The following is a 57,671-nucleotide window of genomic DNA, read 5'->3' as shown; positions in this document are numbered from 1 at the left end:
AAAGCGTTCAGCGAGGGCGGGATGGACCCCGTCAAATTAGGCGAGAAGGTGCTGGAGGCGGTCGAGAACAATGCCCCTTACATTATTCCTTATTCGGAATTCCGCGGGCTGTTGACACGCTTGCACAACGTGGTGCTGGATGCGATGCCGCTTCCCGAGAATGACCCGGATGCGATCAAGCGCGTTGAGACGATGAACAAGCATAGTAAGAGCAACCATAACCTGTAGCCGGAGGGATTCTCATGAGATTAACAAACAAAGGTATGCAAAGATCACTCGCTGTTGTCATAGCAGCTTTTCTCCTGTTTCTGACTGCCTGTGGAAGCAATGGAGGCAGCGCGCCGGCAAGCTCAGGTACGGAAAAGCCGGCTGGCAATCAAGCAGATTCGGTTAAAGTCGGCGTATTGCTGACCTTCAGCGGTCCGTTCGCAACGGTCGGAGAAGGCTTGAAGCGCGGGCTGGAGCTTTATTTCGAGTTAAATAACCATACGGTGGGCGGCAAAAAAGTAGAGCTTGTTTATGAAGATGACGAGAACAATCCGCAAGTGGCCTTGCGTAAATATCACAAGCTGGTTGACGAAGACAAGATTGATTTGCTTATCGGGATGACGACCAGTACGACTTTATACGCTCTGAGGGACCAGATTGACAGGGATAAGAAGCCTCTGATCGTTGCCAATGCGGGCGGGAACGACAGCTCGTGGGACAAGAAGAGCGACTACATTTACAGAGCAGCCGCTTCCAACTATCAGCAAGGCGCTGCGATTTCCGATTATATAGCCAAGAATGTCGGGAAGAAGGCGTATATCGTTTCATATGACAATCCTGCGGGTCGCGAGCAGGCTGAAGCTTTCAAGAGCGCCTATGAAGCTGCGGGCGGCCAAGTGATGCAAATGGAATTTCCTAAAGTAGGCACGAACGATTTTGCCGGGTTCATGACTCAAATCGCCCAAGCCAAGCCGGATGTCGTGTACAATATGGGACCGAGCACGGACGGGATGAGGTTTGCTGTTCAATTCAAGGAATTCGGTTTGAAGGATAAAATCGCGTTAATTTCTACAGTGCCGACGGATTTGGCCACGACGCCGGAAATGATCGCCGCTCTGGATGGCGTATACGGGATCAAAATTTTCAAAGATTCCTTGGACAATCCGGCGACTAAAAAGTTTATGGAAGCTTTCACGAAGAAGTATCCTAACATTCCGCCTAACATTGAAATTATGGGATACGATTCTGCTATGCTGGCTGACAAAGCGATCGAAAAGGCCGGAAGCACAAAGGCAGAGGATCTGATTCAAGTGATGAAGAACATTAGCCTCGACAGTCCTCGCGGTAAATTTCAAATGGATCCTAAAACAAACAATCCGATATCCGACTTTTTTGTGCAGAAATTTGTAGTGAAAGACGGAAAGCTCGGATTCGAGTATCTGGATACGATGAAAGATGTAGGGATGCCTGAAAAAAATCCATTCAAAAAATAAATCACACCCGTAAAGGAATGTGTTTGTAAGCGCATTCATTGGAGGAGATAACTTGAATGTATCCACATTATTACTACAACTTCTAACAGGCTTGGCTTATGGAATGCTCTTGTTTATGATCGCATCGGGAATGTCTATTATATTCGGCTTAATGAATGTGGTGAATATGACTCATGGTACATTTTTTGCGCTCGGTGCATATCTCGCCTATACATTTACGAGTCAGCACTTCGGATTTTGGGTCTCGTTGATTTTATCTGTCATTGTGGTTGGCGGGATCGGCCTGTTTATTGAACGCGTGCTGCTGGCCCCTGTTTACGGATCGCATGATAAAGAAGTTCTGATGACCTTTGGACTCATGTTTATTATTGCCGATTTGATGAAGTGGATGTGGGGCTCCAATCCGCTAACTTTAGGCGTGCCTCCCATTCTTAACTTTTCCATTTCGATGGGACCTGTCATGTTTCCGTCGTATCGGCTGTTCGTCATTATCATCGGAATCCTGCTGGCTTTCGTTCTGTGGTATATGGAAAATCACACTCAAACCGGCGCGATTATTCGGGCGGGCGTTGATGATAGGACGATGCTGGGCGCACTAGGGATCAACGTGAAATTCGTGTTTGCCAGCGTATTTGTTTTTGGGGCGGCTTTGGCGGCATTCGGCGGCGTATTGGCCGGACCGATCCTGAGCTTATATAACGGGATGGATATTGAAGTTTTAATTCTTTCTCTGGTCATTGTCGTTATCGGCGGACTGGGAACCTGGAAAGGAACGTTTATCGCTGCGATTTTGATCGGTTTGATCGAAAGCATGGGTCAGGTGTATTTCCCTTCCGTTTCCATGGCGCTTATTTTCATCTTTATGATCGCCATCCTAATTGTTAAACCGACCGGATTGTTTGGAAGGGAAGTGGGAGCATGAATAAAAATCAGGTCCTTGCGATTGTTGCCGTAGCGGCAATTCTTGCCCTTCCATTCATACTTTCCACCTATGGCATCCGGTTGGCGGGCGAGCTGTTCATCATGTCCATTTTTGCCCTCAGTTTGGGCCTGCTCATGGGATATGCAGGACTTACATCGTTCGGACATGCTTCTTTTTTCGGAACGGGCGTATATGTGGTCGCGATATTGAGCCAGTTTGTGACCAACACGTATGTGCTGATCATGGCTGCCATTGTGATTACCGGGCTGCTTGCCTGGATTGCTGCACTTATGTTCGTGCGTATAACGGGATCTTACTTTTTCATGCTGACGCTTGCGTTCAACCAGCTCCTTTACGTGTTTTTCTATAAATTTAAAAGCTTGGCCGGAGGCGCGGACGGCATGTCGATCAGCGTAAGACCTGACTTTGGTTTCGGTCCTGTTACGACTCCGATAGGCCGGTATTATGTAATGGCTGTTATTTTTATCTTATGTTATATCGTGCTGCACTATTTCATCAATTCTCCGACAGGCAAAATTGTGATTGGCGTGAAAGAGAACACTTCCCGTATGCGGGCTTTGGGGTATAACACGGAAAGCTATAAAGTGCTTGCCTTCACGCTCTCTGGAATGATGGCGGGATTAGCGGGCTCGTTATACGGCTTCTCCAACCAGTTCGCCAGTCCGGAAATCATTAGCTGGGGGCTGTCCGGACAAGCGCTGATCATGGTCATTATCGGAGGCTCGGGAACGTTGCTCGGACCTCCGATCGGAGCTGCGGTGTTCGTCGTCCTGCAAAGCTATATTAGTTCCTATACGGAACGATGGCCGATTATTATGGGCGCTCTGTTTCTCATTCTTGTTTTGCTAGGACGCGGTGGCGTGGCTCATTTGCTGATCGGCCTGTGGAGAAAGCTGACCCTGCCTCGCACGGACGTTGACGCGGATAATCAGAAGCCGTCCTATGCAATGCCCAAAGTTACGGAAAGCGACAGCGTAGGAGGGAACCGGCCATGAGTCTTCTGCAGGTGGAACGTTTATCGAAATCGTATAAAGCTTTGCAGGTGCTCAAGCAGGTTCATCTGGAGGTGAAGCCCGAGGAGCGGCATGTGATCATCGGGCCGAACGGAGCGGGGAAAACGACGCTGTTTCACTGTATTACGGGAGTCGTGCCCATGAATGAAGGAATCGTGAGAATTCATGGCCAGGATGTAAGCCGGATGCCTTCCCATACCCGGGTATCGGCCGGCATGGCGCGAACGTTTCAGAAAAACAATTTGTTCGGCAAATTAACGATTGAGGAGAACTTGCACTTAGCCATTACGGCCTGCAAGCCTTATCGGAACCGTTTATTTAAACCGCTGAACCAATATCGCGATATGATGGAAGAAGCGGAAGAGCTGCTGACCCAGTGGAATCTGTGGGAGCGCCGGAAACGTGTGGTGAACGAGCTGTCATACGGGGAGCAGCGATTGCTGGAGATCATGCTTGCGATCGCTTCGAAACCGCGTATTTTGCTGCTGGATGAACCGACGTCAGGCATGTCGCCGGCCGAAACGGTCCAGACAACGAAGCTGATTCAAGGCTTGCCCCGCTCCATTTCGCTATTGGTCATCGAACACGATATGGAAGTCGTATTTTCGATTGCGGACCGCATTACCGTGCTGCATCATGGGGAAGTGTTCTTAACCGGCAGCCCTGATGAAATAAGCGGAGACGAACGAGTGAAGGCGATTTATTTCGGCGGAGGTGCACGGGAACATGCTCAAGCTTGAGAACGTTCATACGTACTATGGGAACAGCCACATTCTGCAAGGCGTTTCGTTCGAAATTCCGAAAGGCAAGTGTGTTGCGCTGCTCGGCCGCAACGGTGCGGGCAAAACGACAACGATCCATTCCATCGCCGGTCTGACTCCTCCCCGTAAAGGAAGCATCCGATACGGGGATAAGGAGATATTAGGCGAAGCTCCTTATCGTATTGCCAAGCTGGGCTTCGGTTTGGTCCCGCAGGGAAGACGTATCTTTCCATCGTTAACGATCAGAGAAAATTTGACGATGCCTGCAAGGAAGCCGCAAAATTCAGGGGATACGAAGCTGGACCCGTGGACTTTGGAGAAAGTATACGAGCTGTTTCCGGTTCTTCAGGAACGGGAAACCAATATGGGCAACCAGCTTTCGGGCGGGCAGCAGCAAATGCTGGCTATCGGAAGAGCGCTTATGACCAATCCCCATTTCCTGCTGATGGATGAACCGTCCGAGGGTCTTGCACCGGTTATTATCGGGCAGGTGGGCGAAATTATTAGAACTTTGAAGCAAAAGGGTTTATCGATTCTCCTGGTGGAACAAAATTTTTTCTTGGCATGCGGTGTTGCGGATGAAGTGATGGTCATGAATAAAGGGCAAATTGTGTGGCAAGGGAGTCCCAAAGAACTGCTGGCGGATAACGATATTCAGCACCGCTATCTGGGTGTGTAAGAAATTCGGACCGGCGCCGGCATTCCATGGCGTCTCATCGCATCCGCTCGTATGAGGCGTCCATGAGTTGTAATTGCCAAGATCACCAAATTCCTGTAAAATTTTGAATATCATAAGTTTTCGATATTATACAGGGAGGAACGCCGTGATTATCCTTGAATCTAAACTTCGCGTGCCTAATTACTCTCTTTACCTCGTTAGAAATCGTTTATTATCGTTTATTGAAAATCATCTTGATCGTTCGCTCATTTGTTTGACCAGCGATGGAGGGTATGGCAAAACAACGTTAATCTCAAGTTTTGTTAAGGAAAAAAAGCTTCCGGCCGTCTGGTATCAGTTATCGCAGCAGGACCGAAACCCGCATACCTTTCTCTCCTATATGAAGACGGCCATCTTGCGTAGAATTTCCGGTGAACAAATGATTTACGACGTCAGACCGGAACAAATCGATGAGGAGCTTGACCATCTCTCCGCCTTGCTGTCAACTTGGCCGACCCGGCTGATCATCATCCTGGACCAATACCAATCCGTCGATCAATGCGAACAGATCCAGCACATCTTGACCAGATTGATTGAAAACGCTTCCCCGTCGGTTACTTTTATTATCACGAGCCGGACCCGTCCCAGCTTGCAGCTCGTAAGTTTAAAATTGCAGAACCGCCTGGCTGAATTGCACACCAAGGAGCTAGCGTTTACCAAAGATGAAATCGGTATGTTTTTCGTTGATTTGCACGGTATTGCCTTGCAGGAGAATGAAATAGATCTCATCTATCATAAGACGGAAGGCTGGGTGACCAGCCTGCAGCTTCTGAAGGATTTGATCAAAGAAGTGAATGATGCCGACCGTCCTTCATTTTGGCTGAAGTTCAACGGAACCCCTGACATCAACGATTACTTAAGTGCCGAGATACTGGCTTCCCAATCGGAAGAGATTCGCGACTTTCTGTATAAAACGTGTCTGCTTACGGATATCAACTCCAATGTGATTAACAAGTTTCTCGGCATTCATAATGCGGACGAAATTCTGGAACATTTACTTCGAAATCATCTGTTTATATATAAAAACAATTTGGGCATGATTAAATATCACAAGCTGTTCCGGTCATTTTTGTACCGGGAATTATCCAAGCGGCACAGTAGCACGGAAATCGACGAGTTTCACCAGAAGCTTTCGCTTATTTATGAAAAGAAATCGGATTTTATTCATGCTTTTGTCCATTCGGTGATGGGCAGTCAATTCATTAACGCCGCGACTTTAATGAAAAGCATGAAAGAGCGCTTCACCCGTTCCCAGTTTCTAACACTGATCGATAAGTTATCGGAAAATTTCTCCCCGGATCTTACTTTCGCCAGTATCAGCCTGTTCCTGTTCAGGTGCATCCCATTAGATATGATTAAAGATTTAATCACGCCGCTCGAAATCAATTTCAAAAGTATGAATGGCAATATGAACCCTAAATTATCGGTTCATTTTCAGCATCAGCTTGCAGCCATCTATTATTTTGTCGGTGAAATGAACAAGGCGGAGCAATTGTGCAGCAATTCCTTGAACGAATCGTTGAGCATCAAGGATCAAGAGATGATTTGTAAAAATTTATCGCTGCAAGCGATGCTTTGCATGAAAACCGGGAGGCAGGAGGAAGCGGTGCAATGCGCTCAAGAAGCGTTATCGTACCGGGGCACGTATAGTAATTATCATCCTCATCACATGTCATTGTGCGTATTGGCGGAAATTTATCTAGATCAAAACAAATTGTTGAAAGCGGATTCTTTGATCAAAGAAACACTGAAGCTATCGGAAGAACGCTTTGACTGTGCCATCCTGTTTCCTTACCGGTTGATGGGCAAATATTACCGTCTGCAAGGGGACTATCAAGAAGCGTTTGCCTGGTTCAGGAAAGCCGAGGATATCGGGGTTCAGTTCCATTTGGATTACGATCTTGGCAATGTTTATTTAGAGATGGTTGCCGCCTACATGGAAACCGGACAATGGGAAGAGGCGGAGCTGTATTTATCGAAATCGAGCGTGTCTTTTACACACAATATTTATTTATCCAATAAAGTCAAGCAAATGCAGCAAGCCCTTTCGGAAAAAAGGGGATCTTCTACATCGGCCGTCGACATGGCCGCCCCGACACCCCAATTGGAAGCGCACCGTCCGCTGGTCGTGCAGGAACCCGAACATGCCAAAATATCGATACGCGTCTTGGGTAAATTTGAGATTCAATCGGGGGATCAGATCGTCACCTTAAAAAGAAAATCGAGCTTAAGGCTGCTGCAATTTTTCATTACACATCGGGAAAGCAAGCTGACGAAAGACAGCATCATCGATGAAATTTTTCCCGAAGGCTCGTTTGAAGCGGTGAATAATCAATTTTATGTAACGTTGTCGTATCTTAGAAAAACGTTGGAGCCTCAATTAAAATCGGGCCGGGATTCCTTATTCATTAAGCAGTCCGGCGAACATTATACGTTAAGTTTGGATCATATGGATCTGGATATTCATCAATTCACGCAGCTTATTCATAAAGGGGAATACTCCTCGCTGGAGCATCTCGGCAAATTAAAAAAAGCGGAGCTTTTGTATCGGGGAGATTATTTCGAGGAATATCCTTATGTCAGCTTCCTTGAACTGGTTCGGGAAAAATTTCGTGTTTATTATTTAAAAGTGCTGCAGGAATTAGCTGTATATTATTGGGATCAAGCCGATTACGAGCAAGGCATTTCTTACTTTGAGAAAGCGCTGCGTAAGGAGCCTTATGAAGAAAGCGTATATTTGGAATATATGGAGCGGTTGATGAAAGCCAATCTGGTTCTGCAAGCCAAGAAAGTATCCGAACTGTATCAAAAATATATTGAAAAAGAACTGGGTATTCCTGTCCAGGCCAAATTGCAAAAAATGTTTCATTCCACGTAAGTCTCTTGACGCTGCAGGAAACCATACGCCCAAGCCTCTTCCGATGAAAAGAGGCTTGGGCTTTTTGTGCTTCCGTAGCTGCTCCGTTCCCTAATTGACACGGGGGCCGACCGTTATCACTGAAATTGTTAGAACTTGTAAAGATCGTGTAAGAACTCAGTTAGGTTTGCAGTTTATGCTAATGATGTAACCAAGACTTGGGAGGGATAAGCCGTGAAATTTGTTTTCGTAAACATCATGCCGTATCGGGATTTGCCCGAGGACTTCGTAGAAAATCATGAAAGTGTATGGATCACCATTCCGAGTGAATTATACGATGCCCGGAAAGGCCATCAGATTTTTAACGAGTACATCAAACAATATGAGCTTGCCGTTGACGGGGGCTTCGATGCGATTGGCTTTAATGAACATCACAGCAACGCCTATGGATTGGATAATTCTCCGAACATTATGGCGGCTATGCTGGCGGGGAAAGTTCGCCAATCGGAGAAAACGTGTCTTGTGCTCGTAGGAGACAGCATCGCTTTATACAATCCTCCGATCCGCGTGGCTGAAGAGCTGTCTATGCTGGATACCGTGACTGGCGGCCGCGTCGTTGCCGGTTTTCCAAGCGGAACCTCCATGGATACGAATTTCGTATATGGAATTCCGCCGGCCGAATTAAGACCCCGGTTTTATGAAGCGCTTGATCTCATTAAACAAGCCTGGAGCCGAAGCGAGGTGTTCTCTTTTAACGGGAAGTATACCCAGCTCAAGCATGTCAACTTGTGGCCGCGCCCTTATCAGAACCCGCATCCTCCGATTTGGATTCCCGGCAGCGGAAGTGTGGAAACTTGGGACTATTGTATCCGGAACGATCACCCCTATTATCATCTCAGTTACAGCGGCTTTGAAGCGGGCAAGAAATTTGCGGAATCCTTCTGGGAGCACCGTCAAAAGTCCGGCAAGGATTTAAATCCTTATTGGCTCGGCTACAATCAAATGATCTTCGTTTCCGAAACGGATGAACGAGCGCAGCAAGACTATGAAGAGCATTATCGCTATTTTATAAGAACGCTCATGCATATACCCGGCAAGTATGCGGAAGCGCCAGGGTATCGCAGCGCCAAAAGCGTGGCCCAGAGCGCGGTGAGTCAGTTTGCCGTACACGGCAAAAGCCGGTATGCGAGAAAACAGGATATCAGCTGGCAGGAGCTGGTTGAAGCCGGCAATGTCATTGCCGGTTCGCCTGAAACCGTTCGCGACAGACTCAAGCACTTAATTAAAACACTTCGCGTCGGAAGTATTACGGCGCACCTGAATGTCGGATCTATGCCGCACCATCTGGCCGTAAAAAACATCGAACTGTTCACCAAAGAAGTCATGCCGCACTTGCAAGGCATTTGGGACGATCAATGGCCTGTTGTGGGATGGCCGGACGTTGCTCATAACGACATCAATAAAGCAGCCTCGTCCAAAGCTGCAGTTTTATCTTAAGGGGGAAGGGAATATGGCGACGCCTCAATTGACGGCTATTCCGATACGAGATGGTCATATAGCCAAGGTGCTTGTAGCAGGGGAAGGAAAACCGGTGGTCTTCTTGCACGGTGCCGGTGGTTTGAAATGGGATTCCTATTTAGACGAACTGGCGAAAACATATAAAGTGTATGCTCCCTTCTTCCCCGGCTTGGAAGGAACGTCAGGCAGCAATGAGCTTGATCTCCGGAACTTATGGGATGTTGTTCTGTATTATTACGATCTGTTCGATTTATTAGGATTGGAGCGCATTGATCTTATCGGGCATTCCTTTGGCGGCATGCTGGCCGCAGAATTAGCGGCAACCGATTCGAGAAGAGTCAACAACCTGCTTCTCATCTGCGCAGCCGGATTGTGGAACGAAGATATTCCCATGCCGCAGGCATCTTTCCCTGAGGATTTATACTACGATGCCCAATCGCCCGTAGCCCAAGCCGCCATGGCGGTCCCGGAAGATCCGGACGAACGGATGAAATTTTTTATGGATCAACAGCTTGCAATGGCGGAAGCAAACCGCTACTTATGGCCGATTCCCGATAAAGGTTTGCGCCGTCGGCTGCATCGTATCCGGGCAAATACGTGCTTGGTGTGGGGCAAGCACGACAAAGTTATTCCTGTCGCGTATGCTTATGAATTCCAGAAAGAACTTCCGGACTCGCAAATCGCGGTCTTTGAAGAGTCGTCCCACTTCCCGCAGTTAGAGCAATTGCCGGAAGTTCTCCGAACGACCTTAACCTTACTGGCTCCTGAAAGGTATGAGGAAGTAGGCTCGTCAAGTTAGGTGAATCATGAGGATATGCGAAGCCAAGGCGGCCCGGATTGCCGTATGTTAGAAATGATAAAGATCCTGTAAGAATACAGTTAGGTATGCGTTTTATTCTAAGGATGCAGAAGCTAAACAAATTCATGTAAGCGATACCATCGCGACAATAAGAAGGAGGAAAAGAAATATGACAAATTTTATCACCGGTATTCACCACGTTACGGCCGGCGTCGCCGGCGCACAGGAGGATGTCGACTTCTTTACGCAAATCGTCGGCCAGCGCATGGTCAAGCAGACGATTCTGTTTGACGGCGCGGACAGCATCTACCACCTTTATTATGCGAACCGCAACGCCGAGATCGGAACCGTCATGACAACCTTTCCTTACAAGCAGGCCGGCGTTCTCGCCCGGAGAGGCTCCGGGCAGGTCAAGATTACTTCGTATACCGCTCCTGAATCGTCGCTTGAATTTTGGCAAAAGCATTTTGACAAGCATGGTGTGAAGCACGGCGCGATAGAAACGCGTTTCGGTCAGAAGCGGGTTCATTTCGTTCACCCGAGCGGCCTCGAGTTCGAAATTGTCGGCGACGATAACGATAAGCGCGACGGCTGGATTACGGACGAAATTTCCGAGTCGGAAGCGGTTCGCGGCTTCCACAGCGTCACGATGTCGGTTCGCGAAGTACCGGAACAGGAACGCTTCCTTACCGAAGGGCTCGGCTTCAAGAAGACCGGGGAAGAAGGTCCGTATCATCGCTTCGAAATCGGAGAGGGCGGGGCGAAGAACACGGTATTCCTCCTCCATGAGCCGGATGTTCCGCAAGGCAGCTGGATTCTTGGTCAAGGGACGGTGCATCATGTTGCATTTGCCGTCCAGAATGACGAAGAAGCGACGAAGCTCAAGCTGCATCTCGAAGGCTTGGGGTACACGGATGCTTCCGAGGTAAAAGACCGCAACTACTTCCACTCGGTTTACGTCCGCTCCCCCGGAGGCATCCTGTGCGAAATTGCGACCAGCGATATCGGCTTTGCAACGGATGAGCCATTGGATGGGCTCGGACGAAGCTTGCTGCTCCCGCCCTGGTTCGAGCATCGTCGTCAAGAGGTTCTCGCTACGCTTGAACCGATCACAAATCCGCAGGCCGTCTAGAAGATTGCGGGAATACAGTCGATGAATATTCATTTGCAGCAGCCTGTCGTTACGCGCGGTGTGCCACTAGATAAGAGCAGCGCGGTAGTTATGATGATGCACGGACGTAATCAAACGACGAACGATATCCTTGAGCTTGCGGACCGAATCAGCCTTCCTGACGTTCATTACGTTGCGCCGCAAGCGGCCGGCAACAGCTGGTATCCGAACGGATTTATGTCCCCGCTCAACGACAATGAACCTTACTTGAGCTTCGCGCTGGACTGTTACCATACGCGGATCTCCGAGCTGCTCGAGCAGGGGATCCCCGTAACCAAGCTGGTCCTCCTCGGTTTTTCGCAGGGAGCCTGCTTGACGGCCGAATATGCCGTGCGGCGCCCTGGACGATATGGGGGGATCGTGCTGTACACAGGCGGTGTGATCGGTCCCGAAGGCATGCAGCGGAACGTTGAAGGATCGTTCCTGGACACGCCGGTTTTTCTGGGGTCAAGCGACATCGACGGTTGGGTGCCCGAGCAGCGTGTGCTTGAAACGGCAGCTCTCTATAAGCAGATGGGGGCGGATACGGTAGCCCGGATTTATAAAGATATGGACCATATTGTCAACGACGATGAAATTGCATTTGCAAGAGCGCTCATCCGGCAGGTGCAATCGGCCTAAGCGCCGGGTTGGTCGTCGGGAAGGGGCAATTGTAGAGGTTGCCCCTTTCTCTATGGTTCGCGAAGTTGTATGGAAGGAGACTGTGACTACATGAAATTATTGGCGATCTGCGGGACGATAACCGGATCGAAAACGCTCGCTGTTCTGAACAAGGTGCTGGAAGAAGTGAAGAACGGCGACCCGGCCATTGAAATCCAGCTGCTGGACATGAAGCAATACGATGTGCAGTTTTGCGACGGGCGCTCTCCGGACGCCTACACAGGGGATACGAAACAAGTGATCGATATGGTCAGCTCGGCGGATTGTTTTCTTATCGGCACCCCGATCTTTCAAGGCTCCATTACGGGAGTCCTGAAGAACCTTTTTGATTTAGCACCCGTTTCCGCGTTCAGACACAAGGTGATGGGCTTCATAGCGACCGGCGGAACCTACCAGCACTACCTGGTGATAGAAAATCAGTTGAAGCCGATTGCAGGTTATTTTCGCGCATATACGGCGCCTAGCTACGTCTATGTTCATAACGATCACTTTAATGCGGCCAATGAGATTACGGACCGGGATGTGCTCGATCGAATCTCGTATTTGGCTGAAGAATTGATCATGATGCAAAAAGCGCTCAAATAGGCTGCACCATTATGGGAAAGGGGATGTTCGATCATGGGTCATAAAAGCGGCTATCTGGAGGGGAATGGATCGAATGACAAACCCTTGATTATTGTGGACGATGTAGAGCAAAAAACGGGTTATTGGATGGGGGCGGCCCGATACGCGACCCCGGAGCAAGTGAATGTTATGATCAAAACGGGCAAAGGGCTAGTCTATGTATGCATAACCGAGGAGAAGGCAGAGCAATTAAACCTTCCTCTCATGACGAGCCATGGAAGCAGCGGATCAACTAAAAATTTTACAGTTTCCGTTGATTATAAAACGACCTCTACCGGAATTTCCGCCTATGAACGGGCGGATACCATTAAAGCTTTGGCCGACGATGCAACCGAATCGCTTGATTATAGAAGGCCGGGGCATATCTTTCCTTTGGTAGGCAAAGCAAACGGGCTGCTTGAGCGGCAAAGCATTGTTGAAGGCGTTCTCGAATTATCCGAAGAGATATCCGGCCAGCCGGTCGGCTATATGTGCGAAATTTTAGATGATAACGGGGAAATAGCAAGCATAACGGAAATCGAACAGCTGGCTCGCCGGCATGATGTTCCTATTGTTTGGTTGAGCGAGCTGATCCGCAAGAAATTGGAAGAGCATTGCCGGTTAAGCATGGTTCGTTATGCGGAGCGTGAAACTTCCGGCAAGCCGAGGAAAAATTATTCCGAAGATCAAATCGTCCATTTCACCGATCTTTTGTTCGTCGATTATTGCGAGAAGCAATTTGGCGTCAATAAAGGAATTTACAATACCATCGAATCCTGGTTTTACAAGAAAGGGCATGTTGACATTGTAGAACGAAGAAAGACCGTGCTTCGGTTTCTCCAATTTGTCGATGGAAGCAATCGGGAAAATAACCGAAAGCTTAAGTTTGGCCACAGAGGGTTAGTCCCAAAGCTGGACGAATTTACGGTCAACGATCTATTGAACAGGAGGACTCTCAACCTGTGAAAGGAAGGAAAGTCTCATTAAGAAACCCATCCCGCAGAAATAGCGCCGCACCTGACATGCGCACCTCCTTCAGGAAGGGGCTCATCTCGTGTTCATGTTGAAGCCTTAGGATGCCTCCATACATCGTGAACCTGCTCCCCGCAGGCACACGATGTATGGAGGCATCCTTGTCGTTTCGTAGGAATTCGTTTGGAGCACAAACTGCTTTCAAACTTTGGCGGAGGCCAGCAATTCTTCCGACGTAACGTGAATGCCCTCGCACACCGTGTTGATTTTTTGCAAGCCGGCCGTATGTTCCTCCGAGAAGGCCGCTACATGCTCAATCGAATGATGCATCATGGACACGTTCTTTTGAATTTTATCCATCTGGAATTGAACATCCTGCGCAAACTGTTTACAATAATCGGCCATTTTCCTAATTTCCGATGCGATCACTTCAAATCCCCGGCCTTGTTCCCCGAGTCGTGCCGCTTCAATCGCCGCGTTCAGACCGAGCAGCTTGGAGTTCTCGGCAATTTCCTGGACGGAATTCAAGATCGCATAGCTCCGCTCCACATCCTTGATGATTTCTTCGGATTGCCCCTGAATGATTTGAATTTGCGTGGCCAGGTCAGTTGAGGTCTGGCTTATTTCCTGCGTGGAAATCGCCATCGTTTCAAGAGCGTTCGATATTTTGGAGGTCCCGTTTCTTAACATTTCGAGTCTATGCGTGGACACGAGCGCGGTCAGCACGCCAAGCAGCTCGCCCTCTTCAAATACAGGCACCGCCGTAGAAATGTATGCGACTCCAAATCTTTCGGGCCCGCGTTCTTCCCGGAAAACCTGTTGTTCCTCCAGGGCCTTGGAAGTGACCGTCCCTTTGAATGTTGCCATGGGCTCCCCGATTTTAGTCGGCCAATCCAGGGTTCCCCCAGGCAGCTCCGCGATTACTTTCTCTTTATTGAACACCGTTAGTCTGACATCCTCGGGAAAAGCCAATTGGATAATATCCAGCAGGCCGGCCAGTTGCTCAAGTTTGTTCAAAGCGAAGCCCTCCTTAACTTGTTCATAGTATGTGCAAACCGTAACAAATTGCGGCTCTCGGGGTATTTGCGGTGAAGGCGCTAGGTGAGCGTTACTTTAAATTCTTCGGTCAATAGCGGCACCACATCGAATAAATCGCCGACAATGCCGTAATCGGCCACTTGAAAAATCGGAGCTTCCGGATCTTTGTTAATCGCGATAATAATCCGGGATTGGCTCATGCCGGCCAGATGCTGGATGGCGCCGCTAATGCCGCACGCAATATAAATTTCGGGCGTAACGACCTTGCCGGTTTGTCCGATTTGCATCGAGTAGTCGCAGTAGCCTGCGTCGCAAGCGCCGCGAGAGGCGCCGATCGCCGCGTTCAACGCCTCGGCCAGTTGCTCCAAAGGTTTAAAGCCTTCAGCGCTCTTTACTCCCCTGCCGCCGGCCACTATAATCTTGGCTTCGGTTAAGTCGACCTTCCCGGAGGCCTTGCGCACGACGTCTTTCACGATGGAGCGCAGCGCTGCGGGAGGGCTGTAGCTTACGGGAACGATCGGGGCCAGGGAGCCGGTTTTCTCCGCGGGAGGCACATTGTTCGGGCGAACGGTAACGATCGACGGCCCCTGAACAAACCGTTTCTGTTCCAACGCTTTTCCGGCATAGAGGGAACGTGTAAACAAGACGTCGGCGCCGGACTTCTCAATGGCCGTGACATCGGAGATTTGTCCTGCGTTTAAGTGGGCTGCCAGCATCGGAGCCAGGTCGCGCCCGATGCCCGTATGACCGAGGAATACCGCATCCGGGCGGATGCCGTCGATGAGCTCGGCTATGGCAGGAAAATAAGTATCCGGATTATAATTTTCCAGACTGGGATGATCCAGCACGTGGACGGACTCTACGCCGTATTGGGCCAGTTCTTCGGCCAAAGAAGTGATTTGATGCCCGGGAAAAACGGCAACGAGGCGATCTGCGTCATTTTTAGCGATTTTCGCAGCGTGAAGCGCTTCCAAAGTAACTTGACGCAGCTTGCCGGAACGTGCTTCGGCGATAACGATATAGGTTAGGCTCATAGGTATTCCTCCTCGATTGAATGTTAGATGGCTTTCGCTTCCGTGCGAAGCAGTTGTACCAATTGATGGGCTTGTTCTGCCGGGGTCCCCTGCAGAAGCTTTCCGGCGCCTCGGGCCGGCGGAAGAGAAAGGGAGGCCTGAACGGTTTTGGCGGCGATCTGTGCCGGCGTTAACCCGAGCTCATCCAAACCGATGAGGGTGAACGGCTTTTTCTTGGCTTTCATAATGCCGGGCAAAGAAGGATAACGGGGCTCGTTCAAGCCCTGTTGGGCGGTAAAGAGTGCCGGGAGCGAGATTTCCACCGTTTCCGTATCTCCTTCGGCATCGCGAAGAGCGACCGCTTTGTCACCCGAAATTTCCAGCTTCGTAATGGAGGATACGTGTGGAACATGGATCAGCTGAGCCAGCCGTACGGCGACTTGGCCTGAACCGTGATCTACGGAGAAATTTCCTCCAAGGATAACATCGAACGATTGCTTGCCGAAATAAGCGGCTAAAGCGTTGGAGACGCTAAATTCGTCATTCCCGATGCGCTCGTCCGAGATCAGAACCGCTTCGTCGGCCCCCATGGCCAAAGCGGTTCTTAGCGCTTCGGCACAACGCTCCGGACCGACGGATACGACAACGACATGGCCGCCGTGCTGCTCTTTTAACCGGATGGCCTCCTCCACCGCATATTCATCGTACGGGTTGATGATGAATTTGACCCCGTTGTCGGCTATTTTCCCGTTCTCGATTACGATTTTTTCCTCGGTATCGAAGGTTTGCTTGAGGATGGCATAAATATTCATCGGAATCCCTCCTGCTTTGGATGTATTATTTTAAACCTTTGATTAAAAATTCAGTGGTGCTTTCAATAAGCGACGTCAGGGAATACTTTCGGCCCGATATCAGCCAAGAGGAAATGACTTGATCCATGGCCCCGAACAACAGCCTCCGGGCGTGCTTGACTTCAAGGTTAGGGCGAAATGCCCCCTCCTCCTTACCTTTCTGCAGCACATCTTCGATGAGCCTGAAGAACGGGCTCGTATACTGGCTGATTTCTTTGCGTAGTTCCATCGGATGTTGGCGCAGCTCTACGATGTTTAAGTAGGCGATATGGACGTTTTCTTCCATGAACGTAAATAAAATCTCGCATATGGCATGTATCGCTGCATCCGCATTCAAGGTTTCCTTCAGACGATCGGTTAAGAGCTGGGTAAAACCGGTTAACGTTGTGCGGTACACGGTCGTCAGGATGTCTTCCTTGTTCTGGAAGTATAAATAGATCGTACCGTCGGCAACACCTGCCTCCTTGGCAATTTTGGATATTTGCGCTCCGTTAAAGCCGTGTTCAGCGAATACCTTTAAAGCTGCCTGTAAGATGGCATCCGTTTTGTCAATTTTCTTTCTTGCCATGAAACCTCCGTCATGATAGAATAACTCACAATTAATGAATCTACATTCATTAATTATTGTAGATGACGCCATATGAATTGTCAATGCTTGCAAGAACCGGAAGATAGCTTGCAGACCAAGGAAGGAAGGGAACGATGCATGACGTGGCAGTGGATTAACTTCATCTTGTTTTTGGCGGTAGTCGGGTATGGACTCTATCTGTTTTACAAAGCTGTGTTTCATCGATATTTATATGTAAAGCTCGGCCAGCCCGCCGAATTTCATTCGAGTCTGCAGGGCGGACGGCTTCAGGAATTTGTATCACAGGTATTTGCCCAGAAGAAGCTGATGAAAGATCCGAAGAGCGGCTTGATGCACATCGTCATTTTTTACGGCTTTATCATTCTGCAATTCGGCGCCCTGGATTTAATAGTGAAAGGTTTGACAGGCGGGGGCGCTTTGCCGATTCCAGGCTATGATGCATTCAGCTTGATGCAGGAAATAACGGTGTTCGTTATTCTTGTGGCGGCGGGTTATGCCGCATACCGCAGATATGTGGAGAAACTGCCCCGCTTGAAAAGAGGCTGGAAGCCGAGCCTGGTGCTGTTTTTAATTTTTTTCCTGATGATGACGGTCCTGTTCTCTCTCGGGTTCGAACGGATCTGGCTCATGCACGAGGCATCCGTGTACGCTCCGCTTTCATCGTTGATCGCTGCGGTCTTCAGCGGAATGTCCGAAACGGCTGCGAAAGCCGCGTTTTATATGTTTTGGTGGGCGCACTTGCTGATTCTTCTCGCTTTTCTCGTGTATATCCCGCAATCCAAGCACTTTCATCTCCTGACCGCACCGCTCAACATTTGGTTTCGCCGGGCTGAGCCGGCAGGCCGGTTAAAGAAGCTGGATCTGGACAATGAAGAGGCCGATAACTTCGGGGTAGGCAAAATCGAAGATTTTACGCAAAAGCAGATGCTGGACTTTTACGCTTGCGTGGAATGCGGCAGATGCACGAATGTGTGTCCTGCGTCGAATACGGGGAAAGCGCTGTCTCCGATGCATATGATTATGAAGCTGCGGGATCATTTAACCGAAAAAGGCGCCGCGATTACGTCCAAATCGCCCTGGGTGCCCGGATTTGCTTTCTCTTCGTCCGGCGTGCATGCGATGTCCGGGATCAGCGCGAACGGAACCAACTGGGATTCGCCGGAAGTGACCGATATTGGGCCGACCCTCGAATGGCAGAAAGGCCATTGGGCTGTGCAGGAGCGCAAGGCGGAAGAGCTCGAATTGATCGGAGACGTCATGACGGAGGACGAAATCTGGTCGTGTACCACGTGCCGCAATTGCGAGGATCAATGTCCGGTCGGCAACGAGCATGTCGACAAGATCATCGACCTGCGCAGGCAGCTCGTCTTGATGCAGGGCAGCGTACCGGCTGAAGGCCAGCGTGCGATGCAAAATATCGAAAGACAAAGCAATCCATGGGGCTTAAGCCGGAACGACCGCGAGAAGTGGACGGGGGAAATCGAAGGCTTGGCCGTGCCGACGGTGAAGGACAATCCGGATTTTGACATCCTTTTCTTCGTAGGATCGATGGGCTCTTATGACTTGCGCAGCCGCAAAATTTCCCGGGCTTTCGTCAGATTGCTGCATGAAGCCGGGGTCAGCTTCGCCATTCTCGGCAACGAGGAGAAAAACTCCGGGGATACGCCGAGGCGGATGGGGAATGAATTTTTATTTCAACAGCTTTGTCTGGAAAACATCGAAACCTTCCAAAAGTATGGGGTTAAAAAGATTGTAACCGCTTGCCCGCACACGTACAATACGTTGAAAAACGAATACCCGGAATTCGGGCTGGAGAATGTGGAAGTGCTTCACCATACCGAGCTGTTGGATCGGCTGGTCCGCGAAGGAAAGCTGAACCCGCAGTATGAAATAAAAGAACGCATCACCTATCACGATTCCTGTTATTTGGGCCGCTACAATAACGTTTACGAACAGCCCCGCCGCATATTGAAAGCGATTCCGGGCGCCGAATTGGTCGAGATGGAACGAAACCGCGAGAACGGGATGTGCTGCGGTGCCGGCGGCGGGATGATGTGGATGGAGGAAACGGCAGGCAAAAGGGTTAACGTAGCCCGTACAGAGCAGGCTCTGCAGGTCAATCCGACGGTCATTAGCAGCGCATGTCCGTACTGCCTGACGATGATGGAGGACGGTACGAAAATGAAGGAAATGGAAGACCGGGTGAAAGCGAAGGATATTGCCGAAATATTGGAACAATCCGTCTTCGGATTGAACTAAATGATGAAGGGGAGAGTAAGATGAATAAAATTGTGGGCGGCAGCTTTCTGGTGCAAGAAGCGGATTTGAATCGAATCGTCACACCGGAGGATTTCACGGAAGAGCAGCGTATGATCGCGCAATTGGCGGACGATTTTGTAAGGAATGAATTAGAGCCGCTGGAAGAGGAAATGGAACATCAATTGAACGTCGAGTTAACGAAGGAAAAGCTGCGGACCGCGGGTGAACTGGGCTTGCTCAGCGCAGAAGTACCGGAGCGGTATGAAGGCCTCGATGTGGATAAAGTCAGCGCGCTGTTAATCAATGAGAAGATCGTCAGAGCGACCTCGTTCTTTATCTCGTATGGAGGTCAGACGGGCATCGGTTCGCTGCCGATCGTGTTTTTCGGCAACGACGAGCAAAAGAGGAGATACTTGCCGGGTATTGCAGCCGGAGAGAAGCTGGCCGCCTATGCGCTGACGGAAGCCTCGTCCGGGACGGACGCACTGGGAGCGAAGACGCATGCTAAATTATCCGGCGATGGCGCTTATTATATATTGAACGGAACGAAGCAATTTATTTCCGGATCGAGCTTTGCGGATGTGTTCATCGTCTTTGCGAAGGTGAACGGGACGGACTTCAGCGCGTTTATCGTGGAACGGTCGTTCGACGGGCTGCATATCGGACCGGAGGAGAAGAAGATGGGACTCAAAGGCTCTTCCACCTGCTCATTAACTTTGGAGGATGTGAAGGTTCCGGTTGAAAATTTGTTGGGAGAGGTCGGCAAGGGCCACCTGATCGCGTTCAATATTTTGAATCTCGGGCGATTGAAGCTGGCGGCGGGAGGCCTGGGGCTCTCCAAGGCGGCGATCGAAATTTCGGCTGCCTATGCGAATGAACGCAAGCAGTTCGACCGGCCCATTGCTTCCTTCCCGCTCATCGGCAAAAAGCTGGCCGACATGAATATCCGGACCTTCGCGCTTGAAAGTATGATTTACCGAACGGCCGGCTTGCTCGACGAGGGCTTGAGCGTGCTCGATCACAGCCATCCGAATGTCGATTCCTTGTCGGCCAAAGCGATTTCCGAATATGCGCTGGAATGCTCGATCAATAAAGTGTTCGGCTCGGAGGTTCTCGATTTTGTCGTGGATGAAGGATTGCAAATTCATGGGGGCTATGGGTACATTCAGGAATACCGGATTGAGCGTATGTACCGGGACTCGCGGATATTCCGCATTTTTGAGGGAACGAATGAAATTAACCGGATGCTGATTCCGGATACCCTGGTGAAGCGGGCGTTCAAAGGCGAGCTGCCTTTATTGGAGAAGCCGGGCGAGCTGCAATCCGTGCCCAGCTCCTCTGCCGGCGAAACGTTGGAACTCGAAGCACGGCTAATTGCAAACGCCAAGCATACGTTCCAATGGCTGCTGGCGCAAGCCGTACAAAGATATGACAAGAAGCTGAGCCAGGAACAGGAGATCGCAGGCAACTTGGCCGATATCGTCATTTCCATCTACGCCATGGAGAGCGTGCTGCTTCGGACGAAGAAAATGATGGCGCGGACTCGTGAAGACCAAGCCCGCCATGCCATTCAGATGACGATCGCTTTCGTGCATGAAACCGTCGACAGGATCGCATCCTGGGCCAAGGAAATGATATGTGCCGTCCTTTCCGGCGATGCGCTGCTTGCCGCGTTGGCGGCGTTGACCAAGGCAACGGCCTCCGTACCCGCCGTCAACCTTATTGATTTGAAAAGGAGCGTCGCTTCGCGAGTGATCGACGCGGAAAAATACGTCGTTTAATGGCAGGTCGGCTCTCCTCTCTAATTGAATTACTTTCCATGAGGCGATTTTCTAACTATAATAAAGATATTATTTTTCTTTATTGGCAGAAAATGTGGATGAGCGATGAATTCGAAAGGGGAGCGAACGGTTGGATACCCAGAAACAAAAACACCTGTTAGAAAAAATCGATCACCATCTTCGAAAAACGGCAAGGCGGATGGTTCAGTTTGATACGCTGGACGAAACGCTGCATTACTTAATCGATTCGTTTCACGAGCAGTTCGCTTGCAACTATATGGCGATTATTATCAAGGACGGGCATACGCTGAAGATTAAAGCGAAGAAGGGCGAGGCCCCTCAGTTTGAGCAGCATTTTCCATTGAGCAGTGAAGCCTGTTTGCCCCGCGTTTATGGCGAGCCGCTCTGTACGTTTGATTTGATTAAAGAAGAAGACAATTGCTCTTTGTTATCAGGTTTAAATGCGGAGCAGTTTCAAACTTGGTTTACGTTCCCGATCCGGCAGGAGAACGAAGACAGCTTGGGCTTGTGCGTGATCGGCTTCCGTTCCTTTGTTCCTCTCGTACTCGGTGCGGAGAAGCTTTTCGAGGAATATGGCAAGGACATCGCGATCGCATTTGCCCTGGGGCAGCAAAAAGAAACCGAGCTTAAGAAAATAAAAGGGCTCGAGTGGTTGAAGGAAAATGTATATTTGGGCGGCTCCTCGTTAGAAGAGATCGTAAGTAAAATCGTGGAACGCGCAGGAAAAGGGACGAATGCGGAATCTGCCTTCATTTACCTGTATGACGAAGACACGAACTGTTTTCTGTATCAGCCTCCGTCTTACGGAATTAATATTCCGCAGGACAAGATCGATCTCAAGGAAGCCTACGATTTAAACCCGTTTTTTGCTTTCCTGGAAAAGCCGGGCGGCGGTGAAATTACAATTCCGTTGATCATCAATTTGAAAACGATCGGCGTCCTGCATGTCATCAATAAAGAGCATGCGTTGTTTACAGCCGACGATTTAGAGCTGCTGCAGTTTTTAGCCTCGCACGTTTCGGCTCTGATTGAGAATGCGAGATTGTATTCCAGTGAAAAAGACCGCAAATACCGGCTTGAAACGTTCATGCATCATCAGCAGGAATTGGTCAAGCATACACTGGAAGACGACGGATTCTCCAAAATTTCCGAGTTTTTGTCGGATATGATGAAATGCTCCGTTTTTTTGTTTGACCGGTTCTTTCATCTGACTTCGAGCTGTATCCTGGAATCCGATCCTGCGATGGGGGAGCGTATTCTATCCCAGGTGAAGAACGAAAGGCGGCACTTTCAGCAAAGCAAGCAATTGGAGTATTGGATCACGGTTAACGACCAGCTTGAATTCGGCATGTTTAAGGTCGTTGGAGCAGGTGATCTGTTGGGCTATCTGGGCCTGGCGATTCCCAGAAAGAAGCTCGATACCGTATTAAAGATGACCCTGAACCATGCGCTTAACGTATATGCGGTTCAATTCATCAAGCAGAAGGTTGTTCTTGACGTGCGGGAACAGGTGAAGGACAGCTTTTTCAATCAGTTATTTGTGGAGGAAATCCATAACAAAGGCAAAATATTAGAGTACGCCAATCTGCTGAATTGGAATATTCTCGAGCCGCACGTCATTGGATTGTTTTCCTTTGTGTTCGAAGAGAAGGAAGAGCAGAAATCCAATCTCCTTGAAGTCGATGCCCAAAAAACATGGATCTGGGATCGGATCCGCGACCATGTTTCCAGATCAGAGCCCGGGATTATCCTGACACGCAAGGATGAATATTATGTAACCATTGTTCCCCAAGCCAAAGCGACCGGTGCGTTTTGGAAAACCTTTTATGAAAGAATCAAGAAAATCATTAGCTCCGAGTTCGACCATGTGGCCAGTTATTTGGGAATCAGTCAAGAGGCCCATAAAATCGAAGATTACTATAATTGCTACAAGCAAGCGCAAAAAACGTTGGCTATTCTTTATAATCGCTTTCCGGACAAGCAATTTCTCAGCTTTCATCAGCTAGGCTCCTATACGGTGCTGTACAACTTGGCGGATCCCCATATCGTTCCCCTATTTTTGAGAGCGTATCTGGACCCGCTGCTGCAGTACGCTAACGGAAAGAACCGCGACCTGTTCGATACACTGAGGGTATATTTGCAGACGAACGGAAATATCAAAGATTCCTCCGATCGCTTATTCATTCACCGCAGCTCCTTTAAATACCGCCTGGAAAAAATCAGGGAAATCCTTCAGGTGGATATTGACGATGCCGAGCAGCGATTTAACATCATGCTGGCGTACAAGCTGTATGATCTGCATCTTACGGAAAGCTCCGATGCCTAAACCTTTGTTTACGGCGGAGAATTTTCATTTGTTCTTTTCCTGCATCACGAACGTACCCAATCATGGGTATTCATTGTATGATGATTTCAACACAAGGAATGACTTCGCTGCATAGAGAACGAGCATGAAGGTTTAAGTAACCGCTTTCTTAGCAGGAGGAGGGATGCTCACTTCGATTGCCCTGAATGTATGATTCATATATTTTAGGAGGATGTCGTCGATGAAACTGAAAAAAGCAACCCTTCTCACCCTGTTAATGGTTTGTATCTTCACCGCAGCCACCGGACTTGCCGTTGCCGCTACTAACGGAGCTAAGCTGTTAGAAGTTTCTATGAAAAAGCTCTCTGTAGACTTTATTTCGGACATTGTTTACTCGCAGCCTTCAATCTTTGGCGATCCTAATTTCCCTCTTCATATGGATATTTTGAAGCCCGGCAGTCAAGAGCTTCTTCCCGCCGTTGTATTTGTTCCTGGCGGAGGCTTTATGTCAGCCAATAAAGACAGCTCTTTACAACAAAGAATGACGATGGCCGAATCAGGCTATGTCGTGGCAAGTATCGAATACAGAGTCACCCCCGGAAGCACCTTCCCTTCACCGCTAGAAGATGTAAAGTCGGCGATCCGCTACCTTCGGGCCAATGCTGCTAAATATGGTATTGATCCGGACCGTATCGCGGTGATGGGGAATTCAGCCGGCGGCTATCTGGCGGCATTCAGCGGAACAACCAATGAGGTTGCGGCATTTGACAAAGGCGATTATCTTCATCTGAGCAGCAACGTGCAGGCCGTCATTGATTTATACGGTTTGTCTGATTTAACGAAGGTAGGATACGGTTTCTCCAAAGAGGTGGAAGCTGTTCACGACTCTCCTTCCGCGCCGGAAGGGATGTGGGTAAACGGACCTGCGGTGTTCGGCCCCGGCGGATCGATCCATTCCAATCCTGAGAAAGCGGCCAAAGCCAATCCGATCACGTATATTACGAAGGATGCACCTCCATTCTTAATTATGCATGGCGATAAGGATACGTTGGTTTCTCCGAACCAAACGGAGATTTTGCATGAGGCTCTCGTAAGCCAAGGAGTGGATTCCACCTACTACGTGGTTCAAGGTGCCGGGCACGGCGGACCGCAATGGGTGCAAACGGAAATTACGGATATCCTTATCGCTTTCTTGGATAAACATCTGAAAGACAAGAAGCCGAATTGAGCTTATGAGGCTCCATCATGGCTTATCAAATCGTCCAACCTTCCATCGTTTTCGTTGGAAGGTATTTTCTTTCTTGTTCTACGTCACGATGTGGAAATTTATGCGCTTACTTTCCTGCACGATGAAGGTATTTTTTTGCCGGATTTCTTTTTATAATAAGATTTAAGGAAATCGGTTATTTTAACCCATCCAAATGTAAGCGATAACATTGTATCCAGTCAAAATGAAGGAGGAATCCGGGAAGCAGGTTTACTTTCGGAAGGTGATGTCATGGACCAGCAGCAGGATCAATTGTGGACCAAGGGATTTTTGGGGATCACACTTTGCGGGTTTTTATTATTTTTAAACTTACAGATGCTGATCAGTTCTCTCCCTGCGTATTTAAAGGAGCAATTTCAGGCCAGTGATTTCAGCATCGGAGTGATAACGGGCCTTTTTGCCTTATCCTCGGTGGCCGCGAGACTGTTTGCAGGCAGACCTGGCCAGAAAGAAAGAATGGGTCGGCTTTTGTTCCTTGGTTTATTCATCGCATGGATAGCTACAGCCGGCACCTATTGGTGTCATGCCTTAATCGCCATTTTAGGTATAAGAATGGTGTATGGTTTCGGCTTTGGCGTGGCCAGTACCGTATTGCCCACTATGGCATCCAATCGGGTTCCTCTCGCGCGAATGGGAGAGGGCATGGGGTATTTCGGATTTTCCAATACACTCGGATTGTCTGTAGGGCCCCTCATCGGGATGTATTTGCTCGCCAATTACGGCTTTGGGACTTTAACGGCCGCAGCTTCGATTGTTCTTCTTCTGATTTTTCCTATCATCTACGGGGTGTTGCCAGGAGCAAGCACAATGGCGACAGGAGCGGTTCGAGGGAAATCTTCACAAGGAAACACCTACTTTTCCCGGAAATTAGTTCTGCCCGCCATTTTGAATATGCTCTTATCCATCACTTACAGCGGCCTGATCGGTTTCATCGCACTGTTTGGCCTTCAGCGTAACATTGAAGGCGTGGGCAGCTTCTTTCTGGTTCAATCCTTGATGGTACTGCTGATTCGGCCTTTTGCCGGAAAAATATTCGATCGCAGGGGGCCTGTTGCCGCCGTGATACCCGGTGGTTTTCTGGTCATGCTGGGAGTCATTTTCCTTTCCTACTCGGACCGCTTGCTCGAACTTATATTGTCGGCAATCGTCTATGGCTGCGGGTATGGGATGATCCAGCCGTCCATTCAGGCCTGGATGATCAAGGAAGTATCCGCAGATGAGCGGGGGATCGCGAACGGAATGTTCTACAATTCCATCGATGCAGGGGTTGCGCTCGGCTCCATCTTATTGGGCGTACTGGCCTCGGGTGTAGGGTACGGCTTGATGTATCGTTTGTCCTCCCTGTTTATGGCTTTGTTTTTATTGATTTTCGGGCTTTCGATCATGTTAACGCGTCATCGAAATAAGGTTACCCAAAATATGTAGGACACAGGAAGGTAAGGTGAATGATCACATGCAAGGGAATAGCGTGTCTGTTTCACAACTGTTGGATATGGCGGTGCAAGGCAGTCCCGATAAAGAGGCGATTTATGACCTGACGCGCAGACTGACCTACGGCGAGCTGCAGGAGGAAGTCAATCGGTTAGCATCTGCTCTCGTATCGCTGGGCATCAAAGAAGGGGATCGGGTCGGCGTTTCTTTACCCAACTGGCATGAGACGGTTCAATTATTTTTTGCCATTGCGAAAATAGGGGCCATTCTCGTTCCATTTAACCCCAAGTATCGGTTGCATGAATTACAGCATATTTTAGGAAATTCGGGAGCCAAAGTCGTTTTTGTATCCCAGGAATTTGAAAAAACAGGCTTTGAAAGCGGAGAACCGAACCATTTGCAGCTCATTACGGTCCGGTATGAGAAGGAGGGCTGCCTCTCATTTACCGACCTTCTGGCAGGCTCGAATGACGTCATTCCGCCGCAGCCTGCCATCGATCCTCTGCATGATACGTTCTGTATTTTATATACTTCGGGAACGACCGGCGTGCCGAAAGGGGCCATGGTCACTCATCGCAGCGTCGTTCAGTCCGGCATGACGATTGCGAAGAGCCTGCAATGTGTCTCCGATGATGTGTTTATTATTCTGGCGCCGATGTTTCATATCTTCGGAATGGCCGTTAACTTGATGTCTGCCGTCTATTGTCAATCCAAAATGGTGCTGCTCGAAAAATACAAACCGAAAGACGCCTTAAAGCTGATCGAGCAGGAAAAAGTAACGATTCACCACGCGGTTCCGTCGATGTTGAATCTCGAATTGAAGGACCCTGATTTTGACTCCTACGATTTATCTTCGCTGCGGGCGGGAATAACGGGAGCGGCCACTTGTCCTCCGGAAACGATCAAAGGGGTCCGTGAGAAGATGGGCATGAATCTTTGCATTTCCTACGGCATCACCGAGACCGGTACGGTAACCATCACGCAGTATGATGATAAAGAAAGCAACATTCTCGAGACGGTCGGCAAAGCAGTAGAAGGCGTCGAAGTGAAAATTGTCAATGACCGGAGGGAAACGCTGCCTCCAGGTGAAACCGGTGAAATTGCTTGCAGAGGCTTCGGCGTCATGAAAGAATATTACCAATCTCCTGAGCAAACCCGGCAAGTGCTTGATCCTGAAGGGTGGTATTATACGGGCGATTTGGGCACGATGGACGAAGACGGGTACATTCGATTTGTGGGCCGCAAGAAGGAATTGATCATACGGGGCGGCTACAATATTTATCCCCAGGAAATCGAAGGCTTGCTTCAAAACCATCCGAAAGTTCTGGAGTCCGCGATTGTCGGCCTGCCTGATGCGACTTTAGGCGAGATCGTATGCGCCGCCGTCAAGCTGAAGCCTAATGTCCAGGCGACGCAGGAGGAAATCATCGATTACTTAAAAACGTATATCGCCAGCTATAAGCTTCCCGGCAAAGTGGTATTTGTGGAGGAGCTGCCGACAACGGCGAGCGGAAAAATCCAGAAAGTCAAATTAAAAGATGAGCTTATGAATCGTTTAGAGGCCGGCTGAACAATAGTTCACGCAGAAGTTCATGCTATTCCTACATAGTGGACAAATTGACAAATTATAATTCCTACATGATGCAGGTATACTTAGTTTGAATTTTCTGTAAAATTAAAATTGCTACAAGATATGACAGCGTTTTCAATTTCGAAAAAGAGTTAGGTCTAATTATTAAGAAGGGGTGTTCATATGAAAATGTCAAGCCGAAACATGTTAGTATTCGCTCTTGCCGTCATGCTTCTTGTATTGGCAGGGTGCGGCCCGCAAGGCCCGCAAGCAGGTAATAACGCATCCAACAGCGGCGCGCCTGCCAAATCGGATGGAAGCGGCGGCGACGCCAAAGAAATTAAAATCGGATTGGTGCTTGCCGAAACCGGACCCGCATCCACATTAGGCTTGACGGAAGTTCAAACACAAAAATTGTTTCAAAAGCAATTGGATAAACAAGGGCCTATTAACGGCTATAAAATTAAACTAGTCATGCAGGACTATGAGACGGATGACACCAAAGCCGTCATTGCCATGGACCGCTTGATTTCCGAAGGCGTCGTTGCGGTCGTGGGAGCAACGCAAGTAAGTACAACCGCCGCAATTCTTCCGAAGGCGATCTCGGCCAAGCTTCCGTTTTTGACGGTTGCACCTGCCAATTCGGATAAGGATAACGTATTTGTCATGACCCCAAGTTCAAAAACCGTTTCCGTTAAGGTCGTGGAATGGTTAAAGAAAAAAAATATTACGAAAGTGGCTTGGGTAAATGCCAAGGATGCGTTCGGCGTTGAAGGTCTTCCCGCATTCAAGGACCTTGCAAAAGAAAATAATATTGAAATTGTAGCACACGAAGAATTCGACGCTACGGCTACCGATATGACCGTTCAATTAACGAATGTCAAAAAAGCGAATCCCGAGGTTGTCGTCGTATGGTCCAGAACGCCGGGCGCCGGGGTTGTGGCGAGAAACTTTAAGGCCCTCGGCTTTAACATTCCGATGATTCAAAGCACCGCATCCGCGAACCAGGGATTCCTCGATCAGGTAAAAGGCAACAATGAAGGGCTCTATGTGGTTGGAAGCCGGTTAAGCATCGTCGACCAGCTGCCGGATTCGGATCAGAAGAAAAGATTGCAGGCGTTCCGTGACGCATTCAAAGCCGAATTTAACGGCGAACCCGACTTGTTTGCCGCTCATACGTATGACGGGCTTTCCATGATCGTGGAGGCGATCAAGGCAGGACATACAACTCCGGAAAATATTACGAAGTTTTTAAATAAAGATTTGGGCAAATATCCGGGCATTACCGGAACCTTCGATTTTGCACAGACAAGGCTGACTTCACAGGTGGACGGATTGACCGTACTCGGCATTAAAGACAACGCCTGGAAATACGAAGAATAGTTGGATGGATAATAATCTATGGCAGATATCGATCTGCCATAGATTTTCACTAGAAGGGAGATCGAACATGGATTTCGCGCAATTTTTGCAATTTCTCATCACCGGACTTACCGTTGGCAGCATTTATGCACTGCTAGCCATCGGATTTGTCACCATCTACAATACAACGGGAATATTAAACTTTGCTCAAGGTGAGTTTGCGATGATCGGGGCGATGTCGTGTATTTCTTTAATTGGTTTTGGTCTTCCCATGTTCGCAGCGATTCCAATAGCGATCCTTTTTACCGCGTTTATCGGCTTATTCATAGAGAGAACACTTATAAAACCGGCGAGAAAGAGCGCACCCGTCACCCTTGTTGTCATTACTATCGGATTGTCCATTTTTCTTAAGGGACTCGGATTAATTATTTGGGGTACTTATCCGAAAACCTTGTCGCCGATTGTTCAGATAAAGCCCATCCATTTTTTCGGGGCCGTTATCAACCCGCAAAGTTTGTTTATTTTTGCCATACTGATCGTCCTGCTCGCCTTGCTGTATTTCTTTTTTGATAAAACCTTTATCGGATCCGCCCTCAGAGCGAGCGAGACCAATCCCCGCGCCGCAAGCTTAATGGGGATCAACACCCAGGCGATGTCAGGCTTATCCTTCACGTTGGCCGCAGCCCTTGGAGCCATCGCCGGCATTATTATCGCTCCCTTAACGGACGCAACGTACGAGATGGGCTTTCTAATCGGTCTTAAAGGCTTTGTCGCCATGGTTATCGGAGGGATGAATAATATTTCCGGGGCCGTCATGGGCGGTTTGGTGCTCGGTGTAGTCGAAGCTTTTTCAAGCGGTTTGCTTTCCAGTACGTATAGTGACGCCATCAGCTTCACGGTATTGCTGTTGGTGCTATTCTTCAGACCGAACGGTTTGTTCGGCAAAGCAACCGGTCTAAGAGTATAGAGGGGGCAATCATAATGGCTAAACTTGACGCAATTTTATACGGCAATCGTTGGAAACCGTTTATCGGTTTAATTGCCATCATATTAGCTCTTCCGTTTTTCGTCCATGCTCCGCATATTTTTACGGTGCTGATTCTAATCGGCCTGTACAGCATCATTACGATCGGACTAAGTCTGCTGATCGGCTATACGGGGCAAATCTCTTTAGGGCATGCCGCATTCTTTGGAATCGGAGCCTACGTATCCGGCATGCTGACGACGAAAGCCGCGATGTCGCCTTGGTTGGCCATGATCCTTGGCATGGTGGTCACTTTTGGCATCGCCTATCTGATCGGAATTCCCATTCTCAAGCTGAAAGGACACTTTCTGGCTTTAGCCACCCTCGGTTTTAATATTATCATCTATATTCTAATTGTAGGGTTGTCGGATTATACGGGGGGCCCCTTGGGCCTGCACAGCATTCCGACTTTATCGTTGTTCGGTCTGGATCTGAGCAATCCGCTCTATTTTTATTATTTCATATGGACCGTTGTGGGGCTCGTGATCATTTTCTCAACGAATATCGTTCGCTCTCCTATTGGCCGGCTGCTCAGGAGCATACACGACAGTGAAATCGCTACGCAAACCTTGGGCGTTAACGTCGCCAAATATAAAGTGGCCATTTTTGCGATCAGCGCCGCATATGCCTCGTTAGCGGGCAGCTTTTACGCGCATTTTATTAATTTTATCGCACCTCCTACGTTTTACATTAATTTCTCCATTTTGCTGCTGATCATGGTCATGGTCGGCGGAAGCCATTCCATCTGGGGCGCTATGCTGGGTACGGGCACCATCATGTTCCTGCAGGAACTGATCCGGTATATCGGTAAAGACTACCTCCATCTCAGCGGTCCGGTTGAAATTGTGGTTTACGGTTTTATGATCGTGATTGTGATGATGTTTGCTCCTAGAGGGGTCATTTCGATACTATCAGGCGCCTGGGTCAAAGCTTCGCGCAGCAAAACCAAAATGATGAAAGAAGCAAAAGGGGTTTAAACATGACAAACTTACTGGAAGTTAAGGGATTGACGAAAAAATTCGGCGGAGTAACCGCGGTCGATAACGTTAGCTTTCAAGTTGGGGAAGGGGAGATTGTGGCGGTCATCGGTCCGAACGGTGCCGGGAAGACCACGTTGTTCAATACGATTTCTTGTTTTATGCCGCCTACCTCAGGAGAAGTTATTTATCAAGGAAATCGACTTACCGGCAAAAAAATATATGAGCTGGCGCCGCTTAAAATATCAAGGACGTTCCAAAATCTTCAAATTTTTCGCAATATGACCGTTCTGGAAAACGCCATGATGGGCGCGCATGTGAAATTGAGGACGAATGTGCTCAGTGCGGGATTTCGACTGCCGATCGTCAAGAAGGATGAAGAACAAGCGTATCAGCTCGCTCTGGACGCGCTCGAAATGGTAGGGCTGCTCCATCTGATGCATGAAAAAGCAGGGCAGCTCTCGTACGGACTTCAGAAGCAATTGGAATTCGCCCGCGCCATCATGTATGAGCCTACACTCGTCTTGTTAGACGAACCGATGGCGGGTTTAAACGATGCGGAAACGAAAAAAATGTCCGAATACATCGTAGAGTATAAAAAGAAAGGCCATTCTTTCTTGTTTGTCGAGCACAAGATGGCTACCGTTATGGAAATTGCCGATCGTATCGTCGTCATCGATTTCGGCAAAAAAATTGCGGAAGGAACTCCCGAAGACGTACAACGCAATGAAAAAGTAATTAAAGCGTACTTGGGGGAGGAGGCGGTTTAATGCTGAAAGTAGAAAACTTAAGCACACATATAGGCAACATCCAAATACTGCACGCCATTAATCTCGAAGTACATAGCGGCGAAATCGTTTCGGTGATCGGTGCGAACGGCGCCGGAAAAAGCACCCTGTTGAACACGTTAGCCGGTCTTTACAAGCCGTCGGAAGGGAAAGTGACTTTACACGGCGAAACGATCAGCGGTTTCCCTTCCCATCATGTTGTTGGCAAAGGTTTGGCACTTGTTCCCGAAGGGCGGCAAATTTTCAGCAACCTGACCGTTGAAGAAAATTTACGGCTCGGCATGTATTCCAAATACTTTAAAGAGAAGGAAAGCGTCAAGGGAAACCTGGAGAAAGTACTTGAGATGTTCCCCGGATTGAAAAAACATATGCATAATCTCGGCGGTTTTCTAAGCGGCGGAGAACAGCAAATGCTCGCGATCGGACGAGGCTTAATGTCGAATCCGAAAATTATTTTGCTGGATGAGCCGTCTATGGGGTTAGCACCGATGATCGTGAATGAAATATTGGAAAATTTGAAATATATCAAAGAGCAGCTTGGCACGATGGTCATTCTGGTGGAACAGAACGTCAAAGCCGCCCTGAGAGTGGCCGACCGCGTTTATGTGATGGATCAGGGCAAAATCATTCTAAACGGCACGAGAGATGAAATTAGCAATAACGCAAACGTTCAATCGGCTTATCTGGGAGTGAAAATTTCTTGAACCATACGATTATTCAAGGGGTGTTTGGTTACCGGCATCCCGTTTTTTTATTTTAGCCCGTATTGGAGGAGCATTCCATGTACTCGGTTCATAAGGACGGTTATGGATTCCATCAAATCACGCTGCCGACCCTTCTCCCGGTCGGTCCGGTCAACGTGTTGGTTATTGAGCGGAACGGCAAGTTAACCTTGATCGATGCCGGCATAAATACAGATGAAGCGTTTGCCATTCTGCAAAGCTCACTTGGAAACTTAGGCTATTCATTAACGGATTTGGAGCGAATTGTGCTCACCCATCATCATCCCGATCACATCGGATTAATTAACAGGATTGCGGAGCGTTGCAAGATTCCTGTCCTGGCCCATCCGTTGGCGGTTCCTCGGCTTACTCGGGATCCGGAATATTTAAGCTTTCGCTGTGACTTTTTTGATACATTGTACCGTGAGATGGGCTGCGGTGAGTTAGGCGCTCAACGTATCGAGCAGATGAAAAGAAGTATGGTCGAAAATAAACATGAAAAAGTGACGGCTGAAATCATTGAGGTGGATGAGGGAGGGAATATTCAAGGGCTGGACAGCCTGGAGCCTATTTACGCGCCGGGTCACTCCCCCGACCATCTGATGTTCTATGACCGCCAAAGAAAGGTAATGGCGGCAGGCGATCACCTGCTTCCCAAGATTTCAAGCAATGCGCTTGTCGAGCCGGATATAGACGGGAACCGGTTGCCCTCACTTGCGTTGTACCGGGAATCGCTGTTGAAATGCCGGGAGCTCGCCGCGGATATCGTGTTTCCCGGTCACGGAGAGGCGTTCGGTCAACATGCGGCCTTGATCGACTCCAGACTTTCAAGGATGGATGAAAAGGCGGACAGAGTCAAAGAGCTGATCAAGCTCCGGGCAAAAACGCCGTTTGAGCTGGCCAAGGAAATGTATCCTACGGAGTACCGGCGCCAATTTACATTCGTGATGTCGGAAGTCATCGGAATGCTCGATTACATGGAAACGAATCTGCAAATTGAAAAAGTATTCTCCAATCACGTTTGGTCGTACGCGGCTAAAGACTGATCGAATTAAGTTGATTACGGTGGACGAAAAGTTATTCCGTTTTTCCTACATCGTGAACGTGTTTGGATGCAACTAAATTTTTTATAATTAAACTATAAAGCGCATACAAAAATACGAGCTTATTTTAGAGAAGGAGATTTATAAGATGAACGAACGTATCATCGGCGTTGTCGGAGCGGGAACGATGGGGAGCGGCATAGCGCAGCTTGCGGCTCAGAAAGGGTTTCGCGTTGTTTTATATGATATGAACGACGAGCTGGTCCATAAAGGAAAAGGCCGAATTGCTTCCATCTTGGCCAGATTGGTTGAAAAAGGAAAGCTGACGGAAGCCGATAAAGAAACGACGTTGGCTAACATAGAGGCTACCTCTGATTTAACGCGGATGGAGCAGGCCCATGTTGTCATCGAAGCGATCGTTGAGGATATGAAGATCAAGCAGGACATGTTCCGTCAGCTGGACGCTGTTCTGGGACCCGAAGCGATCCTGGCCACCAATACGTCCTCGTTGTCGATCACATCGATCGCGCAAGCGACGAAACGTGCCGACCGCGTGGCGGGCATGCATTTTTTCAACCCGGCTCCGATCATGAAGCTGGTTGAAGTCGTTCGTGGTTATAACACAAGCGACGATACGGTTGCGACGCTGATGGGCCTGGCCCGGGATTTCGGCAAAGAACCGATTGAAGTGAAGAAGGATTCGCCGGGGTTCATCGTTAACCGGGTCATGATCCCGCAGTTCGTCGAAGCGATGCGCCTGGTGGAGGAAGGGGTCGCGACGATGGAGGATGTAGATAAGGCCGTAAAATTGGGGCTCAATTACCCGATGGGCCCGTTTGAACTGCAAGATTTTGCCGGAGTCGATATCGGATTGCATGTGCTGGACTACTTCTATGAGGAATTCAAGGATGACCGCTTTGCGGCGCCGCAATCCTTGAAACGAGTGGTTCGCGCAGGACGTCTGGGCAAGAAAACAGGAGCAGGCTGGTATGATTACAACAAATAACCCCCACAATCCAAAGGAGATGAACAAGACGATGGAGTTTGAAACCCTGGAACTGACAGTAAACGGTAGAGTTGCGGTGCTAAGCCTGAATCGGCCCCCGATGAATCCTTTGAATAAGAAGCTTTTCAGCGAGCTGTATGAGATACTGGAGGAGCTGGAAAATAACGATGACATTGGCGCCATCATTATTACCGGCAAGGGGGAGCGCGCATTCGCGGCGGGCGCCGACATCAGCGAAATGAAAGAACTCGACGCTGCGGGCATCGCCAGGATGAACCGGATTTCACGCAAAGCCTTCGAGAAACTGGAAAACATCGGCAAGCCGGTCATTGCCGCCATCAACGGACTCGCACTGGGAGGCGGCTGTGAGCTCGCCCTATGCTGCGATTTCCGGATTTGCTCGGAGAACGCGAAAATCGCCTTGCCGGAAATCAACTTGGCGATCATCCCCGGCGGGGGCGGTACACAGCGGCTGCAGCGGCTCATTGGGCAAGCGCGGGCTAAAGAGCTGCTCTATTTTGGCGATATGATCAAAGCGCAGGAGGCGCAGGCTTACGGTTTGGTCAGCAAGGTGGTGCCGCTGGAAAGCTTGATGGACACAGCGCTTGAATGGGCGGCGAAGCTGGCCGAGAAACCGGCGGTTGCCCTGAAGATGATGAAGACTGCCTTGCATACCGGAGCCGATACCGATCTGAACAACGCATTGACCATCGAGACGGTTTGTTTTGGCATTACATTCGAGACCGAGGACAGAAAAGAGGGAATGGCTTCCTTCTTCGAAAAGCGCAAGCCTGTTTACGTCGGTCGATAGAAAGCCCTTGGGAGATGAGAAGCGATGGATAACAATACCGATATCGTTTTGCTGGAAGGCGCACGGACGGCGTTTGCGGAATTTTGCGGCTCGTTTCGCGATATTTCCGCAACTGATTTAGGGGTTGCTGCGGCCAAAGAGGCAATCAAGAAAGCGAAGATCGAGGCGGAAGAGATCGACCAAGTAGTGTTCGGTAATGTTCAGCAATCGAGCCGGGATGCCCACCTGTTGGCGCGCCATGTCGGTTTGAAAGCGGGTCTTCCCATCCCGGTCCCGGCCTTGACGATTAACCGCCTGTGCGGAACCGGCCTGGAGTCCATTCTTACCGCCGCCCGATATATTCTCACGGGTGAAGCTAATGTGGTCCTGGCCGGAGGAACGGAAAGCATGAGCCAGGTGCCGCATGTCATCCGGGGCACCCGCTGGGGCAAGGCGTTAGGCGCTCCTGTGATGGAAGACTGGTTATGGGATGGACTTTATGACACATACGGCGAGTGCACGATGGCCGTTACAGCAGAAAATCTCGCCCGAAAGTATGAGCTTTCGCGCGAGGAGATTGATCAGCACGCGTTGTCCAGTCATGAACGTGCACTAGCTGCAATCGAGAAAGGCTATTTTGCCGAAGAGATTGTCCCGGTTTCCGTGCAGGATAGGAAGGGAATTAAAATCATTGATACCGATGAACATCCGCGAAAAACGAGTCTGGAGCAATTGGGCAAATTGAAGCCGCGCTTTATCGAAAATGGGGTCGTGACGCCCGGGAATGCAAGCGGGATGAATGACGGGGCGGCAGCTGTCATTGTCGCATCGGGAAGCTACGCCGCCCAAAAAGGATTGAAGCCCATCGCGCGCCTGGTCTCTTGGGGAGTCGTCGGGGTCGATCCGAAATACATGGGGATCGGTCCGGTTCCAGCGATCCGGCAAGCTTTAGAGAAGGCGGGTATGACCATAGATCAACTGGATTTGGTTGAGATCAATGAAGCCTTCTCCGCCCAATATTTAGCTTGTCAGAAGGAACTGAACTTCGATCCGTCGATCGGTAATGTGAATGGAGGGGCTGTTGCCCTGGGGCATCCTCTAGCCGCCTCGGGAACTAGAATCAGCTTGTCTTTACTCTATGAACTGGGCCGCAGAGGGAAAAAATACGGGGTATCCTCCGTATGCATAGGTGGAGGCCAAGGGATTGCCGCCATCTGGGAAAGACTCTAGAGGGGGAGTCGTTAGATGTCCGGCAGTCAATGCGAATTACTAAATGTATATCAATTATTGGAAGCGTCCTCTCAAAAGAGGCCTGATAAAGAAGCCGTATACGATCGAACCCGCAGGCTGACCTATGCCGAGCTGCTGCAGGAAACCGACCGGATCGCCGCCGCTTTGGACGCGAAGGGAATTAAACAAGGCGACCGCGTGGGGGTAAGCTTGCCCAATTGGCATGAAACCGTTGCGATCTATTTTGCCGTTGCCAAAATCGGGGCCATCCTGGTCCCGTTTAACACCAAATATCGTTTGCACGAAGCGCAGCATATCATCAAGGATTCAGGAATCAAGCTTCTCTTTGTTAGCGCCGAATTCGACGAGCAGGTTGGGGTCGAATCCGTTGCTCCCCTGGTTCAGGGTGTGGTTTCCGTCCGCTTCGACAAGGAGGGCATCATTTCTCTTGAAAGCCTGATTGAACAGGCGGGGAACCATGTACCTGCGTTAGTGGAAATTGACCCTGTGCGCGATGTATTTTGTGTTCTCTATACTTCGGGAACAACCGGCTTTCCTAAAGGAGCCATGCTTACCCATCGGGGCATGGTCTGGTCGGGCAGAACTATCGGGGAGAGTATTCATAGCAGCCCGGAGGATGTTTACCTCATTCCTGCTCCGCTTTTCCATATTTTTGGCATGGGAATCAATCTGTTTGCGGCGATTTCGATGCAATCGAAAATCGTGCTGATGGACGTTTATAAAGCCAAAGAGGCGTTGGAGCTCATTCAACAAGAAAAAGTAACCGTTCATCATGCGGTGCCGACGATGTATATTCTTGAATTAAATCATCCCGATTTTGCAAGCTATGATTTGTCTTCTTTACGGACAGGGGTTGTTGGCGGGGCTCCGTGTCCTGCGGAAACGATAAGGGCGATCAAGGAAAAAATGAGGATGAACATTTGCAACTCCTTCGGCATGTCCGAAATCGGTTCATTAACGATTACAGCCTATCAGGACACGGAGAAAAACATTCATGAAACGATAGGCAAAGCGATTCCCGGAGCCGAAGCCAAAATTGTTAATGACAGCAGGGAACCGGTTCCTTTTGGAGAAGTTGGCGAAATCGCTTGCAGAAGTTTTGGAGTGATGAAAGGCTATTATAACAATCCGGAACAAACGAGCCAGGTCATCGACCAGGACGGATGGTTTTATACGGGAGATCTGGGGGTTATGCAGCCGGACGGCTATATTCGTTTTGTGGGACGCAAGAAAGAGATGATCATTCGCGGCGGATATAACATTTATCCGGGAGAGATTGAAGAAATCTTGTACCAGCATCCGAAAGTGCTGCAAGCCGCGGTCATCGGACTTCCCGATCCGGTGATGGGGGAAATTGCTTGCGCCGTCATTAAGTTAAAAGCGGATGAACAATCGTCAAATGAAGAAATGCTGGCATACGTTAAACAGCATTTGGCGGATTACAAGGTTCCCAAGCAAGTGGTGTTTACGGAGAGTCTGCCAGCTACAGCAAGCGGAAAAATTCAAAAGTTAAAATTAAAAGAAGCCATATTGAAACAAGCAAGTCATTGAGTTACATGTACAAATAAAGGCGCTGAAATGAAAGCGTTTTATCCCCGGAGAAGAGTGCTCCCTATGGAATAGGGAAAGTTTAATCGGAGGCTGCCATGTATAAAAGTGTTTGGGAATTTAAGGTTAGATTCGCTGAAACGGATGCGGCGGGCATTGTCTACTATCCGAATTTCTATAAGTGGATGGATCAGGCTTTCCATGAGATGTTTGCAGCCATCGGGTTTCCTACAAGAAAGCAGCAAAACGAGAGTCTGGGAACTCCGCTAGTTGAAGCTCATTGCCAGTTTCGCCGGCCGCTGAACTTCGATGATTGGGTGAAGGTAGTATCCGTGGTGTCGGAAGTGAAAAACAAAGTGTTTAAGATCGAGCATACGTTTTATCTCGGGGAGAATCTGGTTGCGGAAGGCTACGAAATTCGGGCTTGGGTTTCCTTGAATGGCGGTAAGCTGAAGGCCGAGCCGATTCCCGAGGAGCTCCGGCAAAGACTACTATCGTCCAACCTGTAGTGACATGCGCCTGCTAACAGGACGACTGCAGATCATAAGTCCATAGTATCGTTGTAAGGAATGAAGGCTGCCGCGAGGCAGCCTCTTTGCGCTGCAAAAGTAGATACAACAATAAAATTAAAAAAGCACACATATTCATAAAAAAAACACACCAATTTCTCAAGTAATTGAAGTAACATACGAATAGGTCCATCATAAATCCAACGAAAGGTTTTGCCTCGAACCCATTGCCGCTAGTAGATGTTTCTGTGTATCCGTTTCAAAATGTAAGCGCTTTACACACGTTCGATGAGATCGCTTTGTCCCGCTGGATCGAAGAGGCTGCGCGTACTGCCGGCATTACCTTGATTCTCAGCCATGTTGCAAAATCCCCCCCATTTTCTAGCCGGAAAGGAGGTTCTTGCTGTCTGTTGAACGGTGTCTGGGTTAAGATTGGCGGTAACAGCATATCGGAACCGTGAATCCACAGAAAACTTAAACCGAAAGAGGGAACGTTCAAATGGGAAAAAAGTCAGGAGTGGCTCAGTTTATCTATGCCAGCCTCACAATTTGTCTGTTGATCTCCGTGGTACTAGCCGGTTGCACCAAAGAAACCAGTAAGCAAGAAACTTCTAAACTGGAAGCATCGAATGATCTGAAGAGTTCAGAACCGAGCCATGGGGGCACGTTAAGAATGATTTGGGTCGACAATATTACCAATATCGGTTATCCGGCCGATCAACGGGTATCCTCCAATTTGTACTTTGTTCAGCCTGTGTTTGAAACGCTTGGTCGCTATGACGAAACAGGAAAGATTACACCGTGGTTGACAGAAAGCTGGCAAACCGATCCCAAAATGAAAACGATTACTATTAAATTAAAGAAGGGGATCAAGTTTCACGATAATACCGACTTTAATTCGGAAGCCGTGAAGTGGAATATCGAAGAATACCAGAAAGCAAAGCGAGCTGAGGTCAATGGTATACAGTCGATCGATGTTATCGATGAGAACACCGTTCGACTGAATCTTGTAGAATGGAATAACAGCTTGCTTGAATCTGTAGCCTATTACGTCAAGATGGCATCGCCCACAGCTATTACAAAGAATGGTAAAGAGTGGGCCAACAACAATCCTGTAGGTACGGGGCCTTTCAAGTTTGTGAGTTGGGAGAAGGATGTTTCCTTAAAGTTTAAGAAGAACGAAAACTATTGGCAAAATGGCAAGCCTTATTTGGATGCCATAGAGTACTCCCTTATTTATGACAGAAACACGGCAGCAATTGAATTTAAATCTGGAAAAGCTGATGTTTTTACGCAAATGAATGCTGATGATTATATCGAGTTGGAGAAGTCAGGAAAATATGTGACCCGCTCGGATGAGAAGATAGCCGGGGCCTTAGTAGGTGTTGGGCTAATGTTTGACAGCGCCAATCCTGATTCCCCGTTTGCCAATGTGAAGGTTAGGCAAGCGGCTATGCATGCAGTCGACTCAAAGGCAATTGCCGACTCGGTCTTGAGAGGATTAGCTGTCCCCACGAACCAATGGAATAACTCTTCGCACCAGTATTACAATCCGGATGTGAAGGGATTTCCTTACGATCCGGAAAAAGCGAAGCAATTGCTGGCGGAGGCAGGGTATCCGAACGGCTTCAAGACGAAGATCACAACGGATGCACCTAGGGTACAAGAAATGACCGCTATTCAAAGCTATCTTGCCAAGGTAGGTATTGATGCTCAAGTGATCAGTGTGGATACTCCGAAGTGGGTCGCTCTGATTGGAGATAAGTGGGACGGGATGGTTATGAGTTATAGAGTGTTGTCACCTAGTACGATAGTCCAGATGAACAGATTGTTGAGCAAGGACGCAGCACTTTATGCGAAAAGCATCATCCACCCGGATAAGGTAGAAAAGCTGCTGGCTGATGCAAGAACCGCGCCTGATTTTGAATCCTCAAAAAAAGCAGTTCTTGAACTGCAAAAAGTAGTCTTTGATGAATACGCCATTAGTTTCCCAACGTTTAGTCTGATAAATGGTATCGCCATTACACCTAAAGTACAGAACCTCGGGATGTTTACAACCAATGCCTTGGATTGGAATCCTGAAGATACGTGGATGAAGAAGTAATTGGTGAATCAGGGCATGCAGCTTCCGGCTTACCCTCGATGCTGTACATACTTTGACGCTGTCATCCAATTCCTGTAAAACGAGATCAACAGATCCCACCACGCCTCTTAACAATGCGTACCAAGGTGGGCCTTTTTATTTTACGGAGGATAAGTATGGAGCAGTGTACTGCTGGATTGTGAGCTTTTAAAATGAACAGATTTAAGTTATTATTGATTGCAAAATTAAATTATATTTTATTGGCTTTATAATAAGAATTAATTTAGGAAGTGGTTTTTTGAATAGTAAATTGCAGTCTGACTGTGAAAATTGTTTTGGGTTATGTTGTGTGGCATTACCCTATACAAAATCAGCAGATTTTGCTTTTAATAAAGAAGGCGGAGTCCCTTGTCGTAACTTGTGTCCAGATAATCGTTGTAGCATACATGAACATCTAAGAGATAAAGGTTTTCATGGGTGTGTTTCCTATGAATGTTTTGGTGCAGGACAACATGTTTCACAAGAAATTTTCAAAGGTAATGATTGGCGAAGGAATCCAGAGTTATCAAAGGAAATGTTTGCAGTATTTCCTATTGTTCAACAGTTGCATGAGATGCTTTGCTACTTAAGTCAAGCTTTAGATTTAGAAGAAACTCAACCCATCCAGAATGAATTGCAAAGCGTTTTTGATAAAACTTTATCTTTAACTAATCTTAATCCGAAAGATATTCTAAATTTAGATGTACCCGCCCACAGAGAAATCGTGAATAATTTATTACTCAAAACAAGTGAATTAATTCGAAAAGAATTCATTCAAAGTAATAAGAAAAGCAAGATACGCAAGGATTTTATAGGTGCGAATTTAAAAGGTGCTAACCTGCGAGGTATGAATTTAAGAGGGGCATTGTTGATTGCATCTAATTTGAGGGGGGCTGACTTAAGAAAAGTGGATTTTATTGGTGCAGACTTAAGAGATGCTGATTTATCAGGTGCAAATCTTACCGGATGTATTTTTCTTACTCAAGCTCAAGTTAACTCGGCTAAAGGTAATAAAGATACTAGATTACCTCATTACTTAAAAGTTCCTGCTCATTGGTTAAAAAATTCAAACTAACTTAGAATAATGGGGATGGCATGGATAAGTTCAGTGAACTAAAGCAAAGACGAGAAGCACTAAGTCAGAAGAGTAATATGCGCCTTGAAAATATGGATACAATCCTTCGGGAGTCTGACAGGGTCGCGCAGGTTGCGAGTAATTCGAGAGCCATTTTGGATGATCTGGAATTTGATTTTGAAGTAGTTACCGGGTTAGACAGTCTGGATGTAAAATTTCTTTTTTTTGCAACGGCTCTGCAGTGTGCCAGACAGTACTTTTTAGCGAATGACAAGTTTAGATTTGACAAGGCAGCGGATGGGGACAAGTTTATGCGTAAATTAGTTCCCAAAAGCTATGAACACATTTTACTTGGGTCGGTCCCTTATGATGCCATTAGAAAGTACGAGGGCTTTGAAGGGCTGAATACCGGAATTAGCGGGGCGAATCACCGATATACGACTTTAGGGCATGACCCTTTAGCATCCCATTTAGTGCTTATCTTACCTTAAAGCCGAATTCCTTTTTGAGGAAATAATCGCCAGCGATAAAAACGGCGTCAATATCATGATTTTTAATAAACCCGCCGTAATCAATACATGTATTTCCGCGCCAAACTGAAACCGGTACTCTCAAAAACATGGCGTTATCAAAATCGATTTGATGGTCAAGCCATTGATTTTGTGTGAACAAGATAGATCACCTCATGTCATTCATTGTTTTGAGCTGCACAAAGAAAAAAATCACACCTTATAAAATGTATCCCTTTAATTCCGCGATACGTTTTATAGGGCATGACTTAGTTTTCCATATAAACCAATAATTTATTATATCACAGATCTTAGATGAAATCCAGGATCTCCAAATGGTCCAACTGAGTAGTAACTGACCATCCCATGATTAGCATGGAGAGGTGGCGCATCATACCGAAGGTTTTTCATTGACCACTTTCACCTTGAAAATGTTGCCCAGCTTGCCGTCAAACCGTTTGTTCAGCGGATTTTTCATATCCCTTCCCAACTCGCGAAAAAACATGTCCACTTCCACAGATTTTGTTTGCACCAGCACATTCAGAACACCCGCGGAAGCGATATCCTGATTCTCGTCGAGGGGCACCGAAGTGAGCACCATATACTTCTTCGTTAGTGTTTTCATATGCCTTGTGAAGGACTCGATGATCTCATGGTTCTCGAATTCATTGATCGCTTGCTGTCCCTGTGGCGTAAACCATAATTCCACCTTCATGTTTATCTTTCCTCCCAATCCTTAATTCCGAGAAATCTCTGATCTTCGCTTCTTCATTTCTCATACCTGTTTCTTATCCCTGGGCTTGCCCCAGGAATTCTCCTGATTTGTTTCCTGTTTATTTTCAAATTCCTGTTTGGAAATCCCCTGATTTCTAGCACCCCTTGCCATGGTCAGCTGAAAATCATTGAGCGCAACCAAGCTGGCTTTGGTTATATAGGCTCGTCCATTTTCCTCTATAAAAAGAATACGATCCCCCGCATCGACTTCTAATAATTCACGAATGCTCTTGGGAATGGTGACTTGTCCTTTACTGCTGATTCTGGAAATTTCCAACTTATTCACCCTTCTTTTAGTTTCCTGCGATTTAGATATTTGTATAAGCTTGGAAAATTTAAGTTCTTTACTTTCTTTACTTTCTTTACTTCAATTCATTATATCCCTATTTATTCAAAATGTATATTATTTTCATCGGACCGAATATGAGGTTGCGCCTCAAATAAGGACATTTTATGATGGAATTATTTTCAAGGTATAATTTTTTTTATTTTACGGAAAATGATCATGTTACAAATTTGTTTTTGGAGGAACTACAATGCAAACAGGTACAGTAAAATGGTTTAACGCTGAAAAAGGTTTTGGTTTTATCGAAGTTGAAGGCGGAGACGACGTATTCGTTCATTTTAGTGCGATCCAAGGTGACGGTTATAAATCGTTGGATGAAGGTCAACGTGTTCAGTTTAATGTGACACAAGGTAACCGCGGACCGCAAGCTGAGAACGTTACGAAAATTTATTAAGATGCGCATCAAGCTGCTCCTAACGTTGTAGGAGCAGCTTTTCTTTTGTTCGAGTAGACCCTCTAGAGTGATGAAAGGGGCATGTACTGTTGTGTAATGGAATATAATATTAAAATGAAGCGAGGTGTTAAGAATGAATCGAGACGATTTAATAGAAAAAGTCGCAAAATCGAGCGGTTTTTCAAAAAAGAATGCAGAAATGGCGGTTGCCTCTGTGTTGGATTCGATTTTTGATGCTTTAAAACAAGGTGAAGACGTTCAGCTCCATGGTTTTGGTAATTTTGATGTACGTGATCGTGAAGCGCGTATGGGAAGAAACCGTAAAACAGGTCAAGAAATAGAACTGCCTGCTGGCAAAGTTCCGGTTTTCTCAGCAGGAAAAGCTCTGAAACAAGCTTTAAATTAAAAGTGTACGGGTAAGCAGGGAAATGAATTAACCCTCACAGATGATCTGTGAGGGTTATATTGGGGCGCTTCACGTAAAACCTGGATAAATGACTCTATCACCTGCAATTTCTGACCTTATACCAACTTGTATACTTTTCCTTGCTGTAATAAACGATAGGCACCAATCTCTTCGCTTGGATTCTCCGTACTGTCACTATAGGCTGTGTCTGCATAATGGCACAGGAGCGTTTTCCGTTGAAAATCCTCTGGTAGTGTTAACAAATCAGCAATCGGCGTGTGAAGATTACGAATGTTTCCTCCTAATGCTTCCGTTTCGCCGAACCATGCATCGTGGATGATTAAATCGCACTCATTAAGCCAAGCAATTAAATCATGATCAAATCCTGTATCCGGGGCATAACCAAGCTTGAAATTACCAAAGTCGAATTTGAAAGCTAGCGTTCGCGGGACGTGACGCGTGTAGGTATAGCTGACTTTGAAGTCCCCGAAATCATGGAAATGATCAATCGGAACCGGGTCAAAAAACCAGTCAAAGTTAGCAAGCCCGCCTCCTTCACGCACAGAAGGCTCAAGTGCTGGACGTAAATGAGACCAAATGTCTTGAAGCAGCCAGTCTGGACCATAGAGCTTAACGGGGTTCTCGGTTTTGTAATACTGAAAGTATGCGAGTTCCTCGAGTCCGCCGACATGGTCTGCATGCATATGAGTAATGAACAGCTCGCGATAACGATTAAGCTCGAGTTGCTGTTCCCCGTTCTCATTGTTATAAAGAACCATTTTTCCTAGATAAGCCGGGCAGTCAATGAAGAACTCACGACCGTCCACGTTGATCAAGCAGTTCACAAAAAAATGTCGCGCAGTGAAGGCATCTCCGACGCCAAGTGGATAAAGTGTTACCGATTGTGCCATATTGTTACCTCCATCTCTTAGTTGTTTAAATTAAACCAAATCCAAAAATCAAACTAACCTCCATTGAGGAAGCATACAACCTCCAAATGAAAAAAAGCCTTCTTAACTCTCATGAAAATACGAGAGAAGAAGGCTTCCATCCATATGGTCAGCATTCCTATGAAATTACTTTGTTTTATAGTTAGTAATTTAGCATATACGAGCGCGGTTGTCAAAGAAAATTCTTGTAATAACAGCTACTCTGCTGTTCTAACCGACTCCAATCCTATGCGAATATTGTCTCTTATTGTTTTATTATACGAATAAATAGACAGAATCATAAATTTCTGATATTTTACTTCATTTCAAGTGATTAAGTAAAATTAAAAAAAACCTATATTTGAAATGGCAAGGTAAGGAAGAGCAGAAATGAGTGCTTCAAGGAGGGCTTGATGAAAAATATATCAAAATGGAGTCGGATCTTTTCTTTGAACAGCATGTCGTTCATTTTTTTATCAGCTGTTTTGTATTGGCTAAGCTTCAGTATGGTGCGTCCCACTATGGCACTGTTCTTTGACGATCAGGGCTTTTCGTCACTAACCGTGGGCTTATTTATGGCACTAAATTCTATAATTCCGATTGTTTTTGCAATGCCGGTTGGAAGCTGGATTGATAAGATGGGGGCACGGAGAGCTGTGACCGTCGGTTCTTTCTTAAGCTTGATCAGTGGCGGGGCCTATTTGATCGGTGGAGGATCTTATTCCAACATTTCAATTGTCTTATGCGGACAATTAATTAGCGGAGTCGGGGGGATGTTCTCTTGGGGGGCACTTCAAGCTGCAGCATCACTTTCAGCCACAGCTCAGCAAGGCAGCGGCAAAGGCAATCGAATGATTTCAAGCTTTACGTTCTATAATTCGATTGCACAATTGGCAGGTCCGGCAGCGGGAGGATTCTTTTCGGAACTTGGCGGGTTTCAGCTTGTTTTTTGGATTTTTACTGCGATCAGTCTGATGGGAATGCTTCTGGCGTTAAAGATTCCGGCTTCGAACGAGGGGAGCGTTACGTACACTTCAGGGAAAGCGGAGACATGGAAGCAAGCATTCATGCAGAGCTACGGAAGCGGGTATTTGCTATTGCGAAAGAACAAAGTCTTTTCGGTGGCTATTCTGCTAAATGGCGTATTGTTTATGTTGGTCGATCTTCGCACTACTTTTTTACCTTTGTATTTTTCGAATATCGGATTAACGTATAGCGAAATCGGGACGATCCTCTCCATATCTGCGCTGGCGGCCTTACTGATTCGGCCCTGTACGTCCTATTTAATGGATGCTCTCGGGCACCACCGGATTATGTTGATAAGTATATTCAGCGGTGCAGTATGTTTGCTGTTATTGACATTAGAGCCTGATTTCTGGCTTATCGCAGGTATTATTTTCATATGGGGAGCATGTACAGGAATTAATCAGCCTATGGGTTTAATCATGGTCTCTCAAGCTGTTCAACCGGAGGAGCAGGGAATGGGGATGAGTATTAGGACCATGTCAAATCGCATTGTTCAATTAACGAATCCGGTTTTATTCGGTACACTTAGTACAGTGATAGGTCTTTCCTTTGGTTTTGGGGTTATGGGCGTACTGTTGCTCGGGATTGGTTTCGTGTATCGGCGGCAAAGACGAGCGTATGCTTATAATAAATCGTTAAAAATGTAACCAGCATAGGAATTGTTACCGTTGAAAGAGGTCCTTACATCGAGTAAGGACCTCTTTTTTGATTTCCAGGATAACGATCCAATTGCTCCAGCATGTTCTGGAATTTTTTTTCTTGATTCTCATGCTGCTTCAGTAAGATCTCTTCGAAATAACGTTCGTTTTGCCGGTAAATTAAAAAATAGGGAATAGACAAGGTATAAGGAGCCTCCTTCAACGGAATAAATGTGAGTTCTTCCCGTTCAAGCTCTCCCTCCACCAGAGATAGGGGCAGAAAGGATATGGCGTTCATGCGAATAATGAGCTGCTTAATCAGCCCCGCATGATTAGTTACAAACTTCCTCTTATATTCTAAGCTCATCAAGGGGTGATCCCGAAACAATTCGTAATAAGGTTGGTAGTACACGATAAATTCATGATTGGTTATGGACGGAAGGCTGGAGACACTTTGCGTGATCATAGGATGATGCTTTGATAGCACCAGATGAAGGGCTTCCGTACCGATATGATGGGTCTCTACGTCCCTGTGCTTGATAGGCTTATTCACAAAAGCCATATCAATTTCTTTGCGGAGTAAAGAATTGATCATATCTGTAGAATAAATTCGTATTAAGGATTGACTTGTCTCTGGCGTAAAGCTGAAAAGATCCTGGATTTTATCCAGTATTAATGGAAATGTAAAAGGGATGGAGCTACCAATAATTAATTCTTGCTTGTCCAAAGGCTTGTTCAATTTGTTGACCGCTTCCCCGAAGGTATCCAGTATTTGTTTGGCGTAGGGCAATAAAGCTTCGCCTGCAAGGGTGATTTGAACCCCTTTTTTTCCACGAACGAACAATTCATGTCCGAGAAAATCTTCCATATAACGAATACGGTTAGAAATCGTCGGTTGCGGAACGTATAACATTTTGGCCGCTTCGGAAAAGTTTTTACAATCGCAAATGGTAAGAAAGGTTTGCAGATGGTCGATGTTCATTGAAAACATCCTTTCCGGAATCCAAAATTAACTATATGTAATATAATATAACACAAACAAAGTTAAATGCGTATACCCCGAGGTTCCACTGGACTTTTTTCGAAATGTTAAGGCTTCCAAAAGTTTTCGTTATCACATCTATACGGATAAGGTATTTTAAATGTTATTATATATAACATATAATTGACTTAAGGAAGAGTTGACAAAGGGGTGAAACAGGCATGGGGCTTCTGGATATTAGTCAATTGTCCGTTACGTTTCGTACTGATCTTGGAGAAGCAAAGGCGGTTTCCGATGTGTCTCTCACTCTAGGGAAAGGCCGTGCATTAGCCATTCTGGGCGAGTCCGGTTCAGGAAAAAGCGTGATGCTCCGTACGATCTTGGGCATTAACAGAAGCAAAAAAACGAATATCGGGGGCAGAATCATTTTCGAAGGTAACGAGTTGACCCAAATGGGAGAGGATGCCTACTTAAAGATCCGCGGGAAAGAGATCGCCATGATATTCCAAGACGCGATGACGGCTCTCGATCCCGTGTTCCCGATCGGTGTTCAGTTAACCGAAACCATCCGCAAGCATTTAAAACTAGGGAACAAAGAAGCGGAGCATCGAGCCGTTCAACTTTTGGATCAGGTCAAGCTGCCTTATCCTGAGCTTCGGTTTCGCAACTATCCCCATCAACTAAGCGGGGGCATGAGGCAAAGAGTCATGATCGCCATGGCGATAGCCTGCGGTCCCAAGCTGCTGCTGGCTGATGAGCCTACGACTGCACTTGATGTGACCGTCCAAGCACAAATCCTCAGACTTATATCCGATCTCCGAAGGAGCTCCGGTATGAGCATGATCTTCGTCACGCACGATATAGGCGTAGCGGCTCAGGTTGCTGATGAAATAGCCGTGATGTACGCGGGCCGGATCGTGGAGCAAGGGTCCGTTGAAGCGATTCTTCAACAACCGAAGCACCCGTATACCAAAGCGATGATAGAAGCGAATGTGACTCCCGGAAAAAAAGGAAGGCTGCAAACGATAGGCGGCCAGCCTCCTGTCCCGTATCGGCTTCCTAGAGGATGCAGCTTTGCACCGAGATGCAGTATCGCTACGGATGCGTGTTTATCCGGTGTTCCTGATTATTATATTCAATCTTCAAGGCCGCTCCAGCATTCTGTTCGATGCTTTCAGATGAATGATCCGTCTTTCGTACAAGCGAAGATATGATAACAGACCAAAGGAAGAGGTGGGCCGGATGAGGCTAAGGAAAAGGATGAACGTTCTGGCGGCGTTAGCGACTATGCTTTTAATACAAGCGTGCACGGGTTCACCGACAACGAATGAAGCTTCAAGCCCAACGCAGGGAACAGGGACTGAACAGGGGGGGACATTGATCGTAGCGATGACCAGCTCGGATCTTCCTACGATGGATGTCGTGCCCTCGCAAGGGCTGGAAGCCTATAAATTTGTCGGATTTCAGCTTTATGACGGATTAGTCAATTTTGATCCTTTAGCGGCGGATGAAATTGTTCCCGGATTGGCAAAGAGCTGGGAGGTGGATGGAAAGAAATGGACCTTTCACTTAAGGGAAGGCGTTAAGTTCCATGACGGAAGCCCGTGGAATGCCGATGCCGCAGTGTTTAATCTGGATCGATTAATCAAGAAAGATTCTCCGGACTATAACGCCAATATGTCCGCTCTTAACTCCCGCAGAACCCGTTCCATCGATATATATCGGAAAATCGACGATTTGACGCTGGAAATCTACACCAAGGAGGTTGACGGCTTCATACTGTACGAACTTCCTTATATTTTGTTCGCGAGTCCTGAGGCTGTAAGAAAGCACGGCGATGCCTATGAGAAAAATCCGTCAGGTACCGGGCCTTTTAAGTTTGTGGAGTATAAGGAACGGCAATATACGGTCATGGCCTCGAACAAAGAATACTGGAAGGAGCCGGCTAAACTGGATCAATTGATCGTGCGTCCGATGCAAGACCCGGCATCCCGCTATGCAGCTCTTCGATCGGGTGAGATCCATCTAGCCGAGGTTCCGCCTCCAGACGCCATCCCTGAAATCAAACAAAGCGGGTTTCAGGTTGTGACAAAGCCTTACGCGCATATTTGGTTTTATCAGCCTAATATGTCCATTCCTCCCTTTCATGATGTCCGTGTTCGGGAGGCGTTCGCTCTTGCCATCGATAAGGAAGGGCTGTGTGAAAATTTGTTAAATGGGGCGTGTGCTGCAGCGAACGGTCCCTTTTTCCAGGAGCAGAAGTGGTACCCGAAGGATGCGAAAACGTTTGAATATAATCCGGAGAAGGCAAAGCAACTGCTGGCGGAAGCGGGCTATCCGGATGGAGTAGATTTAAAGATTCAAATGCCATCCAGCGGTTCGGGCAACATGTGGCCGCTCCCGATGGCGGAATACATTCAGATGAATTTAGCTCAGGTTGGCTTCAGGGTGAAATTCGATGTATATGACTGGAGCACGATCAGCAATACGTTACGAGGAGAGTTCCCGAGCGGGGTCCATGCGATCGAGATGTCCCGGGGGATGCGTGTCCCGAGCGACTTCGAACGGAATTTCATCACTCCTCCACCCGGCGGAAGCAATAATATGGGATATAACAATGAAGAATTAAGTAAGCTGATCACTGAAGTGAAAAATACGGTCGATGTAAGCAAGCAGGATGAGCTTTTGTTGAAGGCCGCCAAGTTGATTCAGGACGATGTCGCGTATTTACCTGTCGTTCATGATCTGAATCTCAGAGCATTAAGCCCGAAGGTGAAAGGCTTTGAACCTCCATCATCATGGTTTGCAGATTTCCGGGGCGTCTGGGTGGAAAAGTAAAAACAGGCTTCAAGCCTAATAAGGTGGGATAACGCAAATGAACCGATATGCATGGAAGCGCGTGGGGCTGGCCATCCCCACCCTGTTAGGGGTTTCACTCATTATTTTTGCCCTCGCACACATTATGCCTGGGGATCCCGTCAATATTCTGCTTCCGGAGGATGCGTCCGTCGAAGACAAGCAGCGAATTACGGAGTTATTAGGTCTGGATAAGCCGCTCCCGGTGCAGTTCGGAATATGGCTCCTGAATGCTCTCCAAGGCAATTTGGGTATGTCCATCGGCATGCGCTCACCTGTCATCGGCTTGCTGGGGACGGCATTGTGGAATACGTTCATTTTGGGGGCGGCAGCGGGACTATTCGGTTTTTTCTTTGGCACACTGCTGGGGACAATTTCAGCGTTTCGTAGAGGAGGATGGGTCGATAAGCTCGTTAGCGCAATAGGCTTAGCGGGGATTAGCGTCCCGGCGTTCTGGCTCGCTTTTCTTCTTATTGTCGTATTCTCGGTTGAGCTCCATTGGCTGCCGTCCAGCGGAATGAACAAAATCGGGGGCGGAGGATGGCTGGATTCCCTTCAGCATCTCATCATGCCCGCGATTGCGATAGGTGTCTCGACGGTAGGGATGATGGCGCGAATGGTTAGAGCAAGCATGATACAAGTGTTGACGGAGGAATTCGTAGTTACCCTAAAAGCCAAAGGGATGCTTAGAGGGCGAGTACTATGGCATATCTTCCGCAACGTTGCTCCACCGGTGCTGACCGTGACCGGATTGGAAATCGGCAGCTTGCTGAGCGGCTCTGTGTTGGTGGAGACGATATTCAACTGGCCCGGAATCGGCAGTTTGCTCAATCAAGCAATCGGATTAAGAGATATTCCGCTAATCCAAGGCGGCGTCTTGATCATCGCTCTCATCTTTGTGTTAGTGAATCTCTTGATCGATTTGGTTCATTCATCGGTCGATCCTCGTATTCAAAGATCATAGCTCTTCATGGAGGTGAAGGATCGTGCAAGAAAACACATTAATCGGAGAAAACGTGAAGGTTGATGCCAGCACGGCTGTTCCGGAAGAAGAACCTAAACGCAACTCGGCATGGAATAAATTCAAGTCGGATCCGGTTGCGTGGATTACCGGTTTATTCATCGCCATGCTGCTTACTTCTGCGATCTTCGCACCGTTCATCGCTCCCTACGATCCGTATATCGGGAGCGCCACTGAACGATTGCAGCAGATCGGCAGTCCGGGGCACGTATTAGGGACAGATGAACAGGGCCGGGATATGCTCACTCGTGTTTTATACGGGCTCCGACTTACGATATTAATGGGCTTGCTTCCTGTACTCATAGCCGGTGTAGTGGGGCTGACCCTGGGCATTATCGCAGGCTTTTACGGGAAACGCATGAATACGCTCATCATGCGCTCCATGGATGTGTTCTACGCCTTTCCCGCCGTCGTTCTGGCTATTGCCATATCCGCCGCAGTAGGACCTGGCATTCAAAACTCGTTCATTGCGCTGCCTTTCGTCTTTATCCCGCCTATCGTGCGTGTCGTGGAAACCTCAGTACAGCAAGTAAAGGGACACGAGTTTTTCGAGGCGGCTAGGGCGAGCGGTGCAGGGGACTGGATGATAATCAGGTATCATCTGCTGGGCAATATTATGCGGCCTGTTCTGTCGTTCGTAACTACATTGTTCGGATTAAGTATCATCATCTCCACCGGTTTAAGTTTCTTGGGCCTGGGCGTTACACCGCCGGTTCCTGAGCTTGGGAGCATGCTGCGATCCTTGCAAAGCTCGTTATACATTCAGCCTTGGGTAGCGATTGTACCCGGGACGGTAATCTTTTTATTGGCTTTATCCTTTAACCTGTTTAGCGATAGCTTGCAAGATATGTTTGACTCCAAAATATAGAGAAACATTGAAAATCCGGAGGTGGACGGTGCCATGGAGCCAGCTGTACAACGGGAACAACCGCTGCTTGAGGTCATTGATGTGAGCAAAAGCTTCTCCGTACCAGGTAAATCCAAGAATGGAGAGAAAATTCGAGTAACGGCAGCCGATAAGATCCATCTTACGATTCACAAAGGCGAGACACTGGGGCTGGTAGGAGAAAGCGGTTCCGGGAAATCAACACTGGCCAGGCTGATCCTGCGTTTGGGGGATGCCGATACGGGGACGATCCGGTTTATGCGAACGGAGATCCAGCGATATACGGCAAAGCAAATGAGGCCGTTTAGAAAAGACATTCAGATCATTTTTCAGGATCCGTATTCTTCCTTAAATCCACAAATGACGGTAGCCGACAATATATGTTTTAATCTGTGGGTGCATGGCGAAGGCAAGCACGCAGAGTCGAGAATGAGAAAAATACTACAAGATGTCGGCTTAACGATGAAGCAATCGCAGCAATATCCATTTGAGCTAAGCGGGGGGCAAAGGCAGCGAGTGAACATTGCCCGGGCGCTTATCCTGAATCCCAAGCTGGTCATAGCGGATGAACCCGTATCCGCCTTAGATAAATCGATACAAGCTCAAGTACTCAATTTGCTCCAGGATCTAAAAGAGGAATATCGGTTGAGTTATTTATTCATCTCGCACGATCTGAATGTCGTGGAATATATGAGCGATCGGGTCGCGGTGATGTATTTCGGGAGAATCGTAGAGCTTACAGATTCAGACACCTTATACAGCGGGGCTAAGCATCCCTATACGCAGCTTCTTTTGAACTCCATACCAGCGTTGGAGGGAAAATTGGCGGCAGAGGATTCCGGATTAATGGAGCAAGCGAATTATGTGAAACGATGTGCTTTCTTATTACGCTGTCCTAAGGCAGGTCCCCGGTGCCAGGTGGAATCTCCTTCGTACATTAGTACGGAGGCTGGACACGATGTTTGCTGCCACCTCTACACCGGCGGTGTAGAGTGAGGTTGTAGATATAAAATAATCGGAAATATGAAGGGAGCAATTAAACTATGGCTGAATGGAAACAAATTGTCGATTTGAAGAAGAGTGCTGTAATTGTGGTGGATATGCAGAACGATTTTTGCCACGAGCAAGGTTCCGGTGCTTTAAACGGCGGGGACGTCACGAACCACTACGCCATCGTTCCGAATTTGCAAAAATTAATCGACGCAGCTCATAACGCTGATGTTCCTGTCATTTTCATTAAAACGACTCATGATGAGACGACAAATTCAAAGGTATGGCTAAGCCGGAGAAAGGGAAGAAAGCACGATACATGCACCACAGGTACTTGGGGGGCCGAGTACTTTGGTGTTGCTCCAACCGATAAGGATATTGAAGTCATTAAGCATCGTTACAGCGCTTTTATCAAAACGGACCTTGAGCTAAAGCTAAGAGCGTTAGGCTGCGAAACGCTGCTGATGACGGGTGTCGGGACCAATATGTGTGTGGAATCCACGCTTCGTGACGGATTCATGCTCGATTTCTTCGCTATACTCGTTTCCGATTGCACAGCGACAGGGTCAGAAACTCTATATGAGGCAACTTTGGAAAACGTCCGCAGAGGCTTTGGCTGGGTTGCGGACAGCGATGAAATTTGTTCGGAGCTAAAAGCGTTTGCTGAGGTTGTATAAGTAATAAAGTAATAAGGGCCTTCGATTATATTGGCCGCAAGCGCGACTATGAAGATCCAAAGACCGTAGCTTCTATAGGGAATATCCCCAGCAATGGTTATACTTTCTAAACTTAATACGTTCGCCCTAAAAGGAAAACGCATAGGACTTTATGGACCGGGCTGGCGGGATCAGGAGCTAACGGAGGAAACACGCCAGCTCTATGATCGTGCAGTGGCAGAGCTTGAGAAGCAGGGCGCAACAGTTATCGCTGATCCTTTTGCCGGAACCGAATTTGCAGCTTATGTAAAGTCAGCCGGGTCTGTGGGGATTGAGTCTGATTATCTATGACATGGAAGCATACTTAGAGCGGCTCGGGCCGAATGCTGCGATTAAATCAGTAGCGGAGTTGATGGAGAAAACAGGCCAAAAGCCGTCTGTGTTCGATAGGTATAAGGAATCGCTGCCGGATCCGGACTCCGTTCCGGATTTATCCATTTTCGTTCAGGTCCGAACCAAATATCTACAGATCTTTAATGAGGTTATGGACGAGCGTAAATTGGATGGCTTAGTTTTTCCACAGATGTTTAAAGAAACGCCGCTTTTTGATAGTAAGGACAATATTGGGGCCACAACGGTTTCTGAAATCAACAGCCGGTGTACCTCTTGTAAACGTACCAGCAGGATATTATTCAAGCGGTTCTCCTTTTGCCTTAGCATTTATAGGAAAAATGTGGAGTGAAGCCGATTTACTGGCCATGGCGTATGATTACGAACAAGCTACAAACTATCGTATAGCGCCTAAGCTTGTGGAAAAGCCATAATACAGGGAGTGCGCCCCCGTTTAAGCTGAGTTAGCCTAAAACGGGGGCGCTTATGAATTAAAGTTCTTAGTCGTAGATGGGGTAACAATAACCCATAAGTTTATTATCTTCCGCTTACGGCGTCATTTCCGGCGCTTTACGGTGATGCGTGTTCTGTTCGAAGGAATAGGCTAGTTTGAGCAATGTCGCTTCACTGAAGGCCCGGCCAAAGAAGTCCACACCCACTGGCAAGCCATCTGAAGTAAATCCTGCTGGAACTGTTACGGTTGGCCAGAAAGTAAAGGTGCTGAGTTTAAAACCTTCACCAATATTTTGATACTCTTTCATTTGAGTATTGTCAATTTTAACCGGCGGGTTTGCTGATGTCGGGAAAATGAGTGCTTCCAGCTGGTTGTCCGCCATCATTTTAAGGACGGCTTCTTGTGCAAGTTTCGTTCGATAAAGCAAAATATCTTTGTACTCTTCAGAATTCAATGACTCACGACTGTTGCGTTGCTTAAGCATTTGCTCGTTGGATGGGTGGTACTTTCCTGATTTGATGATGTCATCCAAAGAATGGAATGGCGCTTCTGCACCAAGGGAGTTTAAATAGTCGTTGAAATTGAATTTAAATTCCCAAGCGCTTAAACTTCCGTATTTGTTTATTTCGGCGAAGTTTGGAATTTTCACATCGTCTACAATAATGGCTCCTGCCTTCTTCATATCCTCGATCGCTTGATTCATTACTTTGTTAACTTCGGGATTCGTACCGAACACTTCGCGGACGATACCGATGCGGGCGCCTTTCAAACCTTCTTTATCAAGGTATGCTGTGTAATCCTCAGGGACAAAGCCGACACTCTTCGCCGTTGAAACGTCATTAGGATCGTATCCCGCTGTGGCGTTCAGAATTAAAGCGGCATCCTCGACAGAGCGGGCAATAGGGCCTCCTGTATCCTGCGCATGAGCAAGCGGTGCAATGCCGTCAACGCTGGAAAGCCCAACCGTGGGACGAATGCCCACAAGACTATTGAATGAAGAAGGTACGCGTATGGAACCTCCGGTATCAGTCCCCAGTCCTACAGCTGCAAAATTGGCTGCGATGGCAGCACCCGTGCCGCCGCTTGAGCCGCCAGGTACACGAGTGAGGTCATAAGGGTTTAATGTCTGCCCGCCAAGAGAGCTTACAGTCGTGTATCCGAATGCAAATTCATGGAGATTCGACTTCGCCAAAATAATCGCACCGGCATCTTTCAGCTTTTTCACTTGTGCTGCGTCATCCGGAGCCATCGCACCTTCAAGGCAAATACATCCGGAAGTAGTTGGCATATCCACTGTATCGATATTATCCTTCACAATAATGGGGATGCCATGCAATGGTCCCCGAGGCCCTCTCTCGGCACGCTCCGCATCAAGTGCCTTTGCAATATGGATCGCCTCAGGATTTAACGTAAGGATCGCATTCAAGGCAGGTCCCTTATCGTCGTATTTTTCGATCCTGGTTAAATACTGCTGTACAAGCTCCTCGGATGTCAATCGACCGGATTCCATCGCTTTCTGCATCTCTGTTATGGAAGCCTCGGGAAGCGTGAAAGGAAGTAAGTATTTGTACACTCGATAGGCGAGTACGGCTGCGTCTTCGTTGGTGAGTGGTTGTCCATACCCGAATGATTGGGATGATATGCCGTTCATCAATTCCGCTTGTCTGACATTTAGAATTGAAGACTCATAAGGACTATTCAGGGGGATATCGTTGTAACCGAATTTCTTAGCATAAGGTACGTTAATAATTTTATCCAGCAAGGAAGCCGCTTTCTCGCGAGAGAGAGACTCCTCGGCTAGTGAAAAAGTAATGTCCAAGGATGCTCCGGCGGCTTTACTTGCGGCAAACAGTGCATCGTTGAAATCTTTTTCCGTTACAGCAGAATAGGAACCGGCCTTTTCCTGGAGTGCATTAGGAATCCAGTTTTGCGCTAAAGCTTCCTTTACTTCGGACGATTGGACGGAAGCGATGGGTAGCGTAGCGACTTTGGGCGCTGCATATGCAGACAAAGATCCGACTACAAGAGTTGCCGCAGTACAGGCCGAAAGAAAAACATACTTAAAGTGTTTCATCATTCTACCTCCAACAAAATTATGTATACGATTACTAGAAAGTAAATATAAGAAGTTCCTGATAAATCGTAAAATAGACGTAGTTTGGATCATGTGATATTTTCGCGAAAATGATAGATGTTCGACGTAGTAGTAGTTCAACTAAGTGTTATATTCATAACTTCAACCCCTATCATGTCATATTAAATAACAAATTCATGTTAATATATATATCATTATAAGCGATAAAGATCAAGAGTTAATAAAATAAATTTATATCAATAGATTTGGATAAGTTTGATAAGGATTGTGTATAAAAACTCTGCAAAGATACTGGCTGTATAAGGTTTGACTAGTATCTTCCGTCTGTAGAAGCAACTTTATTACTTTAATATGATGATATTAATAAACGATGTTATGAAAGTTAACGTGTTATTTTGAACTATTTTATATATAATTTGGTTGCATTTATAATAAACCGATCGCAATAAATGAATTATTACATAATAGGAAATATATGGTA

At 47.6% G+C, this 57,671-nt stretch carries 53 protein-coding genes (1 of these 53 running past the window's edge); 43 read left to right on the top strand and 10 right to left on the bottom strand.

Annotated features, from left to right (window positions below):
• The 13 genes from FKP33_RS06245 to FKP33_RS06185 form a co-directional block, all read left to right on the top strand.
• Positions 1 to 228, top strand: the final stretch of a protein-coding gene (locus FKP33_RS06245; RefSeq protein WP_218029633.1) for an SDR family NAD(P)-dependent oxidoreductase. The gene continues 660 nt to the left of window position 1, outside the view; the window shows 228 of its 888 coding nt (coding positions 661–888); the start codon falls outside the window, past its left edge; the stop codon is at positions 226 to 228.
• Positions 229 to 242: 14 nt separating this feature from the next.
• Complete coding sequence (locus tag FKP33_RS06240; protein ID WP_141334237.1) at positions 243 to 1,481, top strand: ABC transporter substrate-binding protein; 1,239 nt, start codon at positions 243 to 245, stop codon at positions 1,479 to 1,481.
• A gap of 52 nt (positions 1,482 to 1,533) precedes the next feature.
• Positions 1,534 to 2,403, top strand: coding sequence for a branched-chain amino acid ABC transporter permease (locus FKP33_RS06235; protein ID WP_127607165.1), 870 nt, complete (start codon positions 1,534 to 1,536; stop codon positions 2,401 to 2,403).
• On the top strand, positions 2,400 to 3,419 hold the full coding sequence (locus FKP33_RS06230) for a branched-chain amino acid ABC transporter permease (RefSeq protein ID WP_127607167.1): 1,020 nt from the start codon (positions 2,400 to 2,402) through the stop codon (positions 3,417 to 3,419). The genes FKP33_RS06235 and FKP33_RS06230 overlap by 4 nt, the downstream gene beginning before the upstream one ends.
• Positions 3,416 to 4,177 (top strand): ABC transporter ATP-binding protein, encoded by a 762-nt coding sequence (locus FKP33_RS06225; RefSeq protein ID WP_054797121.1) that lies wholly within the window; start codon positions 3,416 to 3,418, stop codon positions 4,175 to 4,177. Before FKP33_RS06230 ends, FKP33_RS06225 begins: the two co-directional genes overlap by 4 nt.
• Positions 4,164 to 4,877, top strand: coding sequence for an ABC transporter ATP-binding protein (locus tag FKP33_RS06220; protein WP_127607169.1), 714 nt, complete (start codon positions 4,164 to 4,166; stop codon positions 4,875 to 4,877). Before FKP33_RS06225 ends, FKP33_RS06220 begins: the two co-directional genes overlap by 14 nt.
• A 145-nt stretch (positions 4,878 to 5,022) precedes the next feature.
• Positions 5,023 to 7,794, top strand: coding sequence for an AfsR/SARP family transcriptional regulator (locus FKP33_RS06215; protein WP_181410058.1), 2,772 nt, complete (start codon positions 5,023 to 5,025; stop codon positions 7,792 to 7,794).
• 213 nt (positions 7,795 to 8,007) lie between these two features.
• Positions 8,008 to 9,270 carry an LLM class flavin-dependent oxidoreductase gene (locus FKP33_RS06210; protein WP_127607173.1) on the top strand — a complete coding sequence of 421 codons (1,263 nt, stop codon included), beginning with the start codon at positions 8,008 to 8,010 and terminating at the stop codon, positions 9,268 to 9,270.
• A 13-nt stretch (positions 9,271 to 9,283) separates the two neighbouring features.
• Positions 9,284 to 10,090, top strand: a complete 807-nt coding sequence (locus FKP33_RS06205; protein ID WP_141334233.1) for an alpha/beta fold hydrolase — start codon at positions 9,284 to 9,286, stop codon at positions 10,088 to 10,090.
• 169 nt (positions 10,091 to 10,259) lie between these two features.
• The gene (locus tag FKP33_RS06200) at positions 10,260 to 11,222 is read left to right on the top strand and encodes a ring-cleaving dioxygenase (RefSeq protein WP_141334232.1); all 963 of its coding nucleotides are present in this window, start codon (positions 10,260 to 10,262) and stop codon (positions 11,220 to 11,222) included.
• 21 nt (positions 11,223 to 11,243) lie between these two features.
• Positions 11,244 to 11,882 (top strand): alpha/beta hydrolase, encoded by a 639-nt coding sequence (locus tag FKP33_RS06195; RefSeq protein WP_054797128.1) that lies wholly within the window; start codon positions 11,244 to 11,246, stop codon positions 11,880 to 11,882.
• A 90-nt stretch (positions 11,883 to 11,972) separates the two neighbouring features.
• On the top strand, positions 11,973 to 12,506 hold the full coding sequence (locus tag FKP33_RS06190; protein ID WP_054797129.1) for an NADPH-dependent FMN reductase: 534 nt from the start codon (positions 11,973 to 11,975) through the stop codon (positions 12,504 to 12,506).
• A gap of 33 nt (positions 12,507 to 12,539) precedes the next feature.
• Complete coding sequence (locus FKP33_RS06185; RefSeq protein WP_141334230.1) at positions 12,540 to 13,490, top strand: 3,4-dihydroxy-2-butanone-4-phosphate synthase; 951 nt, start codon at positions 12,540 to 12,542, stop codon at positions 13,488 to 13,490.
• A 207-nt stretch (positions 13,491 to 13,697) separates the two neighbouring features.
• On the opposite strand, the gene FKP33_RS06180 is transcribed toward FKP33_RS06185, so the two are convergent.
• The 4 genes from FKP33_RS06180 to FKP33_RS06165 all read right to left on the bottom strand — a co-directional run bounded on the left by FKP33_RS06180 (position 13,698) and on the right by FKP33_RS06165 (position 16,966).
• Entirely contained in the window at positions 13,698 to 14,513 is an 816-nt protein-coding gene (locus tag FKP33_RS06180; RefSeq protein WP_127607181.1) for a methyl-accepting chemotaxis protein, read from the bottom strand.
• Between the two features lie 80 nt (positions 14,514 to 14,593).
• Positions 14,594 to 15,568 (bottom strand): electron transfer flavoprotein subunit alpha/FixB family protein, encoded by a 975-nt coding sequence (locus tag FKP33_RS06175; RefSeq protein WP_054797132.1) that lies wholly within the window; start codon positions 15,566 to 15,568, stop codon positions 14,594 to 14,596.
• Between the two features lie 23 nt (positions 15,569 to 15,591).
• Positions 15,592 to 16,359, bottom strand: coding sequence for an electron transfer flavoprotein subunit beta/FixA family protein (locus FKP33_RS06170; RefSeq protein ID WP_127607185.1), 768 nt, complete (start codon positions 16,357 to 16,359; stop codon positions 15,592 to 15,594).
• A gap of 25 nt (positions 16,360 to 16,384) precedes the next feature.
• The gene (locus FKP33_RS06165; RefSeq protein ID WP_127607187.1) at positions 16,385 to 16,966 is read right to left on the bottom strand and encodes a fatty acid metabolism transcriptional regulator FadR; all 582 of its coding nucleotides are present in this window, start codon (positions 16,964 to 16,966) and stop codon (positions 16,385 to 16,387) included.
• A 138-nt stretch (positions 16,967 to 17,104) separates the two neighbouring features.
• Between FKP33_RS06165 and FKP33_RS06160 the strand changes: the two genes are divergently transcribed.
• The 20 genes from FKP33_RS06160 to FKP33_RS06065 all read left to right on the top strand — a co-directional run bounded on the left by FKP33_RS06160 (position 17,105) and on the right by FKP33_RS06065 (position 42,329).
• On the top strand, positions 17,105 to 19,246 hold the full coding sequence (locus tag FKP33_RS06160) for a (Fe-S)-binding protein (protein ID WP_141334228.1): 2,142 nt from the start codon (positions 17,105 to 17,107) through the stop codon (positions 19,244 to 19,246).
• Positions 19,247 to 19,266: 20 nt separating this feature from the next.
• Complete coding sequence (locus tag FKP33_RS06155; RefSeq protein ID WP_141334226.1) at positions 19,267 to 21,027, top strand: acyl-CoA dehydrogenase family protein; 1,761 nt, start codon at positions 19,267 to 19,269, stop codon at positions 21,025 to 21,027.
• A 130-nt stretch (positions 21,028 to 21,157) separates the two neighbouring features.
• A complete protein-coding gene (locus tag FKP33_RS06150; RefSeq protein WP_155613796.1) occupies positions 21,158 to 23,374 on the top strand; it encodes a helix-turn-helix domain-containing protein in 2,217 nt (738 codons plus the stop codon).
• Positions 23,375 to 23,594: 220 nt separating this feature from the next.
• Complete coding sequence (locus FKP33_RS06145; protein ID WP_141334222.1) at positions 23,595 to 24,581, top strand: alpha/beta hydrolase; 987 nt, start codon at positions 23,595 to 23,597, stop codon at positions 24,579 to 24,581.
• 270 nt (positions 24,582 to 24,851) lie between these two features.
• The gene (locus FKP33_RS06140; protein WP_141334220.1) at positions 24,852 to 26,045 is read left to right on the top strand and encodes an MFS transporter; all 1,194 of its coding nucleotides are present in this window, start codon (positions 24,852 to 24,854) and stop codon (positions 26,043 to 26,045) included.
• Positions 26,046 to 26,073: 28 nt separating this feature from the next.
• Positions 26,074 to 27,621 (top strand): class I adenylate-forming enzyme family protein, encoded by a 1,548-nt coding sequence (locus FKP33_RS06135; protein WP_141334218.1) that lies wholly within the window; start codon positions 26,074 to 26,076, stop codon positions 27,619 to 27,621.
• Positions 27,622 to 27,804: 183 nt separating this feature from the next.
• Positions 27,805 to 29,004, top strand: a complete 1,200-nt coding sequence (locus FKP33_RS06130; RefSeq protein WP_141334216.1) for an ABC transporter substrate-binding protein — start codon at positions 27,805 to 27,807, stop codon at positions 29,002 to 29,004.
• Positions 29,005 to 29,008: 4 nt separating this feature from the next.
• Positions 29,009 to 29,950: a branched-chain amino acid ABC transporter permease gene (locus tag FKP33_RS06125; RefSeq protein ID WP_306439338.1), complete on the top strand. Its 942-nt coding sequence runs from the start codon at positions 29,009 to 29,011 to the stop codon at positions 29,948 to 29,950.
• A gap of 14 nt (positions 29,951 to 29,964) precedes the next feature.
• A complete protein-coding gene (locus tag FKP33_RS06120) occupies positions 29,965 to 30,984 on the top strand; it encodes a branched-chain amino acid ABC transporter permease (protein WP_141334214.1) in 1,020 nt (339 codons plus the stop codon).
• 2 nt (positions 30,985 to 30,986) lie between these two features.
• Complete coding sequence (locus FKP33_RS06115) at positions 30,987 to 31,754, top strand: ABC transporter ATP-binding protein (RefSeq protein WP_141334212.1); 768 nt, start codon at positions 30,987 to 30,989, stop codon at positions 31,752 to 31,754.
• Positions 31,754 to 32,476, top strand: a complete 723-nt coding sequence (locus FKP33_RS06110) for an ABC transporter ATP-binding protein (protein ID WP_127607205.1) — start codon at positions 31,754 to 31,756, stop codon at positions 32,474 to 32,476. The genes FKP33_RS06115 and FKP33_RS06110 overlap by 1 nt, the downstream gene beginning before the upstream one ends.
• Positions 32,477 to 32,553: 77 nt before the next feature.
• Complete coding sequence (locus tag FKP33_RS06105; protein WP_141334210.1) at positions 32,554 to 33,540, top strand: MBL fold metallo-hydrolase; 987 nt, start codon at positions 32,554 to 32,556, stop codon at positions 33,538 to 33,540.
• 145 nt (positions 33,541 to 33,685) lie between these two features.
• Entirely contained in the window at positions 33,686 to 34,543 is an 858-nt protein-coding gene (locus FKP33_RS06100; protein ID WP_127607209.1) for a 3-hydroxyacyl-CoA dehydrogenase family protein, read from the top strand.
• A gap of 31 nt (positions 34,544 to 34,574) precedes the next feature.
• Positions 34,575 to 35,354, top strand: a complete 780-nt coding sequence (locus FKP33_RS06095; protein ID WP_127607211.1) for an enoyl-CoA hydratase/isomerase family protein — start codon at positions 34,575 to 34,577, stop codon at positions 35,352 to 35,354.
• Between the two features lie 24 nt (positions 35,355 to 35,378).
• Positions 35,379 to 36,563 carry an acetyl-CoA C-acetyltransferase gene (locus FKP33_RS06090; RefSeq protein WP_127607213.1) on the top strand — a complete coding sequence of 395 codons (1,185 nt, stop codon included), beginning with the start codon at positions 35,379 to 35,381 and terminating at the stop codon, positions 36,561 to 36,563.
• Positions 36,564 to 36,578: 15 nt separating this feature from the next.
• Positions 36,579 to 38,135, top strand: coding sequence for a class I adenylate-forming enzyme family protein (locus FKP33_RS06085; protein WP_141334208.1), 1,557 nt, complete (start codon positions 36,579 to 36,581; stop codon positions 38,133 to 38,135).
• 95 nt (positions 38,136 to 38,230) lie between these two features.
• Entirely contained in the window at positions 38,231 to 38,641 is a 411-nt protein-coding gene (locus FKP33_RS06080) for an acyl-CoA thioesterase (protein ID WP_054797147.1), read from the top strand.
• Between the two features lie 499 nt (positions 38,642 to 39,140).
• On the top strand, positions 39,141 to 40,745 hold the full coding sequence (locus tag FKP33_RS06075; RefSeq protein ID WP_141334206.1) for an ABC transporter substrate-binding protein: 1,605 nt from the start codon (positions 39,141 to 39,143) through the stop codon (positions 40,743 to 40,745).
• A 277-nt stretch (positions 40,746 to 41,022) separates the two neighbouring features.
• Positions 41,023 to 41,838, top strand: coding sequence for a pentapeptide repeat-containing protein (locus FKP33_RS06070; RefSeq protein WP_141334204.1), 816 nt, complete (start codon positions 41,023 to 41,025; stop codon positions 41,836 to 41,838).
• 20 nt (positions 41,839 to 41,858) lie between these two features.
• The gene (locus FKP33_RS06065) at positions 41,859 to 42,329 is read left to right on the top strand and encodes a hypothetical protein (protein ID WP_141334202.1); all 471 of its coding nucleotides are present in this window, start codon (positions 41,859 to 41,861) and stop codon (positions 42,327 to 42,329) included.
• Here FKP33_RS06065 and FKP33_RS06060 read toward each other — a convergent pair.
• From FKP33_RS06060 to FKP33_RS06050, 3 genes are all read right to left on the bottom strand, one after another.
• Positions 42,316 to 42,510 carry a hypothetical protein gene (locus FKP33_RS06060; protein WP_054799706.1) on the bottom strand — a complete coding sequence of 65 codons (195 nt, stop codon included), beginning with the start codon at positions 42,508 to 42,510 and terminating at the stop codon, positions 42,316 to 42,318. The genes FKP33_RS06065 and FKP33_RS06060 overlap by 14 nt on opposite strands.
• A 228-nt stretch (positions 42,511 to 42,738) precedes the next feature.
• Positions 42,739 to 43,062 (bottom strand): hypothetical protein, encoded by a 324-nt coding sequence (locus FKP33_RS06055; protein WP_127610811.1) that lies wholly within the window; start codon positions 43,060 to 43,062, stop codon positions 42,739 to 42,741.
• A gap of 60 nt (positions 43,063 to 43,122) precedes the next feature.
• Positions 43,123 to 43,407, bottom strand: a complete 285-nt coding sequence (locus FKP33_RS06050) for an AbrB/MazE/SpoVT family DNA-binding domain-containing protein (RefSeq protein WP_258313384.1) — start codon at positions 43,405 to 43,407, stop codon at positions 43,123 to 43,125.
• 250 nt (positions 43,408 to 43,657) lie between these two features.
• Between FKP33_RS06050 and FKP33_RS06045 the strand changes: the two genes are divergently transcribed.
• Both FKP33_RS06045 and FKP33_RS06040 read left to right on the top strand, forming a co-directional pair.
• The gene (locus FKP33_RS06045; RefSeq protein WP_054799707.1) at positions 43,658 to 43,861 is read left to right on the top strand and encodes a cold-shock protein; all 204 of its coding nucleotides are present in this window, start codon (positions 43,658 to 43,660) and stop codon (positions 43,859 to 43,861) included.
• Between the two features lie 133 nt (positions 43,862 to 43,994).
• A complete protein-coding gene (locus tag FKP33_RS06040) occupies positions 43,995 to 44,267 on the top strand; it encodes an HU family DNA-binding protein (protein WP_127610806.1) in 273 nt (90 codons plus the stop codon).
• A 116-nt stretch (positions 44,268 to 44,383) separates the two neighbouring features.
• Here FKP33_RS06040 and FKP33_RS06035 read toward each other — a convergent pair whose 3' ends face one another.
• Complete coding sequence (locus tag FKP33_RS06035; RefSeq protein WP_141334201.1) at positions 44,384 to 45,178, bottom strand: MBL fold metallo-hydrolase; 795 nt, start codon at positions 45,176 to 45,178, stop codon at positions 44,384 to 44,386.
• Positions 45,179 to 45,609: 431 nt separating this feature from the next.
• On the opposite strand from FKP33_RS06035, the gene FKP33_RS06030 reads away from it, so the two are divergent.
• Positions 45,610 to 46,869 (top strand): MFS transporter, encoded by a 1,260-nt coding sequence (locus FKP33_RS06030; RefSeq protein ID WP_141334199.1) that lies wholly within the window; start codon positions 45,610 to 45,612, stop codon positions 46,867 to 46,869.
• Between the two features lie 34 nt (positions 46,870 to 46,903).
• On the opposite strand, the gene FKP33_RS06025 is transcribed toward FKP33_RS06030, so the two are convergent.
• Positions 46,904 to 47,842 carry a LysR family transcriptional regulator gene (locus tag FKP33_RS06025; protein WP_181410057.1) on the bottom strand — a complete coding sequence of 313 codons (939 nt, stop codon included), beginning with the start codon at positions 47,840 to 47,842 and terminating at the stop codon, positions 46,904 to 46,906.
• 221 nt (positions 47,843 to 48,063) lie between these two features.
• Between FKP33_RS06025 and FKP33_RS06020 the strand changes: the two genes are divergently transcribed.
• The 7 genes from FKP33_RS06020 (at position 48,064) to FKP33_RS27610 (ending at position 54,602) form a co-directional block, all read left to right on the top strand.
• Positions 48,064 to 49,056 carry an ABC transporter ATP-binding protein gene (locus FKP33_RS06020; protein WP_141334195.1) on the top strand — a complete coding sequence of 331 codons (993 nt, stop codon included), beginning with the start codon at positions 48,064 to 48,066 and terminating at the stop codon, positions 49,054 to 49,056.
• A gap of 163 nt (positions 49,057 to 49,219) precedes the next feature.
• Positions 49,220 to 50,680 (top strand): ABC transporter substrate-binding protein, encoded by a 1,461-nt coding sequence (locus FKP33_RS06015; RefSeq protein ID WP_181410056.1) that lies wholly within the window; start codon positions 49,220 to 49,222, stop codon positions 50,678 to 50,680.
• Positions 50,681 to 50,717: 37 nt separating this feature from the next.
• Positions 50,718 to 51,662 (top strand): ABC transporter permease, encoded by a 945-nt coding sequence (locus tag FKP33_RS06010; protein WP_141334192.1) that lies wholly within the window; start codon positions 50,718 to 50,720, stop codon positions 51,660 to 51,662.
• A 22-nt stretch (positions 51,663 to 51,684) separates the two neighbouring features.
• On the top strand, positions 51,685 to 52,587 hold the full coding sequence (locus tag FKP33_RS06005; protein WP_141334191.1) for an ABC transporter permease: 903 nt from the start codon (positions 51,685 to 51,687) through the stop codon (positions 52,585 to 52,587).
• A 33-nt stretch (positions 52,588 to 52,620) separates the two neighbouring features.
• Positions 52,621 to 53,601, top strand: coding sequence for an oligopeptide/dipeptide ABC transporter ATP-binding protein (locus tag FKP33_RS06000; RefSeq protein WP_141334189.1), 981 nt, complete (start codon positions 52,621 to 52,623; stop codon positions 53,599 to 53,601).
• 47 nt (positions 53,602 to 53,648) lie between these two features.
• Complete coding sequence (locus tag FKP33_RS05995) at positions 53,649 to 54,272, top strand: cysteine hydrolase family protein (protein ID WP_141334187.1); 624 nt, start codon at positions 53,649 to 53,651, stop codon at positions 54,270 to 54,272.
• 93 nt (positions 54,273 to 54,365) lie between these two features.
• A complete protein-coding gene (locus tag FKP33_RS27610; protein WP_236595826.1) occupies positions 54,366 to 54,602 on the top strand; it encodes a hypothetical protein in 237 nt (78 codons plus the stop codon).
• 587 nt (positions 54,603 to 55,189) lie between these two features.
• Here FKP33_RS27610 and FKP33_RS05985 read toward each other — a convergent pair.
• Positions 55,190 to 57,169 (bottom strand): amidase family protein, encoded by a 1,980-nt coding sequence (locus FKP33_RS05985; protein WP_258313383.1) that lies wholly within the window; start codon positions 57,167 to 57,169, stop codon positions 55,190 to 55,192.
• Between the last annotated feature and the right edge of the window lie 502 nt (positions 57,170 to 57,671).

Source organism: Paenibacillus sp. tmac-D7 (genome assembly GCF_006519665.1).
GTDB classification, from domain to species: domain Bacteria; phylum Bacillota; class Bacilli; order Paenibacillales; family NBRC-103111; genus Paenibacillus_G; species Paenibacillus_G validus.
This window is presented reverse-complemented; position numbering and strand designations above follow the sequence as displayed.

What these genes read in the sequence shown, in the direction of transcription:
- FKP33_RS06240 (WP_141334237.1), top strand. Translation starts at nt 243, where the DNA reads ATGAGATTAACAAACAAAGGTATGCAAAGATCACTCGCTGTTGTCATA.
- FKP33_RS06230 (WP_127607167.1), top strand. Translation starts at nt 2,400, where the DNA reads ATGAATAAAAATCAGGTCCTTGCGATTGTTGCCGTAGCGGCAATTCTT.
- FKP33_RS06225 (WP_054797121.1), top strand. Translation starts at nt 3,416, where the DNA reads ATGAGTCTTCTGCAGGTGGAACGTTTATCGAAATCGTATAAAGCTTTG.
- FKP33_RS06220 (WP_127607169.1), top strand. Translation starts at nt 4,164, where the DNA reads ATGCTCAAGCTTGAGAACGTTCATACGTACTATGGGAACAGCCACATT.
- FKP33_RS06205 (WP_141334233.1), top strand. Translation starts at nt 9,284, where the DNA reads ATGGCGACGCCTCAATTGACGGCTATTCCGATACGAGATGGTCATATA.
- FKP33_RS06200 (WP_141334232.1), top strand. Translation starts at nt 10,260, where the DNA reads ATGACAAATTTTATCACCGGTATTCACCACGTTACGGCCGGCGTCGCC.
- FKP33_RS06195 (WP_054797128.1), top strand. Translation starts at nt 11,244, where the DNA reads ATGAATATTCATTTGCAGCAGCCTGTCGTTACGCGCGGTGTGCCACTA.
- FKP33_RS06190 (WP_054797129.1), top strand. Translation starts at nt 11,973, where the DNA reads ATGAAATTATTGGCGATCTGCGGGACGATAACCGGATCGAAAACGCTC.
- FKP33_RS06185 (WP_141334230.1), top strand. Translation starts at nt 12,540, where the DNA reads ATGGGTCATAAAAGCGGCTATCTGGAGGGGAATGGATCGAATGACAAA.
- FKP33_RS06175 (WP_054797132.1), bottom strand. Translation starts at nt 15,568, where the DNA reads ATGAGCCTAACCTATATCGTTATCGCCGAAGCACGTTCCGGCAAGCTG.
- FKP33_RS06170 (WP_127607185.1), bottom strand. Translation starts at nt 16,359, where the DNA reads ATGAATATTTATGCCATCCTCAAGCAAACCTTCGATACCGAGGAAAAA.
- FKP33_RS06165 (WP_127607187.1), bottom strand. Translation starts at nt 16,966, where the DNA reads ATGGCAAGAAAGAAAATTGACAAAACGGATGCCATCTTACAGGCAGCT.
- FKP33_RS06160 (WP_141334228.1), top strand. Translation starts at nt 17,105, where the DNA reads ATGACGTGGCAGTGGATTAACTTCATCTTGTTTTTGGCGGTAGTCGGG.
- FKP33_RS06155 (WP_141334226.1), top strand. Translation starts at nt 19,267, where the DNA reads ATGAATAAAATTGTGGGCGGCAGCTTTCTGGTGCAAGAAGCGGATTTG.
- FKP33_RS06145 (WP_141334222.1), top strand. Translation starts at nt 23,595, where the DNA reads ATGAAACTGAAAAAAGCAACCCTTCTCACCCTGTTAATGGTTTGTATC.
- FKP33_RS06140 (WP_141334220.1), top strand. Translation starts at nt 24,852, where the DNA reads ATGGACCAGCAGCAGGATCAATTGTGGACCAAGGGATTTTTGGGGATC.
- FKP33_RS06135 (WP_141334218.1), top strand. Translation starts at nt 26,074, where the DNA reads ATGCAAGGGAATAGCGTGTCTGTTTCACAACTGTTGGATATGGCGGTG.
- FKP33_RS06130 (WP_141334216.1), top strand. Translation starts at nt 27,805, where the DNA reads ATGAAAATGTCAAGCCGAAACATGTTAGTATTCGCTCTTGCCGTCATG.
- FKP33_RS06125 (WP_306439338.1), top strand. Translation starts at nt 29,009, where the DNA reads ATGGATAATAATCTATGGCAGATATCGATCTGCCATAGATTTTCACTA.
- FKP33_RS06120 (WP_141334214.1), top strand. Translation starts at nt 29,965, where the DNA reads ATGGCTAAACTTGACGCAATTTTATACGGCAATCGTTGGAAACCGTTT.
- FKP33_RS06115 (WP_141334212.1), top strand. Translation starts at nt 30,987, where the DNA reads ATGACAAACTTACTGGAAGTTAAGGGATTGACGAAAAAATTCGGCGGA.
- FKP33_RS06110 (WP_127607205.1), top strand. Translation starts at nt 31,754, where the DNA reads ATGCTGAAAGTAGAAAACTTAAGCACACATATAGGCAACATCCAAATA.
- FKP33_RS06105 (WP_141334210.1), top strand. Translation starts at nt 32,554, where the DNA reads ATGTACTCGGTTCATAAGGACGGTTATGGATTCCATCAAATCACGCTG.
- FKP33_RS06100 (WP_127607209.1), top strand. Translation starts at nt 33,686, where the DNA reads ATGAACGAACGTATCATCGGCGTTGTCGGAGCGGGAACGATGGGGAGC.
- FKP33_RS06095 (WP_127607211.1), top strand. Translation starts at nt 34,575, where the DNA reads ATGGAGTTTGAAACCCTGGAACTGACAGTAAACGGTAGAGTTGCGGTG.
- FKP33_RS06090 (WP_127607213.1), top strand. Translation starts at nt 35,379, where the DNA reads ATGGATAACAATACCGATATCGTTTTGCTGGAAGGCGCACGGACGGCG.
- FKP33_RS06085 (WP_141334208.1), top strand. Translation starts at nt 36,579, where the DNA reads ATGTCCGGCAGTCAATGCGAATTACTAAATGTATATCAATTATTGGAA.
- FKP33_RS06080 (WP_054797147.1), top strand. Translation starts at nt 38,231, where the DNA reads ATGTATAAAAGTGTTTGGGAATTTAAGGTTAGATTCGCTGAAACGGAT.
- FKP33_RS06075 (WP_141334206.1), top strand. Translation starts at nt 39,141, where the DNA reads ATGGGAAAAAAGTCAGGAGTGGCTCAGTTTATCTATGCCAGCCTCACA.
- FKP33_RS06065 (WP_141334202.1), top strand. Translation starts at nt 41,859, where the DNA reads ATGGATAAGTTCAGTGAACTAAAGCAAAGACGAGAAGCACTAAGTCAG.
- FKP33_RS06055 (WP_127610811.1), bottom strand. Translation starts at nt 43,062, where the DNA reads ATGAAGGTGGAATTATGGTTTACGCCACAGGGACAGCAAGCGATCAAT.
- FKP33_RS06045 (WP_054799707.1), top strand. Translation starts at nt 43,658, where the DNA reads ATGCAAACAGGTACAGTAAAATGGTTTAACGCTGAAAAAGGTTTTGGT.
- FKP33_RS06040 (WP_127610806.1), top strand. Translation starts at nt 43,995, where the DNA reads ATGAATCGAGACGATTTAATAGAAAAAGTCGCAAAATCGAGCGGTTTT.
- FKP33_RS06035 (WP_141334201.1), bottom strand. Translation starts at nt 45,178, where the DNA reads ATGGCACAATCGGTAACACTTTATCCACTTGGCGTCGGAGATGCCTTC.
- FKP33_RS06030 (WP_141334199.1), top strand. Translation starts at nt 45,610, where the DNA reads ATGAAAAATATATCAAAATGGAGTCGGATCTTTTCTTTGAACAGCATG.
- FKP33_RS06025 (WP_181410057.1), bottom strand. Translation starts at nt 47,842, where the DNA reads ATGAACATCGACCATCTGCAAACCTTTCTTACCATTTGCGATTGTAAA.
- FKP33_RS06020 (WP_141334195.1), top strand. Translation starts at nt 48,064, where the DNA reads ATGGGGCTTCTGGATATTAGTCAATTGTCCGTTACGTTTCGTACTGAT.
- FKP33_RS06010 (WP_141334192.1), top strand. Translation starts at nt 50,718, where the DNA reads ATGAACCGATATGCATGGAAGCGCGTGGGGCTGGCCATCCCCACCCTG.
- FKP33_RS06000 (WP_141334189.1), top strand. Translation starts at nt 52,621, where the DNA reads ATGGAGCCAGCTGTACAACGGGAACAACCGCTGCTTGAGGTCATTGAT.
- FKP33_RS05995 (WP_141334187.1), top strand. Translation starts at nt 53,649, where the DNA reads ATGGCTGAATGGAAACAAATTGTCGATTTGAAGAAGAGTGCTGTAATT.
- FKP33_RS27610 (WP_236595826.1), top strand. Translation starts at nt 54,366, where the DNA reads ATGGTTATACTTTCTAAACTTAATACGTTCGCCCTAAAAGGAAAACGC.
- FKP33_RS05985 (WP_258313383.1), bottom strand. Translation starts at nt 57,169, where the DNA reads ATGAAACACTTTAAGTATGTTTTTCTTTCGGCCTGTACTGCGGCAACT.